Annotated in this window: 40 protein-coding genes, 3 tRNA genes and 1 pseudogene (1 of these 44 running past the window's edge); 6 read left to right on the top strand and 38 right to left on the bottom strand. The window is 37.4% G+C overall.

Annotated elements, in window-relative coordinates:
- The 3 genes and pseudogenes from ACFILL_RS02380 to ACFILL_RS02370 all read right to left on the bottom strand — a co-directional run.
- A pseudogene (locus ACFILL_RS02380) lies at window positions 1-76 on the bottom strand (elongation factor Tu); the annotation flags it as partial.
- Between the two features lie 180 nt (window positions 77-256).
- Window positions 257-330, bottom strand: a tRNA-Gly gene (locus tag ACFILL_RS02375).
- A 31-nt stretch (window positions 331-361) separates the two neighbouring features.
- Window positions 362-445: transfer RNA gene (locus ACFILL_RS02370), tRNA-Tyr, on the bottom strand.
- Window positions 446-651: 206 nt separating this feature from the next.
- Here ACFILL_RS02370 and ACFILL_RS02365 point away from each other — a divergent pair.
- A complete protein-coding gene (locus tag ACFILL_RS02365) occupies window positions 652-1,482 on the top strand; it encodes an RNA methyltransferase (RefSeq protein ID WP_273791163.1) in 831 nt (276 codons plus the stop codon).
- On the opposite strand, the gene ACFILL_RS02360 is transcribed toward ACFILL_RS02365, so the two are convergent.
- The 6 genes from ACFILL_RS02360 to ACFILL_RS02335 all read right to left on the bottom strand — a co-directional run bounded on the left by ACFILL_RS02360 (window position 1,479) and on the right by ACFILL_RS02335 (window position 7,470).
- The gene (locus tag ACFILL_RS02360; RefSeq protein WP_375643067.1) at window positions 1,479-2,210 is read right to left on the bottom strand and encodes a rhomboid family intramembrane serine protease; all 732 of its coding nucleotides are present in this window, start codon (window positions 2,208-2,210) and stop codon (window positions 1,479-1,481) included. The genes ACFILL_RS02365 and ACFILL_RS02360 overlap by 4 nt on opposite strands.
- A gap of 887 nt (window positions 2,211-3,097) precedes the next feature.
- On the bottom strand, window positions 3,098-3,523 hold the full coding sequence (locus ACFILL_RS02355; RefSeq protein WP_375631374.1) for a DUF2155 domain-containing protein: 426 nt from the start codon (window positions 3,521-3,523) through the stop codon (window positions 3,098-3,100).
- 90 nt (window positions 3,524-3,613) lie between these two features.
- Complete coding sequence (locus ACFILL_RS02350; RefSeq protein ID WP_012755018.1) at window positions 3,614-4,012, bottom strand: NADH:ubiquinone oxidoreductase subunit NDUFA12; 399 nt, start codon at window positions 4,010-4,012, stop codon at window positions 3,614-3,616.
- 182 nt (window positions 4,013-4,194) lie between these two features.
- A complete protein-coding gene (gene gatB / locus ACFILL_RS02345; protein ID WP_273791161.1) occupies window positions 4,195-5,694 on the bottom strand; it encodes an Asp-tRNA(Asn)/Glu-tRNA(Gln) amidotransferase subunit GatB in 1,500 nt (499 codons plus the stop codon).
- A gap of 130 nt (window positions 5,695-5,824) precedes the next feature.
- A complete protein-coding gene (gene tig, locus ACFILL_RS02340; RefSeq protein ID WP_375643068.1) occupies window positions 5,825-7,252 on the bottom strand; it encodes a trigger factor in 1,428 nt (475 codons plus the stop codon).
- Between the two features lie 135 nt (window positions 7,253-7,387).
- A tRNA-Leu gene (locus ACFILL_RS02335) sits at window positions 7,388-7,470 on the bottom strand.
- A gap of 134 nt (window positions 7,471-7,604) precedes the next feature.
- On the opposite strand from ACFILL_RS02335, the gene trmFO reads away from it, so the two are divergent.
- Window positions 7,605-9,017 carry a methylenetetrahydrofolate--tRNA-(uracil(54)-C(5))-methyltransferase (FADH(2)-oxidizing) TrmFO gene (trmFO, locus tag ACFILL_RS02330; RefSeq protein WP_375643069.1) on the top strand — a complete coding sequence of 471 codons (1,413 nt, stop codon included), beginning with the start codon at window positions 7,605-7,607 and terminating at the stop codon, window positions 9,015-9,017.
- Between the two features lie 1,052 nt (window positions 9,018-10,069).
- Here the strand turns inward: trmFO and ACFILL_RS02325 are convergent.
- The 8 genes from ACFILL_RS02325 to ACFILL_RS02290 all read right to left on the bottom strand — a co-directional run bounded on the left by ACFILL_RS02325 (window position 10,070) and on the right by ACFILL_RS02290 (window position 21,252).
- Entirely contained in the window at window positions 10,070-10,348 is a 279-nt protein-coding gene (locus ACFILL_RS02325; RefSeq protein WP_273791158.1) for an HU family DNA-binding protein, read from the bottom strand.
- 229 nt (window positions 10,349-10,577) lie between these two features.
- A complete protein-coding gene (gene lon / locus ACFILL_RS02320; protein WP_375643071.1) occupies window positions 10,578-13,004 on the bottom strand; it encodes an endopeptidase La in 2,427 nt (808 codons plus the stop codon).
- A 183-nt stretch (window positions 13,005-13,187) separates the two neighbouring features.
- On the bottom strand, window positions 13,188-14,462 hold the full coding sequence (gene clpX, locus ACFILL_RS02315) for an ATP-dependent Clp protease ATP-binding subunit ClpX (protein ID WP_273723371.1): 1,275 nt from the start codon (window positions 14,460-14,462) through the stop codon (window positions 13,188-13,190).
- A 183-nt stretch (window positions 14,463-14,645) separates the two neighbouring features.
- A complete protein-coding gene (clpP, locus tag ACFILL_RS02310) occupies window positions 14,646-15,278 on the bottom strand; it encodes an ATP-dependent Clp endopeptidase proteolytic subunit ClpP (protein ID WP_273791156.1) in 633 nt (210 codons plus the stop codon).
- 146 nt (window positions 15,279-15,424) lie between these two features.
- Entirely contained in the window at window positions 15,425-16,234 is an 810-nt protein-coding gene (locus ACFILL_RS02305) for a hypothetical protein (RefSeq protein WP_375643072.1), read from the bottom strand.
- A 10-nt stretch (window positions 16,235-16,244) separates the two neighbouring features.
- Window positions 16,245-17,621 (bottom strand): Trk system potassium transporter TrkA, encoded by a 1,377-nt coding sequence (gene trkA / locus ACFILL_RS02300; protein WP_273791154.1) that lies wholly within the window; start codon window positions 17,619-17,621, stop codon window positions 16,245-16,247.
- Between the two features lie 3 nt (window positions 17,622-17,624).
- Complete coding sequence (locus ACFILL_RS02295; RefSeq protein WP_273791153.1) at window positions 17,625-18,983, bottom strand: sigma-54 dependent transcriptional regulator; 1,359 nt, start codon at window positions 18,981-18,983, stop codon at window positions 17,625-17,627.
- Window position 18,984: 1 nt separating this feature from the next.
- Entirely contained in the window at window positions 18,985-21,252 is a 2,268-nt protein-coding gene (locus tag ACFILL_RS02290; protein ID WP_273791152.1) for a PAS domain-containing sensor histidine kinase, read from the bottom strand.
- Between the two features lie 173 nt (window positions 21,253-21,425).
- On the opposite strand from ACFILL_RS02290, the gene rirA reads away from it, so the two are divergent.
- From rirA to ACFILL_RS02275, 3 genes are read left to right on the top strand one after another with little or no spacing between them, the layout of a single operon-like run.
- Window positions 21,426-21,869, top strand: a complete 444-nt coding sequence (gene rirA, locus ACFILL_RS02285; protein WP_273791151.1) for an iron-responsive transcriptional regulator RirA — start codon at window positions 21,426-21,428, stop codon at window positions 21,867-21,869.
- A gap of 24 nt (window positions 21,870-21,893) precedes the next feature.
- Window positions 21,894-23,084: a bifunctional 2-C-methyl-D-erythritol 4-phosphate cytidylyltransferase/2-C-methyl-D-erythritol 2,4-cyclodiphosphate synthase gene (locus tag ACFILL_RS02280; RefSeq protein WP_273791165.1), complete on the top strand. Its 1,191-nt coding sequence runs from the start codon at window positions 21,894-21,896 to the stop codon at window positions 23,082-23,084.
- Window positions 23,081-23,569 (top strand): CinA family protein, encoded by a 489-nt coding sequence (locus ACFILL_RS02275; protein ID WP_375631353.1) that lies wholly within the window; start codon window positions 23,081-23,083, stop codon window positions 23,567-23,569. The genes ACFILL_RS02280 and ACFILL_RS02275 overlap by 4 nt, the downstream gene beginning before the upstream one ends.
- 577 nt (window positions 23,570-24,146) lie before the next feature.
- Here the strand turns inward: ACFILL_RS02275 and ACFILL_RS02270 are convergent.
- The 15 genes from ACFILL_RS02270 to tpiA form a co-directional block, all read right to left on the bottom strand.
- Window positions 24,147-24,608 carry a type II toxin-antitoxin system RatA family toxin gene (locus tag ACFILL_RS02270; RefSeq protein WP_273791149.1) on the bottom strand — a complete coding sequence of 154 codons (462 nt, stop codon included), beginning with the start codon at window positions 24,606-24,608 and terminating at the stop codon, window positions 24,147-24,149.
- Between the two features lie 2 nt (window positions 24,609-24,610).
- Window positions 24,611-25,573, bottom strand: coding sequence for a lipoyl synthase (gene lipA / locus ACFILL_RS02265; protein ID WP_375631354.1), 963 nt, complete (start codon window positions 25,571-25,573; stop codon window positions 24,611-24,613).
- A 67-nt stretch (window positions 25,574-25,640) separates the two neighbouring features.
- Entirely contained in the window at window positions 25,641-27,101 is a 1,461-nt protein-coding gene (gene lpdA, locus ACFILL_RS02260; protein WP_375643074.1) for a dihydrolipoyl dehydrogenase, read from the bottom strand.
- Between the two features lie 213 nt (window positions 27,102-27,314).
- Window positions 27,315-28,658, bottom strand: coding sequence for a pyruvate dehydrogenase complex dihydrolipoamide acetyltransferase (locus ACFILL_RS02255; protein ID WP_273791146.1), 1,344 nt, complete (start codon window positions 28,656-28,658; stop codon window positions 27,315-27,317).
- A 14-nt stretch (window positions 28,659-28,672) separates the two neighbouring features.
- Window positions 28,673-30,040: a pyruvate dehydrogenase complex E1 component subunit beta gene (locus ACFILL_RS02250; protein WP_375631357.1), complete on the bottom strand. Its 1,368-nt coding sequence runs from the start codon at window positions 30,038-30,040 to the stop codon at window positions 28,673-28,675.
- A 16-nt stretch (window positions 30,041-30,056) separates the two neighbouring features.
- Window positions 30,057-31,097, bottom strand: a complete 1,041-nt coding sequence (gene pdhA / locus ACFILL_RS02245; RefSeq protein ID WP_375643075.1) for a pyruvate dehydrogenase (acetyl-transferring) E1 component subunit alpha — start codon at window positions 31,095-31,097, stop codon at window positions 30,057-30,059.
- Window positions 31,098-31,232: 135 nt separating this feature from the next.
- Complete coding sequence (locus ACFILL_RS02240; protein WP_012754998.1) at window positions 31,233-31,544, bottom strand: septum formation initiator family protein; 312 nt, start codon at window positions 31,542-31,544, stop codon at window positions 31,233-31,235.
- A 181-nt stretch (window positions 31,545-31,725) separates the two neighbouring features.
- Entirely contained in the window at window positions 31,726-32,178 is a 453-nt protein-coding gene (locus ACFILL_RS02235; protein WP_375643076.1) for a TM2 domain-containing protein, read from the bottom strand.
- 383 nt (window positions 32,179-32,561) lie between these two features.
- Window positions 32,562-32,993 (bottom strand): TM2 domain-containing protein, encoded by a 432-nt coding sequence (locus ACFILL_RS02230; RefSeq protein WP_375643078.1) that lies wholly within the window; start codon window positions 32,991-32,993, stop codon window positions 32,562-32,564.
- A 382-nt stretch (window positions 32,994-33,375) separates the two neighbouring features.
- Window positions 33,376-33,783, bottom strand: coding sequence for a TM2 domain-containing protein (locus tag ACFILL_RS02225; RefSeq protein ID WP_375631359.1), 408 nt, complete (start codon window positions 33,781-33,783; stop codon window positions 33,376-33,378).
- A 92-nt stretch (window positions 33,784-33,875) separates the two neighbouring features.
- Window positions 33,876-35,162, bottom strand: a complete 1,287-nt coding sequence (eno, locus tag ACFILL_RS02220; protein WP_375643079.1) for a phosphopyruvate hydratase — start codon at window positions 35,160-35,162, stop codon at window positions 33,876-33,878.
- Between the two features lie 71 nt (window positions 35,163-35,233).
- The gene (gene kdsA, locus ACFILL_RS02215; protein WP_273791141.1) at window positions 35,234-36,070 is read right to left on the bottom strand and encodes a 3-deoxy-8-phosphooctulonate synthase; all 837 of its coding nucleotides are present in this window, start codon (window positions 36,068-36,070) and stop codon (window positions 35,234-35,236) included.
- A gap of 36 nt (window positions 36,071-36,106) precedes the next feature.
- Window positions 36,107-37,735 carry a CTP synthase gene (locus tag ACFILL_RS02210; RefSeq protein ID WP_273791140.1) on the bottom strand — a complete coding sequence of 543 codons (1,629 nt, stop codon included), beginning with the start codon at window positions 37,733-37,735 and terminating at the stop codon, window positions 36,107-36,109.
- Between the two features lie 127 nt (window positions 37,736-37,862).
- Window positions 37,863-38,315 carry a preprotein translocase subunit SecG gene (gene secG, locus ACFILL_RS02205; RefSeq protein WP_375643080.1) on the bottom strand — a complete coding sequence of 151 codons (453 nt, stop codon included), beginning with the start codon at window positions 38,313-38,315 and terminating at the stop codon, window positions 37,863-37,865.
- 82 nt (window positions 38,316-38,397) lie between these two features.
- The gene (tpiA, locus tag ACFILL_RS02200; protein WP_273791138.1) at window positions 38,398-39,162 is read right to left on the bottom strand and encodes a triose-phosphate isomerase; all 765 of its coding nucleotides are present in this window, start codon (window positions 39,160-39,162) and stop codon (window positions 38,398-38,400) included.
- A gap of 154 nt (window positions 39,163-39,316) precedes the next feature.
- Here tpiA and ACFILL_RS02195 point away from each other — a divergent pair, with 154 nt between their 5' ends.
- Window positions 39,317-41,206 (top strand): peptidyl-prolyl cis-trans isomerase, encoded by a 1,890-nt coding sequence (locus tag ACFILL_RS02195; protein WP_375643082.1) that lies wholly within the window; start codon window positions 39,317-39,319, stop codon window positions 41,204-41,206.
- A gap of 913 nt (window positions 41,207-42,119) precedes the next feature.
- Here the strand turns inward: ACFILL_RS02195 and ACFILL_RS02190 are convergent.
- The 6 genes from ACFILL_RS02190 to serS form a co-directional block, all read right to left on the bottom strand.
- Complete coding sequence (locus ACFILL_RS02190) at window positions 42,120-42,980, bottom strand: phytoene/squalene synthase family protein (RefSeq protein WP_375643083.1); 861 nt, start codon at window positions 42,978-42,980, stop codon at window positions 42,120-42,122.
- A gap of 897 nt (window positions 42,981-43,877) precedes the next feature.
- Window positions 43,878-44,264, bottom strand: a complete 387-nt coding sequence (locus ACFILL_RS02185) for an Mth938-like domain-containing protein (protein ID WP_375643084.1) — start codon at window positions 44,262-44,264, stop codon at window positions 43,878-43,880.
- A 462-nt stretch (window positions 44,265-44,726) separates the two neighbouring features.
- On the bottom strand, window positions 44,727-45,179 hold the full coding sequence (gene yajC, locus ACFILL_RS02180) for a preprotein translocase subunit YajC (protein ID WP_375643086.1): 453 nt from the start codon (window positions 45,177-45,179) through the stop codon (window positions 44,727-44,729).
- A 684-nt stretch (window positions 45,180-45,863) separates the two neighbouring features.
- Window positions 45,864-47,045 (bottom strand): peptidoglycan DD-metalloendopeptidase family protein, encoded by a 1,182-nt coding sequence (locus ACFILL_RS02175; protein WP_375643087.1) that lies wholly within the window; start codon window positions 47,043-47,045, stop codon window positions 45,864-45,866.
- Between the two features lie 155 nt (window positions 47,046-47,200).
- Window positions 47,201-47,860: a protein-L-isoaspartate(D-aspartate) O-methyltransferase gene (locus ACFILL_RS02170; RefSeq protein ID WP_273791164.1), complete on the bottom strand. Its 660-nt coding sequence runs from the start codon at window positions 47,858-47,860 to the stop codon at window positions 47,201-47,203.
- Window positions 47,861-47,993: 133 nt separating this feature from the next.
- A protein-coding gene (gene serS, locus ACFILL_RS02165) for a serine--tRNA ligase (protein ID WP_375631757.1) crosses the window boundary here: on the bottom strand, window positions 47,994-48,047 show its 3' portion. Its footprint extends 1,224 nt past the window's final position; 54 of the gene's 1,278 nt are visible here — the last part of the coding sequence; its start codon lies off the right edge, out of view — the gene reads right to left on this strand; its stop codon occupies window positions 47,994-47,996.

Raw genomic sequence — 48,047 nt, 5'->3', positions numbered from 1 at the left:
TCTTCCCATGATCAACGTGACCAATCGTACCAATATTAACATGCGGTTTTGTTCGTTCAAACTTGCTCTTCGCCATTGTTATTAATCTCTTGTTTTATTCCCTATTTTTGTTAGCACCTAGGGTCAGTCCTGCAAAAATGAGTCTGACCAGACTGTAAACAGCCCAATAACCACAACTCTTAGAGGCAAAACCCCACCCCATCTATAAATGGAATATCCTCCATCATACCTATTTGCCCAATCATCAACAACCATTTGGAGCGGGTAGCGGGAATCGAACCCGCATATTCAGCTTGGAAGGCTGCTGCTCTACCATTGAGCTATACCCGCATGACCCACGTACTAACTCTCCTTCGATGAATGGTGGAGGGGGTTGGATTCGAACCAACGTAGCATACGCAACGGATTTACAGTCCGCCCCCTTTAACCACTCGGGCACCCCTCCATTACACCGATAAAGTCACGCAATGAGACATCACGACAACCATCTTGAATACCCATTCAATTCAATCTGATTGCGATGTGGTTATGACGATTACTATTGTATCTGTCAACAGAATAAATACAATTCTGTACAAATTTCCTGCTCATAATTTTAAATCATAGATTTTTTTCTCTCTATTTTTCTTATTAACACGCTATAAAGAAGCTATGAAAGAAAAAACATCACAAAATTCTCATTATGCTCGTTTGCGTCGCCGATATCGCGATACAAAAGGCTCTCCTTCTCGATCTTTTACACACCCAAAGAAGAAAGCTGCTTCTTTACAGCAAGGGATCATCTATCTTTATGGTATTCATTCTGTTCAGGCTGCTTTAGAAAACCCAAAAAGAATTTTAAAATGTCTTTACGTTACACAAAATGCCTTAAAACGATTAAATATATCCGAATCAGATTATCCTTGCTCTGTTACATTATGCACCCCCAAATATCTTGATTCGCTTGTTGGAAGTGAGGCTGTTCATCAAGGTATTGTTCTGGAAACTCTCCCCCTCAAACCATGCAAACTGTCGGAACTAACCAATACTGATCTGGTCATTGTCATGGATCAAATTACCGATCCACATAATGTTGGCGCTATTATGCGCTCTGCAGTTGCATTGAAAGCTAAAGCACTTATTACAACTTGCCGTCACTCTCCCCACGAAAGCGGTGTTCTTGCGAAAGCAGCATCTGGAGCTCTGGAAATGATTCATTATATTACCGTACGAAACCTCGCTGAAGCTCTTCAAGAACTTCATCAAACAGGTTTTACAAGCTTTGGTCTCGATTCAGAAGGTGACCAACCTCTAGAAACAGCATTAACAGGGAATAAAATTGCTCTTGTTTTAGGAGCAGAAGGTAAAGGTTTACGTAAAAAAACACGCGAAACCGTTTGCGCTTTAACACGCCTTGATATGCCTGGAAATATTAAATCATTAAATGTTTCAAATGCAGCAACAATAGCACTTTATGTGGCACATCAATATCTTAGATCCTAGTTTTTAATTTTTTGTGAAACATCAAAAAAACCAACCAACAAAAAACCCGCAAAAAAACCGCCAATATGAGCTTCCCATGCTATTGAGATGCCATTTTCTTCAAACAAAATAGAAGAAATACCTATGATAAAATCAGTCGCTAGCCATACACTCATATAAACAAGCACCCCCTTAGAACACAGAGCTTTTTTGACAGACAATAAAGGTCCCAAAAGTTTTTCGTTCTGCGCATTGACAGCTAGATTCCCACTAGGAAAACCGTAACGTGCAATAGCACCCATCATTCCAGATACGGCACCTGACGCCCCAATAAGTGATATGGTACTTTCTTGATGAAATGTAAAATAAGTCAAAACAGAAATAACTGCCGTTAACACCCAAAAAATTAAAAAACGTAAAACACCAAAATGCCTTGCTAAAGGAGAGCCAAAAACCAAAAGCCAAACCATATTAAGAGCAACATGTTTAAAACTACTATGCATAAATGAATAACTCACCATGGTATAACAAAATGCTACAGGATCCCTCTTAAACAATGCTGGTATAAATGAAAAAAACTCAAGGCTTTCAACATAAAACTGATGAGAAAAAAAATACTGAGAAATGCAATAAAGACAAAAACAAAATGCTATCAAAACAACTATAATAAATGGAACATTCAATAAGGGTTCTTTAGGTTGTTTCGGCAATCGGGAAACATCATTATGGTGGTGACTAGAAACTTTCATTGTATAAAATCTCGTATTTTTCAGAAAATGGGTTATTCTTTATACAAAAGAAATATACCACTCCCAGTGATGCAAAATCTTTTTAACGCCTCTTCGAGGCCCCTTTTAAAATTTTCAATAGCTCTACATGAAAACACGTGTATTTTATACAAAAGATTTTAAAAAGCATGGATACCAAGAATATGATTTACAAACTTAATGGTATCCTGCTTACTTAAATGTGAAGTTATCATGCAATATACAAGAACTTACGAATAGACAAACTCACTTATGAGTGTGGTATATAATAAAAATATATAAACATTGTTTTCTTACTAGAAATATATTGATCACTGCATTTTTTAACCAAGCTATACTTCGATTGATAAACTTTAAATAATCTTAAATCTCAATTTTTCCATTAATAGAGATTGCATTGCTTCTACTCTTTGAATAAAAAACGACATCTCTATGAGAAAAGAACTACCAACACAGGCGTTTTCTAGATATACTGATTGGTGTTTCATGATGAATTACTTACTTGATAGTCTGTTTCCCTCATAAATGCAAAAGCGTCAGTTCATCTCTTTAACAAATATAAACAAGCCTTTCATTTCAACCTTTTACAGATATAATTCAAGAACTGTCTCTTATGAAACACTGAAAAAATATGTTTATTCTAATGATGCATCTTTGAATTTAAACAGTTCATGACGGAGTTTTTTATTCCTTTCTTAGACAGTCTTATTTACACATCCGTCACTTTTAACGCGCAAGAGAATAGTTTGGATCAATTCAATATAAAAAATTTTAAATGAGGTAATCATAGGAATTTGAACCTCCTATTAAGTTGTAAAATGATAAATAACCATTATAAATCAATGTATTATAAATAGATAATACACTAATCATTGAAGAGGAAGATCTTGAGAATTCTGCTTGCAATCCTTTAACCATACATCATAAATAGGATGCTCAACAGCGTTCAAACCAGGACTATCCGCAAACATCCATCCTGTAAAAATACGCCGTATTTTTTTATCTAATGTCACTTCATTGACTTCAACAAAACCTGTTGTACGCGTGGGTTCATCTTTAGAGCTCGTATAACACGCACGTGGAGTTACCTGTAATGCACCGTACTGATAAATTTTACCAAGAGTAACTTCAAAACGTGTAGTCCGACCCGTGATTTTGTCAAGACCCGCAAAAACAGCAATTCCATTGCTAATACGCTCAGCCCGCACTCCACTATTTAAGGATAAAAACACTAAAATTCCCATTAAAAAAATATATAAAAAATGCCTCACCCCTAACAATAAAAAAAATCTCATCATATCAAAATCAATCGCACCTTAAAAAAATAATTCTTTTCATAACATAGAGTCAAATAAGACAAAAATACACACGCACATTAAAACATGTTATTTTTTAGGTGACCACGCATCATAATCTTCATGCACACAAGAACGCTCTCCATTGGAGGTGATAGCCCCCTTTGGTCGATAGTCCTCACTTGTTCCTGTCATATTTGCAACATGAGGCTTTTCCCATTCATAAGGATGATAATCCTCCTGTGTTGGTGGACACTCACAGCGATGATGAATCCAGCCGTGCCAACCTGGTGGAATAGTAGAGGCCTCAGAATAGTCTTTATAGATAACCCAACGGTGCGGATAACCATCCTTATGAAGTCCTCCTTCATAATATATATTTCCAAATTGATCTTCCCCTATCCGCTTACCTTTGCGCCATGTGAAAAAACGCGTACCAATGGTATTGCCATTCCACCATGTGAAGATTTGCTTAAAAAAACGAGCCATCTGCTATTCCATTCATTTAGTGCGCTCATGAAATTAATCGTTGGAATAAAATTATTAACGATTGAAATTATCGAAAAAGTTACTCGTAAATTCAACTACAATTCCAATTGATAGGTTAACGTGCTATCCTTTAATTTCAAGAAGATATCATATGTATGGCTTCTTCTCCACCCCATAAAAATTTAATCTATGCCAAGTTTCATCTTAACCAATTCATTAACAGCTTGGGGATTTGCCTTACCACCTGTTGCTTTCATTACCTGTCCAACAAACCAACCAGCTAAAGCAGGTTTGTGCTTTGCTTGCGCAACTTTATCAGAATTATTAGCAACGATCTCATCAACAGCTCTTTCAATAGCCTTTGTATCCGTTACCTGCTTCATATTTCGCTCTTCTACAATTTGGCGTGCATCACCCCCCTCATTCCAAATAATCTCAAAAAGATCTTTGGCAATTTTTCCAGAAATAACTCCTTCTTTTATGAGATCAATAATACTTCCCAATTGATTTGGCGATACTGGAGACTCTTCAATCTCACGATTATCTTTATTTAAAGCCCCTAAAAGGTCGTTAATCACCCAATTGGCAACTATTTTTCCATCACGCCCACGCGCTACTTCTTCAAAATAATCAGCAATAGCCTTTTCTGTCACAAGAATGGAAGCATCATACACTGTCAATCCCATTTCCTTAATAAAACGTGCTTTTATAGCGTCAGGCAATTCTGGTAAGTCTGCTGCCAAAGCATCCACAAATGCTTGATCAAATTCTAATGGTAAAAGATCAGGGTCAGGAAAATAACGATAGTCATGCGCTTCTTCCTTTGAGCGCATAGAACGCGTTTCACCTTTAGCGGCATCAAAAAGCCGAGTCTCTTGATCTATGACGCCTCCATCTTCTAAAATTGCGATCTGACGACGCGCTTCATACTCAATTGCTTGACCAATAAAGCGAATAGAATTAACATTTTTAATTTCACAGCGCGTTCCAAAATCTTCACCAGGACGACGAACAGATACATTGACATCTGCACGCATAGAACCTTCATCCATATTGCCATCGCAAGTGCCCAAATAACGAACAATCGTACGCAATTTTGTCATATAGGCTTTAGCTTCATCTGATGAGCGCATATCAGGTTTGGAAACAATTTCCATAAGAGCAACACCAGAACGATTAAGATCTACAAAAGACATCGTTGGATGTTGATCGTGCATCGATTTTCCAGCATCCTGTTCAAGATGCAACCTCTCAATTCCCACTTCAATATCCTCAAATTGGCCATTCGAATCTGGACCAACAGATATGATAATCTTTCCCTCTCCCACAATGGGATAGCGAAATTGAGAAATCTGATACCCCTGCGGTAAATCTGGATAAAAATAATTTTTGCGATCAAAAACAGACTTTAAATTAATATGCGCCTTTAATCCTAACCCCGTTCGAACCGCTTGACGAACACATTCTTGATTAAGAACAGGCAACATACCTGGCATGGCTGCATCAATAAGTGATACATGATTGTTCGGCTCTGCACCAAATTTTGTTGATGCTCCTGAAAAAAGTTTTGAATTTGATATGATTTGCGCATGAACTTCCATGCCAATGATGACTTCCCAATCACCTGTAACTCCAGAAATAAAACGCTTAGAATCAGGAGTACGCGTATCAATGATGCTCATTGCCAATCCACTACCAATATTTTAAAATATACTCATGGCTTATCTAAAACCATTCTCTCAGTGTAACCCCAGAATATAAATCTTACAACACAAGCCCGTTTCTATCGGGCTCGTTCTGTTTGCATAAATATTAAGCTTTTTTAGGAGCCTTTTTCTTAGCTGGTTTTTTCTCTGTAGACGTTTCTTTCACTGCAGACTTTTTCTTTGCCGGCTTTTCTTCAGGAACATCTGATTCGTCATATTCTTTCATCAACTCTTCAACCGTCACTTCTTTATCTGTGACTTTTATCTGTGCTAATAAATGATCAATGACCTTTTCTTCAAAAATCGGAGCACGTAGATTTTCAACAGCTTCCGGAGTCCTACGGAAAAAATCCATAATCTCTTTCTCTTGTCCAGGATACTGGCGAACCTGATCAAAAACGGCTGCTTTTAGCTCATCCTCACTAACTTTAACACCAACCTTCATTCCAATTTCAGAAAGCACCAAACCAAGACGAACACGACGCTGCGCAAGGACACGATATTCCTCCCGCGCCTTTTCTTCTGTAATACCTTCATCTTCAAAACTGCGCCCAGCCTTTTTCAAATCATCATTAACCTGAGCCCATATATTGTTAAACTCAACCTCTAAAAGCTCTTCAGGAATCTCAAAATTATAATCAGCATCTAAAGCATCAAGAATTTGACGCTTAACTTTTTGACGTGTCACTGAACCATATTGGCTTTCAATCTGCCCACGAACGACCTCACGTAAGCGATCTAGAGACTCTAAACCAACTTTTTGCGCTGCTTCATCATCAATTTTTAATTCATCTGGTTTAAAGACAGCTTTGACAGTAATGTCAAACTCTGCTTCCCGTCCCGCCAAATGTGCCGCACTGTAATTATCTGGAAATTTAACAAAAATCGTTTTTACATCCCCAGCTTTCACACCAACCAATTGCTCTTCAAAACCAGGAATAAATTGTTTTGACCCAAGAATCAGTTGTGCATCACTATCTGTCCCACCTTCAAATGGAACGCCTTCAAGCTTACCTTGATAATCTATGGTAATGCGATCACCTTCTTCAGAATTCCCCTCTTTTAGGGAATAATTACGCGTAGAAGAAAGGACGCGATTGACTTGATCATCAATATCCTGTTCAGGAATAGTTGCAATTTCACGAATAACCTTAATATGTTCAAAATCTTTAATGTCAATTTTTGGTAAAACTTCATACTTTAAACTAAAAGTAAAATCAGCTTTGCCATCTAGAATTTTTTCATCTTCATCTATATCAATTTTTGGCTGCATCGCTGCACGTTCATTGCGGTCTGCTAAAATAGAACGGGGTGCATCACTGAGTATCTCATTGAGAATCTCCGCCATAAAGGATTTACCATACATTTTTCGCAAATGCCCACTAGGCACTTTACCGGGACGAAAACCATTAAGCTTGATTTTTCCCTTGGTATCATCCAATCGTTCATTCAACTTTTCTTCTAAATCTTTCGCTGGAACCACGATCTTAATTTCGCGCTTCAGTCCTTCATTAAGCGTCTCGGTAACCTGCATTAAACACCTTCATTTTTCTAAGGAGAGGGATCAACCCACTCTAATAATCATTACATTCTAACACTTCGAGTGTTACATTTACCATGAAGCGGAATTTCAGACACGTAGAAATCCGTAGCACCTAAGGGATTGCTTTGGTGCGGATGGAGGGACTCGAACCCCCACGGTCTCCCGCCAGAACCTAAATCTGGTGCGTCTACCAATTTCGCCACATCCGCTCAAACTTACAAGCTAATAACCTTATACAAGCGGCGTTTCTATACCATTAATTACAGAAAAAAAGCAAACAAATATATTAAAAAAAACAAAATCTATGCTTTTCATACATAACTGCTTACGCTAAAAGTCAATTATGTTAAAGACATTTGATATCCCAATTCATATCATCGGTGGCGGTCTTGCGGGGTGTGAAGCGAGCTGGCAAATCGCTCAATCAGGAATTCCTGTTGTTTTGCATGAAATGCGACCCGAAAAAAAATCAGATGCCCATAAAACCGATAAATTGGCAGAACTGGTTTGTTCAAATTCGTTTCGTTGCGATGATTCATTAACAAATGCCGTAGGGCTTTTACATGCTGAAATGCGATTAGCAAAATCGTTAATTATGAAAGCTGCTGATGCCAACAAAGTTCCCGCAGGGAGTGCTCTTGCTGTTGACCGTGATGGATTTTCAAAAACCATTACGACAGCACTCGAAAACCACCCCCTTATAACAATCAAACGTGAAGAAGTTCAAGAAATTCCTAAAGCTTGGAAACATGTTGTCATTGCAACGGGCCCCCTTACATCGCCTGCACTTGCTCAAAAATTACAAGCAATAACCGGTATAAAAGCTCTTTCTTTTTTTGATGCGATTGCACCTATTATCCATACCGACAGTATTGATATCAACATTTGTTGGTATCAATCTCGCTATGATAAAATTGGTCCTGAGGGAACAGGAAAAGATTATCTTAATTGTCCTCTCAACAAAGAACAATATGAAACATTCGTTGAAGCGTTAAAAAATGCTGAAAAAACAGAGTTTCGTGACTTTGAAAAAACGCCCTATTTTGATGGATGCCTCCCCATTGAAATTATGGCTGAGCGCGGACTTGAAACGTTAAGACATGGTCCTATGAAACCTATGGGCTTAACTAATGCCCATAACCCTACAGTTAAACCCTATGCTGTCGTTCAATTACGCCAAGATAATAAACTTGGAACGCTTTATAATATGGTCGGCTTTCAAACAAAACTGAAATATGGTGAACAAATTCGTATTTTTAGAATGATTCCCGGTCTTGAAAAAGCAGAGTTTGCGCGTCTTGGTGGTCTTCACCGCAATACCTACCTCAACTCGCCAATTATTCTTGATCAAACCCTTCGTTTAAAACAAAAAAGACAACTACGCTTTGCAGGGCAAATTACCGGATGTGAAGGTTATGTAGAATCAGCGGCAATAGGGCTTCTTGCTGGACGTTTTGCTGCTGCCGAATATCATCATATTTCCCCTTGCCTCCCCCCACAAACTACAGCATTCGGAGCCCTTTTGAATCATATTACGGGGGGACACATCATAGATGAAAAAGCAGAAACACAGTCTTTTCAGCCAATGAATATCAATTTCGGACTTTTTCCCCCTATTGCTTCTATTAAACATTCAGGGAAACGCTTACCAAGTAAAGAAAAAAAATTAGTAAAAAAACAAGCCATAACAGCGAGAGCTCTCAATGATTGTACTCAGTGGTTAGCAGATAAAGAATCAAAGAGCTCCTGTTTATAAAAAACATACGATTCGCCTCTCACCTACTGAATAGATCTTTATGACTCTCGTGAAAAAATCATTCTAAAGCCTTTTAAAGACTGTCTCCTCCAATCAATAAATACTACCTACATTTCATCATTTATTCAATTATGTAGGTGCTGTGAAATAACTTTTGGCTATAAAAAACCTTTACCGCTATCAAAAATTTAATATGATTTAATGACTAAAAAAATAATCATATAAATATATTATGAATAATCAAAAAAATAGATGAAAAATACACACGTAATACTGTACTATCTTTATTAATAGTTTTTATATTACGTAATGTATATTATTTTATAAGAGTAATTTTTCTGTTTTGTAACTTCCTCCCTCAAAATTTGTGATGTTCTCTCATTTTAACTCTTGTATGATGAAGGAAAAATACTCGCTTGCATATCACAAGTGAAATAAAGATATGGAAAAAATATTTGTAGGATAGAGCTGAAGCTATCTCTCCCCTCTCAAATGCCAAGAAAAATCACAATATTGAAAACCAAATCTGAATATCAAAAGATTCTTTCATTTCAGGCTCTCTAATAAATCAATAAAATTATCCTCTTGGTGTGTCACAAGCAAGGTTGGCGTATAAGAGTAAAAGAATAAAACTATCCCTTATGCACTCGTCTCAGATATCTGGGGCTAGTCGCAACATTATAGGAACTGAGAAAATAGATAGCACGGTGGCACCAACATGCACTTTTATTAAGCGTAAATGGTGATATATAATAACTTTTATGGACTTTACAGAGTTTTCCGCCTCATATTATTTACGGATCTTGTTTTGAAATAAATACCGTAACACTTCAGCGTAATAAAAGTTAATATTACATTTTATAAGCCATACCAGTGCTCAATTAATACGGTGCAATATTTTTTGAAAATACTAAAAACAATATATTTTAAGCAATACATGAAAATAAAAAGTATCGCAAAGATCTCAAAGTTTTATATGAAAAATGCGCATAACACATGTGTTAAAAAAACCCGCTTATAAATAAATCGGGTTTTTTTAATGTAGCTCTAAATTATTTTTTATTAACTGCTTCTTTAAGGCTTTTTCCTGCAGAAAATTTGGGTACAGAACGTGCTGGAATATCGATTTCAGCACCAGTTGAAGGATTACGCCCCTTTGTTGCAGCACGATGAGAAACTTCAAAAGTGCCAAAACCTGGAAGACGAACATCTCCCCCTGAAGCTAAAGCTTCTGTTACAGAAGCCATAAAAGCATCAACAACAGCACCAGCTTGCGCTTTCGAAACACCTGCCTTTTCAGCAACGGAGCTAACCAATTCACTTTTATTCATAAAATATTTCCTTTCCCTATATTACCTGAACATGACTTAATCATGTTATTGGTCAGTTTATTGAAAAGTACAGCAAACAGAAGTCTTATTTTTATCCAAAACATTGTTTTTTTAGCAATAATCACAGTTATTCACGGAATTTTTCACTTTTTCCAACAAAAAACAAAATAATAACCTCAACAACGCCTTCTGCCACCTAAAAAATGCCGTTATAAATGAGATAAGTGAATCAGTGCGCAATCTGTATTCCGTCACTATCACTGCTCTCTGACCGGATTGGGACAGCCACTGTAGAGGGTTCTTTCCATTCAATAGTATCTGGAAAACGAACCAAAGCGTGTTTCAAAACTTCACTCACATGATTTACCGGAATAATTTCCATATTATTTTTGACATCATCAGGAATATCAACCAAATCTTTTGCATTTTCTTCAGGAATAAGTACTTTTTTTATCCCTCCTCGAAGAGCTGCTAAGAGTTTTTCTTTTAATCCACCAATGGGTAAAACGCGTCCACGTAAAGTAATTTCACCAGTCATTGCAATATCTTTATGCACAGCTACTCCTGTAAGGACCGACACAATTGCTGTCACCATTGCAATCCCAGCAGAGGGACCATCTTTTGGTGTCGCCCCCTCTGGAACATGAACATGGATATCGCGTTTTTCAAAAAGTGGAGGCTCAATACCAAAATCAACAGCACGAGAACGCACATAAGATGCGGCCGCTGAAATGGACTCTTTCATAATATCACGTAAATTTCCAGTTACAGTCATCTTACCTTTGCCGGGCATCATAACTCCTTCAATGGTCAATAACTCTCCGCCGACTTCTGTCCACGCAAGGCCTGTCACAACACCAATTTGATTTTCGCCTTCAATCTGATTGTAATGATAACGTTTAACACCCAAGAAATCATGAATATTACTTTCTGTAACTTTTACAGATTTTTGATGCGTTTTGAGAATTTTTGTAACGGATTTGCGGGAAATTTTCATGAGTTCACGCTCAAGGTTACGAACGCCTGCCTCACGTGTGTAAAACTGAATAATTGACCTTAGTGCTCCATCAGAAATACTGAGTTCTTTTTTAGACAAACAGTGATCTTTTAGTGCCTTTGGAAAAAGATGCTGTTTAACAATTTCCATTTTCTCACATTCAGTATAACCAGCAATACGAATAATTTCCATACGATCCATTAACGGACCTGGAATATTAAGCGTATTGGCAGTTGTGATAAACATGACATCAGAAAGATCATATTCAACTTCCAAATAGTGATCAATGAACGTACCATTTTGTTCAGGATCAAGAACTTCTAATAAAGCAGATGAAGGATCGCCACGAAAATCTTGTCCCATTTTATCAATTTCATCAAGCAAGAAAAGCGGATTAGATTTTTTTGCTTTTTTCATAGACTGGATAATTTTTCCAGGCATCGAGCCAATATATGTTCGGCGATGTCCACGAATTTCTGCTTCATCCCGGACACCTCCCAATGAGATACGAACATACTCACGCCCCGTTGCCTTTGCAATAGAGCGCGCTAATGATGTTTTCCCAACACCTGGAGGACCTAACAAACAAATAATGGGGCCTTTTATCTTTGACGCGCGACTTTGTACGGCCAAATATTCAATAATTCGCTCCTTAACTTTTTCAAGACCAAAATGTTCATTATTCATGACCTTTTCAGCAAAATCTAAATTGTTTTTAATCTTAGATTTTTTACCCCAAGGCATTGCTAATAACCAATCAAGATAGTTACGTACAACTGTCGCTTCTGCAGACATAGGAGACATATTCCGTAATTTTCTCAATTCTGCTCCAGCTTTTTCCTGCGCTTCCTTGGATAGTTTTGTATTCTTGATACGTTCTTCTAATTCAGAGAGTTCATCTCGGCTATCATCACCTGCTCCTAACTCTTTTTGAATAGCCTTCATCTGCTCATTGAGATAATATTCTCGTTGGTTTTTTTCCATTTGCCGTTTAACATGCGAACGAATACGTTTTTCAACCTGCAAAACAGAAATTTCTCCTTCCATGAAGGACAAAACACGTTCAAGACGGGCCCGCACAGGTAAGAGCTCTAATATTTCTTGCTTTTCTGCAAGTTTAATCATCAAATGAGAAGCAATCGTATCGGCAAGCTTAGAAGGATTATCAAGCTGGCCAATCGCATTCACAACTTCAGGAGAGATTTTTTTATTAAGCTTTACATAGTTTTCAAAATAAGCAATCACTGACCTTGAAAGAGCTTCAATCTCAACATCACTCTCTCTAGGTTCTTCTGTAACAGTTGCAAAAGCCTGATGATAACCTTCACTTAAAGCAAATTGACTAATTTTTGCACGTGCAGTTCCTTCAACCAAAACCTTTACAGTACCATCAGGAAGCTTTAAAAGTTGAAGAATATTAGCAAATGTACCAATATGATAAATATCCTCTGATTTTGGATCGTCATCAGAAGCATTTTTTTGTGTCACCAATAGTATTTGCTTATCAACCGCCATCGTTTCTTCAAGAGCACGAATTGATTTTTCGCGGCCCACAAAAAGTGGAACAATCATATGGGGGAAGACAACAATATCACGAAGAGGTAAAACAGCATAAACCCCATCTCTTACTTCATCTGTCTTTTCATCAATATATTGCATAACTCTCCTTTCTGGAGCCTATGAGCTATCTACAACAACCAGCCCACCTTTAGAAAACCTCAGCTCTTCACTGTACATGAAGTGGTAATTACTCATACATAAATCAAGCATTATAATGATATTATTAGAAACACCCATCAAATACCATTCATTACCACCTTTTATATTGTGCATCGCACAATGTCATGCTGATACATTTTCTTTATCTTCTGCACGTTCTGAGTAAATATAAAGAGGACGCGCTTTCCCATCAACGACATCACTCGAAATAACCACTTTTTGAACGCCTTCAAGAGCCGGTAGCTCAAACATCGTCTCAAGAAGGATCTTCTCCATAATTGAACGTAAACCACGAGCACCAGTTTTACGTTCAATTGCTTTCTTTGCAATAACACGTAAAGCATCTTCATGAAATGCTAACTCGACATTCTCCATTTCAAAAAGACGCTGATATTGCTTTACTAATGCATTTTTAGGTTGTGATAAAATTTGCATGAGGGCGTTAACATCTAAATCCTCTAAGGTAGCGACTATAGGAAGGCGTCCAATAAATTCTGGTATTAAACCAAATTTTATAAGATCTTCAGGCTCTAAATCACGAAAAATTTCACCGACACAACGCTCATCAGGAGCCTTAACGGTCGCAGAAAAACCAATAGAAGTTTTTTCACCACGCCCTGAAATAATCCGTTCTAAACCTGCAAAAGCTCCCCCACAAATGAATAAGATGTTTGTGGTGTCAACCTGAAGAAACTCTTGTTGCGGATGCTTACGTCCACCTTGAGGAGGAACAGAAGCAATCGTTCCTTCCATAATTTTTAATAACGCTTGCTGAACTCCTTCCCCCGAAACATCTCTTGTAATAGAAGGATTATCTGCTTTACGAGAAATCTTATCAACCTCATCGATATAAACAATACCACGCTGTGCACGTTCAACATTATAATCTGCTGCTTGAAGGAGCTTAAGAATAATATTTTCAACATCTTCCCCCACATAACCTGCTTCAGTCAAAGTGGTCGCATCCGCCATCGTAAAAGGTACATCAATAATACGTGCTAATGTTTGTGCGAGATAAGTTTTACCGCAGCCCGTTGGACCAACAAGAAGAATATTTGATTTTGCCAACTCAATATCATTGCTTTTAGACTGATGCGCCAACCGTTTATAATGATTATGCACAGCAACAGAAAGAACACGCTTCGCATGCTGCTGACCAATAACATAATCATCAAGAACTGTTATAATTTCCTGTGGCGTGGGAACACCATCACGCACCTTAACCCCAGAAGACTTATTTTCTTCCCGAATAATATCCATGCAAAGCTCTACACATTCATCACAGATAAATACAGTAGGCCCCGCAATGAGCTTACGCACCTCATGCTGACTCTTGCCGCAGAACGAGCAATAGAGAGTATTTTTTGATTCGTTCCCGCTATTGCTAATTTTGCTCATTTTTCTTTCCTTTCACCACGATATATGAATACTTTGCCTTTTCAAAGGAAGCTTTTCATCATGAAAACTAAAAGACATATAGAAAACCATGCATGTCTCAATATTTTTAGGTGTTTCTCTTATTTTGCGATATTTTTTATAAAACTCTTTGATTTAAAGTAGCTGTTTTTTCTATAAAAATTCTTAATCTTTTTCTTCTTTTTCAGTTTCTGCACGATATTGTATAACATCATCAACTAAGCCAAACGCTTTGGCTTCTTCTGCTGTCATAAAATGATCGCGATCGAGAGTTTTCTCTATAACCTCATAATCTTGACCCGTATGTTGGACATAAATTTCATTTAAACGCCGTTTCATCTTTATAATATCTTGCGCATGTCGCTCAATATCTGAAGCTTGACCTTGAAAACCTCCAGATGGTTGATGCACCATAATACGTGCGTTTGGCAATGTAAAACGATGACCTTTTGCTCCAGCTGTTAACAATAAAGACCCCATAGATGCCGCTTGCCCCATGCAAAGCGTAGAAACAGGAGGGCGAATAAACTGCATAGTATCATAAATAGCCATACCAGATGTTACGACACCACCTGGAGAATTAATATAAAGACTAATTTCTTTTTTAGGATTTTCCGCTTCTAAGAAAAGCAATTGTGCACAAACAAGCATTGCCATACCATCTTCAACAGGACCATTAATAAAAATAATCCGCTCCTTTAAAAGACGGGAAAAAATATCATAGGCCCGCTCACCACGATTGGTTTGTTCAATAACCATAGGAACAAGGCTTAATGCTGTTTTCATTGGATCACTCATATTTTTACTTTCCGTTCATATAACAACCGCTCTTTACACATTCAATGTTTTTATCCATATGCTAACATTACTCTCTTGTGCAAGCTACAATCAAGAGATGTATAAGATAGATTAAAATCTCAATAGTTAAAATAGCAATAATAACTCTACCTAAACAAATGATGAACATCAGGAATGCGAGATACCGCCCAATGGTAAAAACTTCCTTCCTGAGGTCTTTTCGTGGTCTTTGTCTTTCTGTGAATATGAAAGCCTATCAAGCGTGAATCTGTAAGCGGCTTTACGCCAAAAGCTGGTTCAAAAATACGTTCAGTTTTTCGCCCAGTCCAATAATAAAAAGTTTCCTTTTCCCTTGCTTCATGAAAAAAACCATATCGTTTTGCTAATCGTGAAATACCATCATTGCCAAATATTGTAACGCCAAGATTTCCCGGTAAAATCGGCATTTTTTTCCTCTTTAACCAGAACGGTCTCCAAACACGACGCTTAAACCCAAGCCAATGAGGAATAATTTCTGTGCCTGCCCAATAATCTTCAAATATTTTTATAACAGGGTTATTGGGCGGAAAATAAAGTGCAGAAACTCCTACTCTTGTATTATTTTCTCTTGCCAACCAAACCTTATCGGCATCTGGATGAAATTGTTTAACAAGGTAAACATCTGTATCTAACCAAACACCTTGTTGATATTTCATCAGCATAACACGAAAAAAATCCGAGAACTGAACAATTGTACACCCTAGTTTATCATCAGAAAAATCGGGATCAAGGCGATAAATTGCTGAGCGTGGTAAAATTGATTCGGCTTCATGCAGCTCAACACCAGCAGGGAGATTATCTATTTTTTTATCATAACTAAAAAGCTTAACGCGCTGTCCAGTTTTAACCATTGAAGACAAACAAAGCCTATCCACCAATCTTAATTGTCCACTATACCAAAAAGTACAAATATCCATAGATAATACATCAAAAATATTCTAAACTTACGCGAAAGAGTTGTTCAACATCACGAACTCTATCAGCAAGAGCAAAAATCACTATTCTATCACCAGACAAAATACGCGTATCTGCCGAAAGCTGTATTATTGTCTTATTGCGATAAATTGCACCAATTCTCAAACCATCTGATAAATTGAGCTCTGATAATGACTTACCAACTAATGAAGATGTTTGCATCACTTCAGCTTCAATAATTTCTGCTCGACCATTAAAAACTGAATGAACAGAACGAATACGCCCACGGCGCATTTGTTGCAAAATTCTCGATATTGTAACGCTATGGGGATTAAGATATGCATCCACACCAACAGCACGACTAAATTCTTGATAGGCAACATTATTAATCAATACCATATTGGCTTTGCAGCCCAATCTTTTAGCAATAATAGCGCTTAAGAGATTAACCTGATCTTGATTGGTCAATGTAATCATTAAATCGGACTGATCAATTCCCGCATCTTGAAGAATCACTGGATCTAACACGTTACCGTATAAGACTGTCGTTTTTTCAAGCTGATCAGCAATTGTAAGAGCTCTTTCTCTATGCGATTCTATAATCTTCAATTTTAATTTATGGAAACGCTTTTCAATCGCCTGTGCAACATAAAGGCCAATGTGACCACCCCCTGCAATAATCATGCGGTGTGCATCTTGTTCTTTATGACCAAAAAGCCCAACAGCACGACGCATCTGTTCACGAGAAACAACAAGATAGGTTATATCACCAACGCGTAATTGCGTTTCTGAATGTGCAACCAATAATTCCGCGCCACGTTTAATAGCGGTAACCGTCGTATGAAGATCTGGAAAAAGCTCTGTTAATTGACGCAAAGGTGTATTAATAACTGGACAATCTTCCATACATTCCAAGGCTAGCGCAACAATATCATCATTACAAAAATAAAGAACATCTATTGCACCAGGTAAAGCAATACGGCGCAAAACCATTTCCCCAACTTCAACTTCTGGCGAAATAACCACATCAATGGGAATATTCTCTCTGGAAAAAAGCGTCTTATAACGTGGCTCTAAATAAGATTGTGAGCGAATACGAGCAATTTTTGTGGGCACATTAAATAATGAATGTGCTACTTGGCAAGCTACCATATTGACTTCATCAAACAAAGTAACAGCAATCAACATATCAGCTTTGTCTGCATCCGCTGCCAAAAGAACTTCAGGCCGTGAACCGTGACCAACAAAACCTCTCACATCCAATGTATCGCGAATCTTTTCAATTAATCTCGTTTCGATATCAATAACAGTAACATCATGATTTTCAGCAGCAAGACGCTCTGCTATCCCATAACCAACCTGTCCTGCTCCACAAATAATAACACGCATCGCTTAAGAAACTCCAAGCGCTTTAAGTTTACGGTGCAAAGCTGAACGCTCCATGCCTATAAATTCAGCAGTACGTGATATATTTCCACCCAAACGCCCAATCTGCGCCACTAAATATCTCTTTTCAAACAATTCTCGAGCTTCACGTAACGGCAAATCCATTATACTTTCATCTGAATCCATTTGAAGGCGTGGCAAAGAATCACTTACTTCACTGGGAAGAAAGTCCGCTGTTATAGGACCATCACCATCCCGCACAAGAATAAGAAGACGCTCAATATTATTACGTAATTGCCGCACATTACCCGGCCAAGCGTGCGTTTGCAAAATAGCAATCACATCATCACTGATTGCACGCGGTTTAATCCCAACCTGCTGTGATATTGTTTTTACAAAATGATGTACAAGTTCTGGAATATCTTCACGACGCGCTGAAAGGGGCGGAACAACAATAGGAACAACGGAAAGACGGTGAAAAAGATCCTCCCTAAAGCGCCCATCAGAAATGAGGTTTTCAAGATTTTGCGCTGTCGAAGAAATGATACGGACATCCACCTTAACACGTTTTGTGCCGCCAATTCTCTCAAATGTTTGCCCCGTTAAAACCCGAAGAATCTTCCCTTGAGTCTCACGTGGCATGTCAGCAATTTCATCAAGATATAATATACCGCCATGAGCTTCCTCTAAGGCACCGATTTTACGCTCTCTTCCCTCCATTTCGCTGCCAAACAGCTCTATTTCCATTCTTTCCGGAGTAATCGTTGCAGCATTTATTGTAACAAATGGCCCATTCGAACGCGTTGAGAGCGCATGAATAGTTCGTGCAACAGTCTCTTTTCCTGCCCCTGAAGGACCTGTTATCATGATGCGACTATTGGTTGGTGCTACTTTTTCTATGATTTGACGCAAATTTTTTATAACTGTCGATTTTCCGAGCAACTCTAATGTCTCGTTCGAACGCTTTCGTAATTCTAAAAGCTCACGTTTTAAATTTGAATTTTCAAGTGTTCTCTCTGCAACCAATACAAGTCTATCAGCTTTAAAAGGTTTTTCAATGAAATCATATGCCCCTCGCTTTATAGCGGAAACAGCCGTCTCAATATTACCATGACCAGAGATCATAACGACCGGAAGAGCCGGATATTGTGTTTTAATTTCATCAAGCAGTGCTAAACCATCGAGACGACTACCCTGTAGCCAAATATCCAAAAAAATGAGCTTTGGAATACGCTCACTAATTTGAGCCAATGCTTCATCAGAGTTACAAGCAACGCGCGTTTCATAACCTTCATCCTCTAAAATACCAGCAACAAGCTCACGAATATCTGCTTCATCATCAACAATCAAGATATCTGATACCATACTATTCCCCTATCTTATGATTTATGGCTTGTATAATATTACCCTGCTTACCCCCATCCGCAGGAAATATCAAACGGATCATCGCACCACGACCTTCATAAAAACTCTCCGGTGCATCATGAAGCTCCATGAAACCACCGTGATCTTCAATAACTTTGCGCACAATGGCTAACCCCAGTCCTGTTCCTTTTTCCCGCGTTGTTATATAGGGTTCTAATAACTTTTGTCTTTGCTCTTTAGGAAGTCCTTTCCCGTTATCAACAACATCCACAACCACCCATTCTTTCTGTCGATAAGAACGGACAAGAATATGACCGTGAATATTTTCCTCTCGCATAACTGAATCTATGGATTCGCTCGCGTTTTTGATAACATTGCAGAAAGCCTGTACAATGAGACGGTTATCAAATGCACCCATAAGTGGTAGAGTTCCTAAATCTTGCTCAAAATGAATATCATGTCGCGTCACCTCTATCAAGAAACATGCTTCGCGCAACAATTCTCGTATATCTAAAATATGCATTTTGGGTTTGGGCATACGTGCAAAAGAGGAAAACTCATCAACCATACGCCCAATATCTCCAACCTGCCGAATAATCGTGTCAATACACCGCTCAAAAACCTCTCTATCTTGTGTAATAGCTTTGTTATAACGTTTACGAATGCGTTCAGCGGATAACTGAATAGGTGTAAGAGGATTTTTAATTTCGTGCGCAATACGCCGCGCAATATCCGCCCACGCCGCTGTACGTTGCGCTGCAACAAGGTCAGTAATATCATCAATTGTTAGAACCCAAGATTGCCCCTGTCCATCATCCTCCTCCATCGTAACTTGAACATTACAGACACGCTCTTTTCCTGCAACGTTTAAAGTGACCTGTTCACGATGGTTTTTACGATCTAATGAACGCACAAACTGAAAAACCTGCCAAATTTCAGCGCTTAAAGATAAAAGACTTTGTCCAACAACGTGCTCAGAGCGAATATCAAACATCGCTTCAATAGACCGATTGATAATGGTGATATCACCATTATCATCTATACCTGCTACTCCCGCTGTTACACCCGATAACACAGCTTCAGAAAAACGCCGTCTTTCATCAATTTGATCACGCACTGCAATCAACTCATTACGCCGACTTTTCAATTCACTGACCATGTAATTAAAAGTTTTGGATAATTGCCCAATATCTCCATCTTTTGCTCGTACTGGCACGAAAATTTCCATATTTCCAGAAGCAACATCATCGGCAGCACTAATGAGAAGACGAATAGGACGCACTAAACGATCAGCAACAGCAATAGCAGCCCAAATAGCTGATAAGAATAAACTAAAAAAAAGACACAAATAAAGCATACCAAATGCAATCTGTGTCAGCAGGCGATTTTCATTTAAATCACGATAGCGATCTGTATTAACTTCTGTCAAACGCAAAGCAGATAAAACACCTTTATCAACGTCACGCACCAAATATAAAAATGTGTTTGGAATGTTGGTAAATTTTAAAATAATACCAAAATAATCATGAACGCCTGGTTGAAAAGAAAAAGGTCTCGCACTGGTTGCACGTTCAATAAGATGAGAAGGAGGAATTGGCAGTTTATCTTCATCACCAAGAGCACTCGATACAAAAATAGCTCCGCTAGAACTTAACAAAAATGCACCACGCAAATTGCGTCCTATAGCATGACGCGTCAATTGCATCCTATATTCAGCTGGATTACGTTCTAAGAGTTTTTTGTTATCAAGTGCAAATGCCATCGCGTAGGATAAATTTTTTAAATTTTGAAGCATTTCATCTGCATAAGCATTTGCTAAATCAATAGAAGAGCCCACAATTTGCCGCGTTGTTGTATCAAACCATCGATCAAGTCCCAAATTTAGTGCTGGACCCGATACAAGAGCTACAGCAACAGCTGGCATTGTCGCAACAAGTGCAAACAATGAAATAAGACGCACATGAAGACGCGATCCTGCACGCCTTGAACGCCAAGCACGAATGATCGGAATCATCTCATAAAAAACGATGACAATAAGCCCTAAAACCCAAAAACTATTAATCCCTATAAGAATAAGGGTTACTGTTCTACTGGGAACAACAGGAGTTAATCCAATAAGAATAATAAACGAAACAGAGGCCGTAAGTAAAGCCAATACAATAATTGTAATCCCTAAAAAAATATATACCTTACTTAAACGATACAACTCATCGTTATAAGTATTTTTATCTATGTCTTGAAGATTCGTCACAGATGTTATATTCGTCATGAGCTTACATACCCTTATCCCATTATTCTCATATAACCTTTTGTAGCAAAAATTGACAATACTAATACTACATTTAAAATAGGGCAAATATAGTCAATGAGGAAAAGCTTCTATATTTTGCAAAATATCTTTAAAATAGACTGTGTTCGACGATACTTTACGAAGGAAATGAGATGCGATTAACAAAACAAACAAATTATGCTCTTCGAATGCTCATGTATTGTGCAGATAATCAGGGAACTCTCAGTCGTGTTCCAGAAATTGCTAAAGCATATGCCGTTTCAGAACTTTTTTTATTTAAAATCCTTCAGCTGCTTGTTCAAGCAGGTTTTATACAAACAGTGCGTGGACGCAATGGTGGAGTTAGATTGGCTAAACCCGCAGCAGAGATTTCAGTCGCTGATGTTGTGAAAGTAACAGAAGACAACTTTTCCCTAGCAGAATGTTTCGATACTGCAGAACCAACTTGCCCCTTGTTTGATTTTTGTGGTTTAAATACCGCACTTCAAAAAGCATTAAATGCTTTTTTTGAGGTGTTGTCCATGATATCCCTTGCTGATCTACAACAACCATCCTTTCAAAATCATTTTAAAATTAATGACAAAAAAGAAAACTAAGATTATAATACAAGGAGATTAAGTATTTCTATTGCAGCAATAATATTAGCCGCTGGACGGGGTGAAAGAGCAGGATCTCCCTATAAAATTCCAAAACAATATCGGCTTCTAGGACAAAAGCCGATTATTTATCATACCGTGCATTGTTTTTTGCAGCATCCAGCTATCACAACAATTATCCTTGTTATTCATCCAGAAGATCGTCAAATCTGTGAACAAGCTATTGGCGATTTTAAAGAGCGCCTTATTATCGTTGAAGGAGGCAATACACGTCAAATCTCTACCTTACATGGACTTCAGGCACTTAAAAAATTTTCCCCCCAATATGTGCATATTCATGATGGTGCACGCCCTTTTATTGAAAACAAGCTTTTTAATAACATTCACAACACTATCACGCCTCAAGAAGGTGTTCTTCCTGTTCTGCCCATCTCTGATACCCTTAAACGTATAAATAATCAGCATGTTTTAGAAACAATTCCCCGTACCCATCTTTATAGTGCACAAACTCCACAGTGTTTTCCCTTTGAACATATCTTAGCGGCCCATAAACAAGCAAAACAAGCTTGCAAACAAGAATTCACTGACGATTCTGCAATTGCCGAATGGTTTGGAATTCCTATGCGTACCGTTCCTGGGGATCCTAACAACATAAAAATTACATGGCATGAAGATTTTAATACTGCACATTTATATCTCCAAAAGAAAATGCAAATGTTTCCTGATATCCGTACTGGCAATGGTTATGATGTTCACTCTTTTGAAGATGGTGATTTTCTTATATTATGTGGTATAAAAATCCCTTTTCATAAAAAATTAAATGGACACTCCGATGCGGATGTTGCTCTTCATGCATTAACAGATGCCCTTCTTGCAACTCAAGGTGCTGGAGATATCGGTACACATTTTCCTCCCTCTGATCCTCAATGGAAAAATGTATCATCAGAAATTTTTCTCCGTCATGCTCTCGATATTATAAAACAAGCAGATGGTCGTATCGCCAATGTTGATATCACAATTATCGCTGAAAATCCTAAAATTGGTCCCTATCGTCATGCTATGACAGAAAATCTTATGACAATACTTGCAATGACACCTGATCGAATCTCTATCAAAGCAACAACAAATGAAAAGCTTGGATTTATTGGTCGTGGTGAGGGAATTGCTGCTCTTGCAACAGCGAGCGTTCTTTATTCAGGAGAAATTCCCCAATGACATATCTTTGTGAAAAACAAGCACATGAAGTCCTTAATACCTTTCGCCAAAAAGGTTTACTGTTAACAACTGTAGAGTCTTGTACAGGGGGACTCATTGCTGCAAGCCTCACAAATATTGCAGGATCGTCAGATGTTCTCGACTGTGGATTTGTTGTTTATTCAAATGAATCCAAAACACGCCTTGTTGGCGTTTGTGCTGAACTTATAAGAACCTATGGTGCCGTTTCAAAAGAAGTTGCTCTTGCAATGGCGGAGGGTGGATTAAAACATTCACAAGCTGACATTGCAGTTTCTGTAACAGGGATTGCTGGTCCAGGAGGTGCAAGTCTTGATAAACCTGTAGGACTTGTGCATTGCGCAGTAGCTTATAAAAATCACCCCCCCCTGCACAAAGAAATGCACTTTGCTCATCTTAATCGCAATGCTATCCGCCATGCAACTGTTGAAAATGTTTTTAAAATGATTCTGGAATTACTTCACTGAATTCCCCATACTAATTTCAAAATTCTCTATTCCACATTGAGTCTATAGTCGCCCACACCTTGAAAATGAAAGACCTGAATAGCGTAAAGTTATCTCACTTCAGCCCTGTGTAGGTTGAATTAATCAAATTTATTCACTTGCACGCCACAAGAGAAAAAAACTGTAGTAAATAAAATGATTAAAGAAAGGGACACTTGTACCTCTCTCTCAAGTGCTAAGAGCTGGCGCAACATCTTGAGAGATGGCAAATAAATGGTGCAGGCTGACTTGTTCATAAACGTACAGATGTGGAGTTTATATGCTTTTACGAAGGATCTATACTATTTATTATGAGCACTATTATGAAATGGGTATGACGCAAGCATGTTCTATTTGGGCGTTCTGTTTAACGGATATGTATCCATTAAAAAAGAGAGAAACAAAAGAGTGAAGCTGTACATCATCTTCATCATTTAAAATGATGTTCCTTCAATATGCTTTTGAAAGCTGAATTAAAAACAAATAGTAAAGATGGAAACCGGTTTTCACCTTCACGCTGTTATAAGCAATACGTATTGTTAAAAAATAACAGAATAGACTATGTTACCGTAGAGCCATAAATCTGATGCGCACGCTTCTCAAAAGCCTCGGTAAATTTACGAAACGCAATATCAAACATTGAGCCCATCACTAATCCAAGCGTTTTACTTTTAAATTCATAATCAATAAAAAACTCTACATTACATGCATTGGTATTTTCAATATCATGAAAGGCCCAACGATTTTCAAGATATTTGAATGGACCATCAATATATTTAACTTCTATAAGACTTTTTTCCGGCTGAAGAAATACTTGAGTCGTAAAAGTTTCACGAATAATCTTATAGCCAACGGTCATATCCGCAAGAAGCAATATTTTTTTTCCATATTCTTTTCGAGAACGTATTATTAAAGACTCACACATTGGTAAAAATTCAGGATAACGCTCAATATCTGAAACCAGATCAAACATTTCACTGGCACTATGGGTGATCTGCCGATGTATTGTAAAAATCGGCATAATTATCTCTGTAAGGAAAATTTTTCATCACGCGCTTTTTGCAAAATGGCAAAATCATCTCCAGCGTGATGAGATGAACGCGTCAGAGGATTGGAAGCCATATGTAAAAATCCTTTTACTTTACCAATCTTGGCAAAAGACTCAAATTCTTCAGGAGGCACAAAACGAATAACTGGATGATGTTTTCGTGTAGGCTGCAAATATTGTCCAATTGTCATAAAGTCAACATCAGCAGCGCGCAAATCATCCATCAATTGCAAAATCTCATTTCGCTCCTCCCCAAGGCCAACCATAATTCCCGATTTTGTAAAAATTGTTGGATCAAGTTCTTTAACGCGTTGTAATAAACGAATTGAATGAAAATAACGCGCCCCTGGACGGACCTTCAAATATTTAGAAGGAACTGTTTCTAAGTTATGATTAAAAACATCAGGCTTAGCAGCAACAACAACTTCTAAAGCGCCATCCTTATGACGAAAATCAGGTGTAAGAACTTCAATTGTTGTTTTAGGAGTTTTTTGACGAATCGCATAAATAACTTTTGCAAAATGCTCAGCACCACCATCAGCAAGATCATCACGATCAACAGATGTAATGACAACATGTTTTAATTCCATCCGTGCAACAGCATCGGCGACACGTTCTGGCTCATTATCATCAACGGCAAGTGGAATACCTGTTGCAACGTTACAAAAAGCACAAGCACGCGTACATATTTCACCTAAAATCATAAAGCTAGCATGCCTCTGGCTCCAACATTCGCCAATATTAGGGCAACCAGCTTCTTCGCATACAGTCACTAACTTATGCGTACGTACAATACCATGTGTTTCCTTATAAATTGGTGATGTTGGCGCTTTTACACGAATCCAATCTGGCTTTTTTTGAACGCTTGTATCAGGACGATGTGCCTTTTCAGGATGACGCAAACGTCTATTTGTAACTCTATCAACAACCGTAACCATTTAAGCCTTTGCCTTATAAATACGAAGTAACAATCAAAAATATAAAATTTTTCATACAATCCAGTCATCAAGCGTTTAAAACTTGACCATAAGCATCTAATACACTTTCTTTCATCATTTCCGATAAGGTCGGATGTGGAAAGACAGTATGCATTAATTCTTCTTCTGTTGTTTCAAGATTCATAGCAATAACAAAACCCTGTATCAATTCTGTTACCTCAGCCCCTACCATATGGGCCCCGAGAAGCTGTCCTGTTTTTTTATCAAAAATCGTTTTTACTAACCCCTGATCTTCACCCAAAGCAATCGCCTTACCATTCGCAGCAAAAGAATAACGACCAATACGTATATCATAACCTGCTTCTTTTGCAGCCGCTTCTGAAAGCCCTACAGAAGCAACCTGTGGTGTACAATATGTACACCCTGGAATTTTTCTTTTATCAAGCGGATGAGCACTCTTCAAACCTGCAAGATGCTCAATACATATCACTCCTTCTTCTTCTGCTTTATGGGCCAACATAGGAGGACCTGCTACATCACCAATAGCATAAATGCCTTCCACCCCCGTCCAACTCCATTCATCAGTTACAATGCACCCGCGATCGGTTTTTATTCCCAAAGATTCTAAACCAAGATTCTCAATATTACCTTGCACCCCTACAGCGGAAATTAACCGGTCAACAGTTATTGTCTCTATTTTACCTTGAACATCAATATGTACAGTCACAGAATCGGAAGACTTTTCAACCTTTGTTACTTTTGCTTGACGAAGAATGCGTAAACCTCTTTTCTCTAACTGTTTACGAGCAAACGTTGAAATTTCAATATCTTCAGCAGGCATGATATGAGGCATCATTTCAACAACAGTTACTGTCGCCCCCATATCACGATAAAAAGAGGCAAATTCAATGCCAATAGCCCCAGACCCTATAACCAAAAGCGATTTTGGCATTGCTGGCGGTATCATAGCTTCAAAATAAGTCCAAATGAGTTTTCCATCTGGTTCAATACCAGGAAGAACACGAGGACGTGCGCCCGTTGCAATAATGATATGCTTTGCTTGATAAGTTCCCTCCCCTAACGTTCCTTTAGGGACTGGATTTTGCGGTTGCATAATCGGTTTTGAGGATGAAGAAACCATAATTTCCGCAGGATGGCTTCCCTTTGCTTCTTTAGTAAGCTTTGCTTCACCCCAAATAATATCAATTTTGTTTTTTTTCATTAGAAAATCAACACCAGCATTTAAACGTGCTGAAACACCGCGTGAACGTGCCACAACATCTTTGATGTTTGCCTCAATTGAACCATTAATTTTTAGTCCATAATTTTTCGCATGTTCAGCAAAATGTTTCATTTCCGCTGAACGTAGAAGGGTCTTTGTGGGAATACATCCCCAATTTAAACAGATCCCTCCCAAATGTTCACGTTCAACAATCGCAGTCTTAAAGCCACATTGTGCTGCACGAATTGCGGTTACATATCCGCCTGGACCTGATCCAATCACAATTACATCATAAAGATTTGCCACAGTAATTCCTCCATGGATATATATAAAACGGATATGCACTTTTTGAACTTAAGTCTGCAAAATAACATGACAGAATCATCTTATGTCTTTTGCTTACGTAAATGCTTTACCCAAACCAGAAATAGCAATAACATTGCTCTTCAAACTCGTTAAATTTGCTTTTATTCTCTTAATACACTCTCTCACAATTTACGTGAAGAACTGTTAAACAGTTCAAACCAACATTGCTAATGGATTTTCAATCATCTTCTTAAAAGTCCGCGCGATCTCTGCTGCTAAAGCACCATCGACAGCACGATGATCAGCAGAAATCGTAACTGACATAACTGTCGCAACGACTAATGCATCATTTTTAACAACGGCACGCTGCTCCCCTGCACCAATCGCAAAAATCGTCGCATGCGGTGGATTAAGAATAGCAGAAAAACTTTTTATACCATACATCCCCATATTTGATACAGCTGTTGTTCCACCCTGATATTCTTCCATTTTTAACTTGCCCTCGCGCGCACGCTTTGCAAAATCCTTCATCTCTTTGGAAATAAGTGATAACGGCTTTTCCTCTGCATGGCGAATAATCGGTGTAATTAATCCATTGGGAATAGAAACAGCAACCCCAACATCACAATGTTTATGATGAATCATCCCACCTTCAAGCCAAGAGACATTCGCATCAGGAACCGCTTTCAAAGAAAGTGCGACAGCTTTGATCACCATGTCATTAACAGAAAGCTTATAAGTAGGCTGAGTTTCTTCCTGCCTTTTAACCATTGGTGCAGCAGCATTCAGTTGTGTACGCAGTGCTAATAGCGCATCAAGTTCACAATCTACCGTTACATAGAAATGTGGGACTTTCTGTTTTGATTCCACCAAACGTGTCGCGATTGTTTTACGCATATTATTATGGGGAACGAAGCTATATTCATCCTCTTTGAAGAGTTTCAATATCTGTTTGTCTGAAGCACCTGTAGCTGTTAGCTCCCCTATCTGTGATGAATAAGACACTTTAGAAATATCGCTGCTCACAGCTTTTTCCACATCGCGCTTAATAATACGCCCATGCGGACCACTTCCAGAAATAAGGGATAAATCAAGACCTGCCTGAGATGCTAATCGCCGCGCTAAGGGAGAGGCAAAAAGACGAGCTTCTTTTTTATCTTGCTGTATTAATTGCCCAGTTGATGATTCATGAGACATTTTTATTCCCTTTGAGTCCGTCTGTTTCAGAGAATCTGTCTGTTTTATGCCCTCTGATTCTTGTCTTGTAGAAGAAGAGATTTCTTCTGTAACTTTTGCAGCTTCAGCTAAATCTTCACCTTCTTCTGCTAAAACAACAATTAAAGCATTTACTTTAACGCCTTGTGTTCCAGCAGGAACAACAATTTTAGCAACCCTACCTTCATCAACGGCTTCGACTTCCATTGTCGCTTTATCCGTCTCAATTTCAGCAATAACATCACCAGAGGAAACCTTATCTCCCTCCTTAATATTCCATTTTGTTAAATTTCCCTCTTCCATCGTAGGGGAAAGCGCTGGCATTGTAATTTTAATGGGCATTATGCTTTCCTCCGTTATGCTCTGTATGTCACAGCCTGAACTGCCTCAATAATTTCAGCAGTATTAGGCAAAGCCAACTTCTCAAGATTAGCGGCATAAGGCATCGGAACATCTTTGCCAGAAATCGTAGCAATTGGCGCATCAAGATAGTCAAAAGCCTGCTGCATAACACGCGTTGCTATTTCAGTTCCCACGGATGACTGAGGAAATCCCTCTTCAATTGTTACCAAACGACCTGTTTTTTTAACTGACGAAAGAATTGTTGGAAGATCCATAGGGCGAATGGTTCGTAAATCAATCAATTCAACATCAATACCAAGTTTTTCAATTTCTGGTAACGCTTGAACAGCATAATGCATCCCAATTCCACATGCAACAATCGTCACATCTTGTCCAGACTTATGAATACGCGCCTTACCAATAGGCAAAAGAAAGTCATCCAGTTGAGGAACATCAAATTGATGCCCATACAAAATCTCATTTTCAAGGAAAATAACAGGATTATCATCACGAATAGCAGCTTTCAGCAAACCTTTTGCATCTGCAGCACTATAAGGCATGACAACTTTCAGACCTGGTACATGACTATACCATGCAGCATAGCATTGAGAATGTTGAGCACCAACACGGGCAGCCGCACCATTGGGACCTCGGAAAACCATAGGAGCGGTCATTTGTCCACCAGACATATAACGTGTTTTGGCTGCTGAGTTAATAATTTGGTCCATCGCCTGCATCGCAAAATTAAAGGTCATAAACTCGACAATAGGACGTAACCCACCAAAAGCAGCCCCAACAGCCAGCCCAGCAAAGCCGTGCTCTGTAATTGGGGTATCAATAACTCGGCGTTCCCCGAACTCTTCCAACAAACCCTGACTAACCTTATAGGCACCTTGATATTGCGCGACTTCTTCCCCCATAAGAAAAACTGTTTCATCACGCCGCATTTCTTCAGCCAAAGCCTGATTAAGCGCTTCACGAACTGTCATTGTAACCATTTGTGTTCCCGCTGGAATATCAAAATTAAGAGATGTATCAAAAGTAGGAGCAGCCTGCGGAACTGACAAAGGTAGAGAAAGAGCAGATTCCTTAGGTTTTTGTGCTATATCAGTAGGTTGCGAAATATCCTCAGCACGCTCACCTTCTTCTAACAAAATTGCAATAACAGTGTTAACCCTTACGCCTTCTGAACCTTCAGGCACAAAAATTTTACCAAGAGTACCTTCATCAACGGCCTCTACTTCCATTGTAGCCTTATCCGTTTCAATTTCAGCAATAACATCGCCAGAGCTAACCTTATCACCTTCTTTCTTGAGCCATTTAGACAGTTTACCTTCTTCCATAGTTGGTGAAAGCGCCGGCATCAAAATATCAATAGACATACTTGCTTCCCTCGCATCAAACTAAAATATCAGTATAGAGCTCAGAAGCATCTGGCTCTTGATCACTTTGTGCAAAATCTACCGCATCAGCAACAATTGCACGGACCTCTTTCTCAATAGATTTTAAATCGTCTTCGCTCGCCCAATTTTTTTTAAGAATCCGACTTTTTACTTGATCAATCGGATCGTGCTCCTCTTTTATTTTTTGGACTTCTTCCTTTGAACGATATTTTGCTGGGTCAGACATGGAATGACCACGATAGCGATAGGTCTGCATATCAAGAATGATCGGTCCTTTACCTGAGCGTGCCCAAGAAATAGCTTCATCAGCAGCTCCTTTTACTGATCGAACATCCATACCGTCAACAACAATACCTGGAATTTCAAAAGAAAGACCACGTCGGGAAAAATCAGTTTCTGCAGATGCACGTGAAACTGACGTTCCCATAGCATACTGATTGTTTTCAATAATATAAACAACGGGAAGCTTCCAAAGTGAAGCCATATTAAAACTCTCGTAAACCTGCCCCTGATTTGCAGCACCATCACCAAAATAAACCAATGTCACATTATCTTTATCAAGGTACTGATTCGAAAATGCCAAACCTGAACCAATGGGAACCTGCGCACCAACAATACCATGTCCCCCATAAAAGTTCTTTTCTTTAGAGAACATATGCATCGAGCCACCTTTCCCTTTGGAAAAGCCACCTTGGCGCCCCGTTAATTCTGCCATAACCCCACGCGGACTCATCCCAACCGCTAACATATGACCATGATCACGGTAAGACGTAATAACCTGATCACCTTCTTTTGCCGCTTTCAATGTTCCTATAACAACGGCTTCCTGACCAATATAAAGGTGACAAAATCCCCCTATAAGCCCCATACCATAAAGTTGTCCTGCTTTTTCTTCAAAACGGCGAATTAAAAGCATTTCACGATAAGCATCAATTTCTTCTTCTTTTGTAAAATCTGCTATTGGTGCTTTCTTTGTGGTGCTTGATAATGCAGTGCGCGCCGCCGACGCAGAATTTTTTTTAAGTCGTTCTGCCATATTAAACTCCCTTTTATGATTATTTAGGAATAACCTTTACGAACAAAAGTTACAAGCCTTATCAATCGGCTTAAACAATATCATTGCTGATTGTTGTTTAAATTAAGCGATTTTTCATTTACCTTTGGTATCATTTCAAGGTATTAAGATTGTCAGTTCATTTGGCTTAGAGAAGTTCAAATTCTTTCGGACATACTCATCCAACATATCTTTTTCTATATGCCCATTGCGTAAAAGAGAAATACGCTTTTCCATGAATATCCGCTCAGCTTCTATTTTATGAAGCTCCTTTTCTAATTCGCTAATATGCTGATTAACTTCACTGCGTGAATACAATCCATACTCACCATGATAAATGTGATAACTGAAATAGCTTAAGACTCCCACCGTCATAAGAGGTAGTACAAAGCGTACTTTGATTGATCGACGTTTCTGCTTTGTCCACATAAAATAGCACAGTCTTTACAGCACAAATTTTTTAATATTTTGCCCAACTATGCATGATTTTGATTAATACCTCATTACCAAATCTACACCAAAATAATTTGTTATCATCAAAGTCCCCCCCTTAATACAATTAAAGTAAGCTGAATAACCCACTTTTTATATTATAAATATTGGATATCCTCTAAGTTGTGATTTTACACCCATCTTTGTCCTTAAAACTTCCTGTTAAAATGACTATAAAATCAATCAATACCCAAGGTGTAATTATCAAAAAAATTCCTATAAGCCCTACCGGCATAAGTATTACACTTATTATAAGTATTACACTTATTATATTTATAAGAAGCATTGCAATGCCCGTTCCAACTTTACCAACCATAAAACGATGAAGTCCTAGTCCACCTAGAAAAAAACAAACGACCGCTAACGTCACTTTTGATTGCTGTGACTGACCTTCAGTCAAGATAGGGAAAATAGATTTAATGGTATCCCCTTCACACACAAAATCAACGACGTCACCAACTTTCGGCGGCGTTTTTCCTGACCAATCCCAATTCGCAAACTGATAGCGCTTACCATCAGCCCCTGAAATGAAATAATCTCCTTGATCATGACCAATAATCTTACCTTTCATCTTCACCACCTATAAAATTGTTATTCATAAAGAAGCTTTTCTTCTAATATGATAATATGTTGAATAAACCTCACAGCATGAATACAGTCTGTATTCACCGTGATATATGACAATTTAAAAAGCTAAAAATTCCCCAACAACTTAAAATTCCCGCAATTACAAGTGGTAATACAAAGCACGCTGTTCGATTTGCACCTTTGCTTTTTTCATATGAAATAGTACAGTCTTTTTCAATAGTTTTATTTAAATATTCATAATTTTCTTTAATATTTCACATTTAAAGACATATATTAAAATAATTTACATTATTAAATTAATATATTGACAACATTAAAAGTAAAGAAAGTGCCTCACTCTTTACATTTTATATTATTCTAAAATTTCTACCAATTTATAATTTTATCCCCATTTTCATCCCTAAAATATCCGGATAAAATAACTATAAAATCAATGAATGACCAAGGACCAGTTACTAAAAGTATCCCTACCCCAAAAGTAAATGGTATACTTAGTAGGCTTATAAGAAGCATTACAATACCCGTTCCAACTTTACCTGCCATAAAGCGATGAATTCCCAACCATCCAAAAAACCAACAAACAAGTGCTATCGCCAATCTTGATTTTTCTGACTGAGTTTTACTCACGAGAGGGAGAACAGATTTAACAACATTATCTTCATATACAAAATCAACGGTATCACCCACTTTTGGTGTTTTTTTTCCTAACCAATCCCAACTCGTAAATTGATAACGCTTACCGTCAGCCCCTGAAACAAAATAATCTCCTTGATCCTGACCAATAATCTTACCTTTCATTCTTGCCCACCTATAAAGCTGCTCCTCATGTGTTATTCATAAAGAGATTATTTCTAATTCGATAATATGCGGATTAACCTCACGGTGTAAATACAATTCGTACTCACCATGATAAACATGAAATTAAAATAGTTCGTAACTCCCCAATAATCTAATATTTCCCCCTGCTATAAGCAGTAACAAAAAACATGCTTTAGTTGATTTATATCTTTGCTTTACCCATATAAAATAGCATTGTCTTTTTCAATACGTTTACTTAGCTGTACATGTTTTTTAATATCTCATATTAAATAAATGTAGTACAATAATTTCGCATGATGCAACTTAATATATTTATAAAAATAAAAAGCGAGCTAAATTACCTTTTTTTATTATAAGATTTTCACAAATCTGTAATCTGATTTCCATCTTTATCCGTAAATCTTCCACCAAGAATGACTATAAAATCAACAATTGCCCAAATGCCGGTAATTATCAATCCAAACAATGATAAAGATAGAACTAGCATTAAAGCACCAGTCCTAACTTTACCAACCATAAAGCGATGGACACCAAAGATACCTGCAACCCAACAAAGCAGTGCGAACATTATCTTTGTGTTCTCTGTACCTGATCTCAACAATGGAAAAACAGAACTGACAACCCCCCCTTCACAGACAAAATCAACAGCATTACCAATCCTTGGTGGATTCTTTCCCAACCAATCCCAAGTCGCAAACTGATAACGTTTACCATCATCACCAGCAACGAGATAAGTTCCTTGATCTTGACTAATAATTATACCTCTCATCTTAATCCCTATAAATTTAAACACTTAAAAATTATTGCGTATATGCCTTTGATAAGAAATCTCAATTTCATAATCTAAATGATCTTATACTTTCATATTTTGTGCTCAGAACTATACACTAAATCACCAGCATAACGCGCTTGGGCTCCTAGCATTTCTTCAATACGAATAAGTTGATTGTATTTGGCTAATCTATCCGAACGTGCAAGAGAACCTGTTTTAATTTGTCCACAATTCGTTGCAACCGCAAGATCTGCAATGAAAGAATCCTCTGTTTCGCCTGAACGATGAGATATAATGGCACGATAACCTGCTTTATGTGCTACTTCTACAGCATCAAGTGTTTCACTCAATGTACCAATTTGATTAACTTTTATGAGAATAGAATTGCCTACCCCCATTTTGATACCATCACGCAAACGTGCTGAATTCGTTACAAACAAATCATCGCCAACAAGCTGACATTTTTCTCCAATTGTGTCAGTGAGTAACTTCCAACCTTCCCAATCATCCTCTGCCATTCCATCTTCAATTGTAATAATAGGATAATTTTTCACAAGATGTGCTAAATAATCTACCTGCTCTTGGATGTCTCGGCATTTCCCCTCACCTTTATAAAAATACGAACCATTTTTATAAAATTCGGTTGAAGCACAGTCTAAACCAATGGCAATTTGTTCACCTGGTTTATAGCCACATATCATGATAGATTCCATAATAAAATCAATTGCTTGATCAGCACTTTTAAATTGAGGTGCAAAACCACCTTCATCACCAACATTGGTATTATAACCCGCATCTTTTAAACGCTTTTTCAATGCATGGAAAATCTCAGCGCCATAACGGATAGCTTCTTTTACAGTAGGAGCTCCTATAGGGATAATCATAAACTCTTGAAAATCAATCAAATTATCAGCATGAACGCCACCATTAATAATATTCATCATGGGGGTTGGAAGAATATGCGCTTGTGTACCACCAATATAACGATACAAAGGTAAATTTAATGAATCCGCAGCTGCTTTTGCAACAGCTAATGAAACACCAAGAAGTGCATTGGCACCAAGACGGGCTTTGTTTGGCGTTCCATCCAAAGCAATCATTGCTTGATCAATAGCAATTTGATTTGTTGCATCCCGCCCACCAAGTTCTTCAAGAATTTCGCCATTAACTGCAGCAACCGCTTTTTCAACACCTTTCCCTTGATAGCGCAAACCACCATCACGAAGCTCTATAGCCTCGTGTGCTCCTGTTGAAGCTCCCGAAGGAACCAGAGCGCGACCAAAAGCTCCATTCTCCAAATGAACATCAACTTCTACCGTTGGATTACCACGGCTATCAAGAACTTCACGCCCAATGATATCGACAATTATAGTCATATGTGTTTCCTTATCCAATAAAAGTCTCGATTCATTTATAATGCCCTATTAATGAAATATTTTTTCTCTTCTCAACTCAACTTTTTTGACAGATAATCAAATTCCATTAAAGTCTCAAGCAATCTTTGTAAATCATCAACTTTAACCATATTGGGTCCATCAGAAGGTGCATTATCTGGATCTTGATGTGTTTCTAAAAAAATACCAGCTACCCCAACAGAGACAGCTGCACGCGCTAAAATTTCAACAAATTGACGCTGCCCACCAGATGAAGCCCCCTGCCCCCCAGGTTCTTGAACAGAATGCGTTGCATCAAAAATAACAGGAGCACCAAATGAACGTAAAATAGGCAACGAACGCATATCAGAAATAAGTCGGTTGTAACCAAATGACGTGCCTCGCTCACAAAGCATAACATTCGGATTACCACTGTAAACAACCTTTTTTAAAACATTCTCCATGTCCCACGGCGCTAAAAACTGACCTTTTTTAATGTTAATAACACATTCTGTTTTGGCTGCTGCTACCAAAAGATCTGTTTGACGACATAAAAAAGCCGGTATTTGTAAAATATCCACTGTAGAAGAAACAATTGTACATTGCTCTTCTGTATGCACATCAGTTAATATGGGACAATTAAACTCTTTTTTTAAATCAGAAAAAATGGACATTGCTTTTTCAAGACCAATACCACGTGCCGCCCCCAAAGAGGTTCTGTTGGCTTTATCGTAACTTGATTTATAAACAAACCCGATACCAAGCTGATCGGTAATTGTTTTAATACGACCAGCCATTTCAAAAGCATGATCACGACTTTCCATCTGACACGGCCCTGCAATTAATGAAAGAGGCATTTCATTTGAAAAAATCATATTTCCAACTTTCACACGGGCATTTGGTTTAGTCATTTTATCCCTCAAAAGCAAAGTAACCCAATTTATGCATTAAACTAATCGACTTTGTTCTACAGCAGCTTCAATAAAAGAAGAAAAAAGCGGATGTGGATCAAAAGGGCGGGATTTTAATTCTGGATGATATTGAACACCAATAAACCATGGATGATCTACATATTCTATCGTTTCTGGTAAAATACCATCAGGAGACATCCCAGAAAAAATCAAACCACACTGTTCTAACTTATCCTTATAATCAATATTAACCTCATAACGATGACGATGTCGCTCGACAATCTTGGTCATCCCATAAATTTGAGCAATATGACTCTCTTCTTTTAATTCAGCAGCAAAAGCACCAAGGCGCATCGAACCGCCGAGATCACCATTTCTTGTACGTTTTTCAAGGACGTCTCCTTTAAGCCATTCTGTCATTAAACCTACAATTGGATTGTCTGTTTCGCAAAACTCACTCGATGAAGCATTCTCAATCTGTGCAATATTGCGCGCAGCTTCTATACAAGCTAATTGCATCCCAAAACAAATCCCTAAAAATGGAACTTTACGCTCTCGTGCAAATTGAATTGCTCGAATCTTCCCTTCTGCCCCACGTGCCCCAAAAGCACCTGGAACCAAAATTCCATGGGCTTTTTGTAAAGCTGAAACAGAATCTTCTTTTTCAAAAAGTTCCGAATCAATCCACTCAATATTAACTTTCACTCTATTCGCTAAACCACCATGCGCAATCGCTTCAATAAGAGATTTATAAGCATCCTTTAAGCCCGTATATTTTCCTACAATAGCAATCGTGACTTCTCCTTCAGGATTGTGAATACGATGCGTAATATCCTCCCAACGATCCATCTTGGGGGAAGGTGCCGAATCAATTCCAAAAGCGCAAAGAACTTCAGAGTCCAAACCTTCCTTATGGTATGCCATAGGAACATCATAAATCGTTGGCATATCTAATGCCTGAATGACTGCATTGGAGCGAACATTGCAAAAAAGTGATAATTTGCACCGTTCTGTTTCTGGAATAGATCTATCTGCACGTACAAGCAAAATATCAGGAGAAATACCAACTGCTTGCAATTCTTTGACAGAATGTTGTGTTGGTTTCGTTTTTAATTCACCTGCTGAAGGAATATAAGGCATTAATGTGAGATGGACATAAACGACATTTTGTCTCGGTAGCTCATTGCGAAGCTGACGAATCGCTTCTAGAAAAGGCATTGCTTCAATATCACCAACCGTTCCACCTATCTCACACAAAACAAAATCAAATTCTTCATTTCCCATCGTAATGAATCTCTTAATTTCATCCGTAACATGAGGAATAACTTGGACTGTTGCCCCCAAATAATCACCACGCCGCTCTCGTTCAATGATATTGCGATAAATACGCCCTGTTGTAATACTATCTTGGCTATTTGCAGAACGCCCAGTAAAACGCTCATAATGACCAAGATCAAGATCCGTTTCTGCACCATCATCGGTCACAAATACTTCACCATGTTGATAAGGTGACATCGTACCTGGATCAACATTTAAATAAGGATCAAGTTTGCGAAGACGTACGCGATAACCACGAGCCTGTAATAACGCTGCTAACGCCGCCGCTGCGATGCCTTTTCCAAGGGAAGAAACCACACCACCAGTAATAAAAACATAACGTGCCATGGGCTTATGGTGATAAGCAATTTATAATGATTTTTCCAGCAAAAAATGCAAAAAGAAACAATTTTTCTTCTAAAATAAAAAAGGTGAAAAAATCACCTTTTTAAAAAGTCTATATTTTCTTAAAAAACTATTTTGTACTGTTATCCGGAACTGTGTTTTCAAGAACCTGTGGAACTGGACTTTCTGCTTCAGGATTTGTGGACTGTTTCTGTTCCTGCGGAGAATTCGAAGTGCCTCCTAGCTGTTCAAGAACAGAAGGGGAAGACTCATTATTTGATGATGGAACTGAGCCTGAGCCTTTATTGGTAGAATTCTGTTCTGAATTAACCGGTATACGCTTTAAGATATCAGAACTAGAATTTGATATATTACCCACCACGGTAAGTCCAATAGACACAACAAAAAAACAACAGGCTAAAATAGCAGTCAAACGTGTTAAAGGGTTTCGAGATCCACGAGTTTTCATCAACCCTGAGCTATTACTCACACCTAGCCCACCACCTTCTGAAGGTTGAATTAATATAACACCAACCAAAGTAATCACAATCAAAAAATGAATAACTATAAGTACTGTTTGCATAAACCCTGCTCTTCAAATAACTCTTTAATAGCTATTTACACATAAATAACGCACAATCCAAGGGGAAACTCAAATTTCTCTGCTATAGTTTACGACAAACATCGCAAATAGTTAAAAAATCAATCGCTTTTAAGCTTGCTCCACCTATCAAAGCACCATTAACATGAGCAATGCTTAAAAGCTCAAATGCATTGGATGGCTTTACGGATCCACCATAAAGCAAACGAATCTTATTGCCTTCATCACCAAAACGAGAGCGCACCTTATCACGAATGAAATGATGTACTTTTGCAATATCTTCTGGAGTCGCTGTATTGCCGGTGCCTATCGCCCAAACTGGTTCATAAGCGATAATGGTATTCTCTTCTGTTGCATCATCTGGTAAAGATTCTTCAAGCTGCTGCGTGAGAATATCCAGTACTTTATTATTCTTACGCTCCTCCAATGTTTCACCAATACACACAAGAGCCACAAGACCTGCTCGCCACGCAGCTTGTACTTTGGCACAGACAATCGCATCATTTTCTTGGTACACTGTACGACGTTCTGAATGCCCAATAATAACATGACTTGCTCCCGCTTCTTTAAGCATAAAAGCTGAAACATCTCCAGTATAAGGACCATGATCATCAAAGTGACAATTTTGTCCTCCTAAAAGGAGATTTTCACCATTCAGCGTATTAGAAGCACGCGATAAAAGCGTTGCTGGAACACAAATAAGCGCCTCAAAAAGATGACCTAGATCAGAGCTAACGCCTGTAGCAATAGCACGCAACTCTCCAAGCGATTCACTCGTTCCATTCATTTTCCAATTTCCAGCAAGAAAAGGCCGAATATTTTGAGACATATTTTCACCTCAAGAGCTCTTACAATACATTGTTTATCTGTAGTTACCAAATTATAAAATGAAAGCAAGTCTTTAAAGCTTGCATCTTTCATCTCTTTATTGCAAATTCCATTACAGCTTTGATAATAACTCACATTAAAAATGGACCTGAACAATGCTTGACATCATAAGAAATGCTACAAATTCTTGGATTTTTAGAATTTTCCTTGCTATTTTACTCTTATGCTTCATTCTTTTATGGGGGGTACCGCAGTTACACAAAAAAAGTGAAAGAGATCTTATTACATCTGGAAAGTCCACAGTAACTATCGATGATTATCGTCTTGCACTCGCCGATCAAAGCGCACGTTTAGCATATGCAGCTCATCTTGGACGAATGTTTACAGCAAATGAAATGCAGCAATACCAAATTCCTGCTTTTGTATTTAATCAATTACAACAAAATGTACTTCTTGATGAACAAGCACGTAAAATGAAAATAAGTCTTTCAAAAGATACAATAGCTCATACGATTGGTTCTGATAAGATGTTCCAGGTAAATGGCACTTTTGATAAAAACTTGTTTTATAACTATCTTCAGCATTTACGTATTAGTGAAAGTGCTTTTCTTAATTATTACACCAAACAAGAAAAGCGTAATCAGCTTATTGCTGCTTTACTTTCTGATATGAAGGCACCAAATCTCTTTTATAAAGCACTTGCTCTTTATCAAGAAGAAATGCGTATTGCTGATTATCTTGTTATTGATCTAAAAGAAAAGAAAACAATTGCTGATCCTGATTACGCAACATTACAAAAATGGTTTGAAACACATCAAAGTCAATTTCGTGCTCCAGAATACCGCACTGTCTCTTTGCTATCTATGGAACTTAATGATTTTGTAAAACCTCAAGATATCTCAACAGATGAGGCGAAAGCCTATTATACACAAAATGCTTCACGTTTTGTAACGCCTGAAAAGCGTACATTCGAAGAACTGCGATTCCCCTCACGCGAAGAAGCCGATAATGCAGCAAAAAAAATAGCTGATGGATTGAGTTTTGATGAACTGGTAAAAGCTGAAAAAAAGACTCTTAATGAAATAAAAAAAGGGCCTCTCGCAGAAAATGAACTTCCTAATCATCTGACATCTGAAATTTTTGAACTTCAACAAGGCCAAGTCAGTTCTGTGATAAATGACTTACAAGGACCTGTTATCATTCGCGTCACGCATATTGAACCCTCAAGCTCTCTTCCTTTTGAAAGTGTAGAAGAAAATATTCGCCAAACACTTGCCAAAAATCGTGCTACTGATGATATCCGTAACAATTATGCAGCCATTGAAAATGCTCGTTTTGAGGGTGCTTCTCTCAAAGAGTTAGCTGACCAATACAAGTTATCTTTGCGCACAATTACCATTGATAAAACAGGAAAAACGCTTGAAGGTGCAATACTCACGGATTTACCTCAAAAAGATATTTTACTGAATGCCATCTATCAATCAAACGAAGGAGTCGATCTTGATCCTCTCTCTTTTCAAAATGGTGGATATCTCTGGTACAAGGTCGATAAAATTATTCCTGCCCGTGATAAGACACTTGAAGAGGCTAAGCTAGATGTTCTTTCTCAATGGAAAAATGAGGAAATCCAACGTCTTCTTGATGGAAAAGCCCAAAATGCTCTCAAACAGCTCACGGAAGGAAAAAGTCTTGTTGCTCTTGCTCATACCCTTGGTGTTACAAAACAAACAACACCAACCCTCCGGCGTCAGGACTCATCTGAAACCCTTGGCGTTGAAGGCATTAAAGCATTATTTTCCGCTCCCAAAGGTCATTATGGCATCATAAAAGGTCCGGTTGCAACAAACCGTATCATTTATCAAATAAAGACTGTAACCATGCCTAAAGATATCACGTCTCATACTCTTTCAACTGAAGTCCGCACCAATATAGATATGATGATAAGAGAAGATCTCAAGCTAGAAATGCTACAAGTTGCCAATAAAGAACATCCTTTGGAAATTAATAGCACAAATTATAATCAGATCTTTAACGCTCTCCAATAAAAAGATTTTACATAATTTAAAGAACTTATTTGATAAAGTTTCCGTCAGCTCTTCGTCTATAGTTGAAGAGGTAAGATAGATCTCTTGTTTGCATATCTTAGGATCAAACATTTGTATAATGATTCATTCTCTCGCAAATCAGTGCATGTATGGATTTGCGAGAAAATAGTCAATGGAATGTAGAGTCGTTTTTGCAACGCATTAAAAAATATTATTCATCCAAAGGTTGTAAAGGTTGTCGCCCATTAAGCTATAAATATCATCCCTATCGTCACTCATTTATAGCTCATCATATTACTACTCTTAATATCATTCATAAGGAGCATATTGCTTCTTCCTTAAATGATTTCATTTACACACCAAACTTATAATATACAAAAAAACTATTTTTAAAATTCATTATAAAAATGGAGAAATCTTTTTCTATTCAAGACTCTCATTCAATATGAGAAAAAACAAATTATCATTATAAATCAATATATTCATAAATCATAACAGTCATCAATTATGATGTTATAATTTCTCAAAAATAAGAGTTTTTTATAGACTTATAGACTGCTAAGATAACTTCTCTCATAAAATAGAAATTTTATTTCATTTGCAAATGAGCTACAATCAATACATTCAGAGTACTTAAAAGTTCTTCATCAAACAAACCAATGTATTAAGATTTATCTCATGTTTTTCTTTCTCTGTATCTCACCCATCCAATACACTGTATAAAACATATTACTGATGAAGAAATACACTGTATTTTCAAGATCATAAAATTTCTTATTCTTTTGCGTTCATAACAACCAAAACATCAACATTTTTTATAACAAAAAAATGGTTTGGAATCACAATGGCTCCTTTTATCTTCATATGAGAAAATCAGTCTCCATGTTACGCATTCCAACGTAGTAATATTCTTTTACAGTATCTTTGGAAAATTGCCGCTTATTGCTGCCCTTGTTATCAACCAATAACGATATATCAATGGCAAAGTTGCACTCTCTTGAAAAATTGCTGCCCCCAGCTGTATAGCTTTTTGAAGAGAAGCCGGTACAATGACCAATGGAAGAAAAGCTGGCTTAAGAATTCTAGGTAAAGTACAAGAATACTCGTAAAATTGGGTATAATGATCGCGTGATAATGCTACCATAGCTTCAACAATACGACCCTTTTGTTGATCACTGAGACGATGAGATTCCAAATCTTCCCTATTCACTCCTACAGCCTTTAATATATCAGTAGGTAAATAATATTGATATCGTGATTGCATGAATGATAAAAGACGCAATACACCGCTTAATCCTTGAGAAATCCCTCCATGTTCATAGATATCTGTAAACTCTTGTGCAGTTTCAGGATCTAATATCTGACAAGAAAGCTGTAAAATTATGCCTGCTGTCTCACCACAATAATGCTCTAGATCATGAAGTGTTTCTATTGGATTGTGATAAAGATCTAAAATTTGCGCATCACAATAACGTAAAAAAGCTGTCTTAGGTAAATTAAAAAGAGTCATTGCTTTTAATAAATCATTCAAAATCGGATTGTTTCCACTCGTTTGCATTTCACCATGAGCAATAGCATCATACCACCAACGTAACCGTATTTCTCCTATGAGTGGATCATGTACACTTTCGCGAATACGAGAAATTTCAGCATTAAATACATAAAGAGCAGCCAATGCTTGGCGCTTTTTTTTAGGCGCAAATAAAACTGATATATAGCGATCACGATCTATGGTACGTAAAATATCAAGACAATAAGAAAGAGAGCCTATCATTCTATGAACCTATTAACGTCCCTTTTTTAGCAATTAAATTAATATCCTCTTTTTATTCATATTAAAAAATGAAGGATAAGCAAATACAGTTCAGAAAATAAGATTTTTAAATGTGTCTCTTAACTGTATTGTGAATTAAAGTTTCTTTTCTAGTCACTTTTCGTTTTAGAAAGAAAAAAATTAAATAAATAATTTTTCTGATAAAACTTATCTTATAGGACTTCAAGTTTTCATTTGCAGTAAAAAAGCTAAAAAACAATCGTAACATGCATAGTAAAACTTGAACAACAAACAACGAAAAACACTTTTTCAGTGGATAGATGACAATGTTATTTTATAAAAATGCACTAATCACAAAAACTTCATCAAATCATTGACCTCCTCCCCATCCTAAAAGACAAAGGTTCTTACCAACACCAATTTGTAAAAAGTCCAATTGTTCTCGGTGAGTTTCTGTTACTATCAATACATTGACTTATAATCATAATTTGTTGTTTTGTATGTTAAATTAGAATCCCAAATATCGTAGATATGCTTTCATTTCAAACCAATTCCATGTTAAATTAATAAAAACCATTCCCTTGCACGTCCCAAGCGTAACTGGCTTGTAGGTAACAACTGTATAAGAAAGAATTAAAAATGCCTCTTATGAACTGTCTCAAGTGCCAAGAGTTGATCACTCATGTGATTCATTAGGAACGACGAGCAAGCTTTGTCCTAAATACTTGCCGCTGTATTTAAAAACACTTTTGTATTTAAAAACACTTTAATATGTTAAGTTATGTATATTCTATACCCTTATATCACCGCCTTAAACGACGGTACTTTACGGCGCAGAAAAATAATCGCACAAGTCTTTCATACTAGACGAGAGCATTTGTTTTATTAAACAATACTCTATTCTACCGCAAATAATAACGCCGCAACAGCGCGATCTTCAGCCAATAAAACATTAAATGTACGCACCGCCGCTCCCGTACTCATTGTATCTGATGAAATACGTTTTTCCCCTAAAAGCACCCGTAACTCTTCAGGTAATCGTAATAATTCAATTCCAGTACCTATTAATAAAACTTCGATTTCAGAAGCTTCTTCTAAAATACGAGATATATCCCCTTGAGTGGGAATAGGCCCTGCCATGTCAATGCCATAAATACCTGATGGTACACAAATAATAGAACCTCTATGAGACATATCAGCAAAACGAAACCCACCATTTCCATAAGCATCAATAGGTGCGCGACTTGGAAAATGTGCTTCACGAATTTGAATTGCATCGAACATGAATAAGCACCTTTTATTTTTGAATAATCCAATTGTCTTTGCTACTTCTCACCATAAAAATTAAAGTAAGGCTGATATAAACATTGATATGTTAACCATAACCTAGTACTGAAGTGAAAATTTTTATATAATACCCTAATCTTCTCATACAACAAATATAGGAAAATTTGGTAATAAATCGCGATAAATTGCTATACCTGCTTCAATAAATCTATCTTTTAAAAAGTTTCCTCAGCTTATTTACTCACAAATTTCTTTTTATAAAAACAATGATCTTATTTAAAAAACAGAAAAAAATTGCGTAATATTCTATAAATAAAGCAACTATTTTAATAATCTAAAGAAAACAAAAACTCCATTTTCTGTAGCCACTATAAAAGCCCCTTTTCCAATGAAATTGTCTTGATCTTGCCAAGCTTTTTACAAAAATGCTTAAAAAATGTAATAAACTGCCATTACACCTTAAGATGCATTTTCCTTTGATATAGCTTTTTTCTCTTCAGAGATACTCATATCTTCTTTCGTTGTCGTTTTAGATTTAGACTTTTGTGGTGTTTTTGCTTTAGCATTAAGTTTTGATTTTTTTTCTGCAATCGGCTCACCTTTAACGCGCACATCAGCTAATGTTGAGCGAATAACACGAATATTTATACTCTCACCAATTTCAACCTCTAACTCACCACTCTCGTCGTGAACCTTCGTAACCTTGCCGATAATACCACCACCCGTTATAACTGTATCACCACGACGTACTGCATTAAGCATTTCTTGGCGTTTTTTCATTTGGGCACGCTGTGGACGAATCATAAAAAAATACATAATTGCAAAAATTAAAATGAATGGGACAGCGTTAGCAAATGAAATTCCACCGGAAACATCGCCTGCAACTTGAGCATAAGCGTTCGTAATAAACATTTTTATCTCCTATAGTTAAACCTCAGGTATTTCCCACTCTATTAAAATGAAATTCCGATACAGAAAAAATTCCTAAAGAATTTATCATAAAAAGCAATAACTACATAATCTAATCACAGCTTTACAAAAATACAATAAATCCTTAAGAGGCAGAATACCAAAATACAATGAGAAAAATCTTAAAAAATAGATTCACTTTCCCCTATTGTATATCCTACAATATAAATCTTTTCACTAACTCAATAAATTATACAAGATAATTTTTCTAATGAACAAACTTTAATTTATATAGATAATTTATCGTTTTTGATATCGAACGACAGATCTAAATACAATAAAACGCTCTTATTTAAAACCTTCTGAATTAATCAAAACGATTTTCTTGCACGTCACACATATGAAATGAGCCTGTAGATAAAAACTTTTTAAGAAAGGCGTGAAATTTTTTTTCATGCTTCTCTCAAATGCAAGAGCAATTGGAACACTCAAAGCTGACAAATAGTATGATACTATTGTCTTACACTTTCACAAATACAAAGATGGTAATATCTAACGCCCCCCACGAACTACTCTCCTGAAACCAATGATTTTTTTCTGCTATGTTATTGATTTAAGAAAATCAATTGTTTTTCATGAATTTTCTATAAACTGTAAGACTATTCAAATGTAAAAGTCATCAATAAATTAGTTTTCTAAATATTTAAGGGGATCAACAGGTAATGAATTCTTACGCATCTCAAAATAGACACGTGGCGTTTTAACATTTCCTGAAACACCAGATTTAGCAATCTCATCACCGCGCCTTATCCTTTGTCCTTTGTTAACAACAAGCTTACTATTACATCCATAAATAGTGATAATATCATTTTCATGTCGAATCATCACAACATTACCAAGCTCTTTTAATCCATCTCCCGCGTAAATAACCACACCATTTTCTGCCGCCTTTACTGAAGACCCTTCAGGCACTGCAATATCTATTCCTCGATTCATTACTGTTCCCTTTTTTTGACCGAACTGGCTTAATAAACGCCCTCGTACTGGCCAACGCATCTTAGAAATTCCTGTGGCTTGCGGAGTCGTCATATTATCTGTATTCGTAACAGTACTTGACAAACCAGTCTCATGTTTCAATTGCGTCATCTGTTTAGAAAAATTTTTCTCAGAACTTGATTTGTTCATCTTTGCAGAGGGTGGCGTTGTTACAGGAGCTTTATATATAGGAGAGGACTTCTTGTTTTTTATAGAGGACATCACTTGAGATTGGGATGTAGATTCTGTAGTTGACACTGCCCAATCGTTATTATTGTGTGCATTTGAAGCTGCTAATGTACGCCTGCTTGGAACAACTAGTACCTGACCGATATAAATGGAATTGCTGTTTATACCATTTGCTAATTTTAATGCCTCAACACTAACCCCTACTTGTCGTGCAATACTGAGCAGTGTATCTCCACTCTGGACAATATAAGAATTCCGCCGAAAAATAGGAGATTTATCCATTTGTGAACGAGAAAGTGTTCCAAGATTACGTGGAGGGGAGCCCATAACGCGACCATCAGAAAAAGTTATCCTATCTTGATGTGGAAAATTATAGGGAGAATTGTCATCTCCCCACGAATCATCACCTGATTCCACAGGTGGCAATTCAGTGCTTTGTATCATACCACTACCGTATGATAGCATTCGCGGGTCTGTATACATAGTGCTTGATATATTTGATTGAGATGATACCGTACGATGAGAGAACGTATTGGAAAAACGCTGTGTACCAGAACTACAACCAGCAACAATAGTTACCACCGCTAAAAAAGTTATTCTCTGAAAATTATGCTGGAAAATATTATCCAAAGCTTTTAGATACATCGTTTTGCTCACTCATCAATAATCAACTCACTCCATTAAAGCTTTTTTAAATTACCGAAGAGTTAAAATGAGATGTTTTATTCATAAATATCTTTATATAAGATCAAAATGAATTTAACGTAGACAATTTGCAGAAACTTCTTAGCTTTTAAAAATTAAAGTATCTCCGCAATGCCTTTAATAAAAGGTTGGTAACGCACTTGGAATAGTTCTAAACACTCAAATCGACTACCAATTTTTGTATAGCGCGTCACCGTTTGTACCCCTTCGTCAGGTCCTATCGCCTGAATGAGAATTCCATTTTCAGCTAAAAGTTCTAAAAATTCCTTTGGTTCATCAAAACGTGATGGCCAAATAAGAATGCGATCAAATGATCCTAAGCCTGTCACACTATGACTTCCATCAATCTGCCTTATAACAATATTTTCAATTCCTAAAGTTTGAAATTTTTGGCGTGCTAAATCAACAAGCGTTTTATAACGATCAATCGTTGTCACGCGGTCACTCAGACATGCCATAAGAGCAGTACAAAAACCAGATCCTGTACCAATTTCTAAGACACGATGCCTTTTTTTCAACGATAATGCCGAAAGAATTAAGAGTTGTTCTTCCAAACGTTCCATATATTCACCACACTCAAGGGGAATAACTTTATTATCATAAGCACTATTGAACCAAGGAGCAGCAACAAACTGTTGACGCGGAATTTTCTCTAATGCCGAAAAAAATCGCACGTCATCAATGCCTTTGCTACGCATTTTCAGTACAAGAGCGGCTAACTCCTCACGAAATTGTAAAATACCCTTTTGCCCCATAGTATCATTCAATCTCCAATGGAGGTACACTTTTATCATACTGACAAACTGCTTCTTTTAAAATGGCAAAAACTTGCGTCTGTGTATCATCACCTCTTGGCAATAAACGCATATTGTCTCTCCTTTCGTAAAATTAAGCAGTAATACAGCGCATGCCTCCCATATAAGGTTGTAAAACATCTGGAAT

It is taken from the genome of Bartonella sp. AP20NXHL (assembly GCF_042196165.1).
Taxonomy (GTDB): domain Bacteria; phylum Pseudomonadota; class Alphaproteobacteria; order Rhizobiales; family Rhizobiaceae; genus Bartonella.
This window is presented reverse-complemented; position numbering and strand designations above follow the sequence as displayed.

Excerpts from the sequence above, each read along its gene's own strand:
- ACFILL_RS02230 (WP_375643078.1), bottom strand. The coding sequence starts at position 32,993 with ATGAAAGGTAAGATTATTGGTCAGGATCAAGGAGATTATTTTGTTTCA.
- clpP (WP_273791156.1), bottom strand. The coding sequence starts at position 15,278 with ATGAGTGATCCAATGAAAACAGCATTAAGCCTTGTTCCTATGGTTATT.
- ACFILL_RS02275 (WP_375631353.1), top strand. The coding sequence starts at position 23,081 with ATGACATATCTTTGTGAAAAACAAGCACATGAAGTCCTTAATACCTTT.
- rirA (WP_273791151.1), top strand. The coding sequence starts at position 21,426 with ATGCGATTAACAAAACAAACAAATTATGCTCTTCGAATGCTCATGTAT.
- ACFILL_RS02305 (WP_375643072.1), bottom strand. The coding sequence starts at position 16,234 with ATGGATATTTGTACTTTTTGGTATAGTGGACAATTAAGATTGGTGGAT.
- trmFO (WP_375643069.1), top strand. The coding sequence starts at position 7,605 with ATGTTAAAGACATTTGATATCCCAATTCATATCATCGGTGGCGGTCTT.
- lon (WP_375643071.1), bottom strand. The coding sequence starts at position 13,004 with ATGCAATATATTGATGAAAAGACAGATGAAGTAAGAGATGGGGTTTAT.
- tig (WP_375643068.1), bottom strand. The coding sequence starts at position 7,252 with ATGCAGGTTACCGAGACGCTTAATGAAGGACTGAAGCGCGAAATTAAG.
- ACFILL_RS02225 (WP_375631359.1), bottom strand. The coding sequence starts at position 33,783 with ATGAGAGGTATAATTATTAGTCAAGATCAAGGAACTTATCTCGTTGCT.
- ACFILL_RS02325 (WP_273791158.1), bottom strand. The coding sequence starts at position 10,348 with ATGAATAAAAGTGAATTGGTTAGCTCCGTTGCTGAAAAGGCAGGTGTT.
- lipA (WP_375631354.1), bottom strand. The coding sequence starts at position 25,573 with ATGGTTACGGTTGTTGATAGAGTTACAAATAGACGTTTGCGTCATCCT.
- gatB (WP_273791161.1), bottom strand. The coding sequence starts at position 5,694 with ATGAGCATCATTGATACGCGTACTCCTGATTCTAAGCGTTTTATTTCT.
- ACFILL_RS02295 (WP_273791153.1), bottom strand. The coding sequence starts at position 18,983 with ATGGTATCAGATATCTTGATTGTTGATGATGAAGCAGATATTCGTGAG.
- ACFILL_RS02195 (WP_375643082.1), top strand. The coding sequence starts at position 39,317 with ATGCTTGACATCATAAGAAATGCTACAAATTCTTGGATTTTTAGAATT.
- ACFILL_RS02270 (WP_273791149.1), bottom strand. The coding sequence starts at position 24,608 with ATGCCGATTTTTACAATACATCGGCAGATCACCCATAGTGCCAGTGAA.
- ACFILL_RS02235 (WP_375643076.1), bottom strand. The coding sequence starts at position 32,178 with ATGAAAGGTAAGATTATTGGTCATGATCAAGGAGATTATTTCATTTCA.
- yajC (WP_375643086.1), bottom strand. The coding sequence starts at position 45,179 with ATGTTTATTACGAACGCTTATGCTCAAGTTGCAGGCGATGTTTCCGGT.
- ACFILL_RS02350 (WP_012755018.1), bottom strand. The coding sequence starts at position 4,012 with ATGGCTCGTTTTTTTAAGCAAATCTTCACATGGTGGAATGGCAATACC.
- ACFILL_RS02175 (WP_375643087.1), bottom strand. The coding sequence starts at position 47,045 with ATGTATCTAAAAGCTTTGGATAATATTTTCCAGCATAATTTTCAGAGA.
- clpX (WP_273723371.1), bottom strand. The coding sequence starts at position 14,462 with ATGAGCAAAATTAGCAATAGCGGGAACGAATCAAAAAATACTCTCTAT.
- secG (WP_375643080.1), bottom strand. The coding sequence starts at position 38,315 with ATGCAAACAGTACTTATAGTTATTCATTTTTTGATTGTGATTACTTTG.
- ACFILL_RS02255 (WP_273791146.1), bottom strand. The coding sequence starts at position 28,658 with ATGCCCATTAAAATTACAATGCCAGCGCTTTCCCCTACGATGGAAGAG.
- ACFILL_RS02170 (WP_273791164.1), bottom strand. The coding sequence starts at position 47,860 with ATGGGGCAAAAGGGTATTTTACAATTTCGTGAGGAGTTAGCCGCTCTT.
- ACFILL_RS02365 (WP_273791163.1), top strand. The coding sequence starts at position 652 with ATGAAAGAAAAAACATCACAAAATTCTCATTATGCTCGTTTGCGTCGC.
- trkA (WP_273791154.1), bottom strand. The coding sequence starts at position 17,621 with ATGCGTGTTATTATTTGTGGAGCAGGACAGGTTGGTTATGGGATAGCA.
- ACFILL_RS02185 (WP_375643084.1), bottom strand. The coding sequence starts at position 44,264 with ATGTTCGATGCAATTCAAATTCGTGAAGCACATTTTCCAAGTCGCGCA.
- ACFILL_RS02250 (WP_375631357.1), bottom strand. The coding sequence starts at position 30,040 with ATGTCTATTGATATTTTGATGCCGGCGCTTTCACCAACTATGGAAGAA.
- ACFILL_RS02355 (WP_375631374.1), bottom strand. The coding sequence starts at position 3,523 with ATGAGATTTTTTTTATTGTTAGGGGTGAGGCATTTTTTATATATTTTT.
- tpiA (WP_273791138.1), bottom strand. The coding sequence starts at position 39,162 with ATGTCTCAAAATATTCGGCCTTTTCTTGCTGGAAATTGGAAAATGAAT.
- eno (WP_375643079.1), bottom strand. The coding sequence starts at position 35,162 with ATGACTATAATTGTCGATATCATTGGGCGTGAAGTTCTTGATAGCCGT.
- ACFILL_RS02360 (WP_375643067.1), bottom strand. The coding sequence starts at position 2,210 with ATGAAAGTTTCTAGTCACCACCATAATGATGTTTCCCGATTGCCGAAA.
- ACFILL_RS02290 (WP_273791152.1), bottom strand. The coding sequence starts at position 21,252 with ATGACGAATATAACATCTGTGACGAATCTTCAAGACATAGATAAAAAT.
- pdhA (WP_375643075.1), bottom strand. The coding sequence starts at position 31,097 with ATGGCAGAACGACTTAAAAAAAATTCTGCGTCGGCGGCGCGCACTGCA.
- kdsA (WP_273791141.1), bottom strand. The coding sequence starts at position 36,070 with ATGACTAAACCAAATGCCCGTGTGAAAGTTGGAAATATGATTTTTTCA.
- ACFILL_RS02210 (WP_273791140.1), bottom strand. The coding sequence starts at position 37,735 with ATGGCACGTTATGTTTTTATTACTGGTGGTGTGGTTTCTTCCCTTGGA.
- ACFILL_RS02190 (WP_375643083.1), bottom strand. The coding sequence starts at position 42,980 with ATGATAGGCTCTCTTTCTTATTGTCTTGATATTTTACGTACCATAGAT.
- ACFILL_RS02240 (WP_012754998.1), bottom strand. The coding sequence starts at position 31,544 with ATGTGGACAAAGCAGAAACGTCGATCAATCAAAGTACGCTTTGTACTA.